45 protein-coding genes and 1 pseudogene (1 of these 46 running past the window's edge) are annotated in these 57,671 nt (G+C 32.4%); 15 read left to right on the top strand and 31 right to left on the bottom strand.

Annotation, left to right across the window (positions count from 1 at the left end):
• From ACREVU_RS10050 to ssnA, 8 genes are all read right to left on the bottom strand, one after another.
• Positions 1–381, bottom strand: the beginning of a protein-coding gene (locus ACREVU_RS10050) for a molybdopterin-binding protein (RefSeq protein ID WP_431551462.1). Its footprint begins 642 nt before the window's first position; only the first 381 of its 1,023 coding nucleotides appear in the window; it begins with the start codon at positions 379–381; its stop codon lies off the left edge, out of view.
• A 29-nt stretch (positions 382–410) separates the two neighbouring features.
• Positions 411–1,220, bottom strand: coding sequence for an XdhC family protein (locus tag ACREVU_RS10045; RefSeq protein WP_431551461.1), 810 nt, complete (start codon positions 1,218–1,220; stop codon positions 411–413).
• Between the two features lie 4 nt (positions 1,221–1,224).
• Positions 1,225–2,037, bottom strand: a complete 813-nt coding sequence (gene yqeB / locus ACREVU_RS10040; protein WP_431551546.1) for a selenium-dependent molybdenum cofactor biosynthesis protein YqeB — start codon at positions 2,035–2,037, stop codon at positions 1,225–1,227.
• On the bottom strand, positions 2,030–2,626 hold the full coding sequence (gene mocA / locus ACREVU_RS10035) for a molybdenum cofactor cytidylyltransferase (RefSeq protein ID WP_431551460.1): 597 nt from the start codon (positions 2,624–2,626) through the stop codon (positions 2,030–2,032). The genes yqeB and mocA overlap by 8 nt, the downstream gene beginning before the upstream one ends.
• A gap of 46 nt (positions 2,627–2,672) precedes the next feature.
• Complete coding sequence (yqeC, locus tag ACREVU_RS10030; protein WP_431551459.1) at positions 2,673–3,407, bottom strand: selenium cofactor biosynthesis protein YqeC; 735 nt, start codon at positions 3,405–3,407, stop codon at positions 2,673–2,675.
• Positions 3,408–3,539: 132 nt separating this feature from the next.
• Complete coding sequence (gene xdh / locus ACREVU_RS10025) at positions 3,540–6,098, bottom strand: selenium-dependent xanthine dehydrogenase (RefSeq protein ID WP_431551458.1); 2,559 nt, start codon at positions 6,096–6,098, stop codon at positions 3,540–3,542.
• A 42-nt stretch (positions 6,099–6,140) separates the two neighbouring features.
• Entirely contained in the window at positions 6,141–9,143 is a 3,003-nt protein-coding gene (ygfK, locus tag ACREVU_RS10020) for a putative selenate reductase subunit YgfK (protein ID WP_431551457.1), read from the bottom strand.
• Between the two features lie 19 nt (positions 9,144–9,162).
• Positions 9,163–10,494: a putative aminohydrolase SsnA gene (gene ssnA, locus ACREVU_RS10015; RefSeq protein WP_431551456.1), complete on the bottom strand. Its 1,332-nt coding sequence runs from the start codon at positions 10,492–10,494 to the stop codon at positions 9,163–9,165.
• 329 nt (positions 10,495–10,823) lie between these two features.
• Between ssnA and dpaL the strand changes: the two genes are divergently transcribed.
• From dpaL to ACREVU_RS09990, 5 genes are all read left to right on the top strand, one after another.
• Complete coding sequence (gene dpaL / locus ACREVU_RS10010; protein WP_431551455.1) at positions 10,824–12,035, top strand: diaminopropionate ammonia-lyase; 1,212 nt, start codon at positions 10,824–10,826, stop codon at positions 12,033–12,035.
• 47 nt (positions 12,036–12,082) lie between these two features.
• A complete protein-coding gene (locus ACREVU_RS10005) occupies positions 12,083–13,393 on the top strand; it encodes a YgeY family selenium metabolism-linked hydrolase (RefSeq protein WP_431551454.1) in 1,311 nt (436 codons plus the stop codon).
• Between the two features lie 47 nt (positions 13,394–13,440).
• Complete coding sequence (ygeW, locus tag ACREVU_RS10000; RefSeq protein ID WP_431551453.1) at positions 13,441–14,634, top strand: knotted carbamoyltransferase YgeW; 1,194 nt, start codon at positions 13,441–13,443, stop codon at positions 14,632–14,634.
• Between the two features lie 96 nt (positions 14,635–14,730).
• Positions 14,731–15,660 (top strand): carbamate kinase, encoded by a 930-nt coding sequence (gene arcC, locus ACREVU_RS09995; RefSeq protein ID WP_431551452.1) that lies wholly within the window; start codon positions 14,731–14,733, stop codon positions 15,658–15,660.
• A gap of 56 nt (positions 15,661–15,716) precedes the next feature.
• Positions 15,717–17,069, top strand: coding sequence for a uracil-xanthine permease family protein (locus ACREVU_RS09990; protein ID WP_431551451.1), 1,353 nt, complete (start codon positions 15,717–15,719; stop codon positions 17,067–17,069).
• A 107-nt stretch (positions 17,070–17,176) separates the two neighbouring features.
• Here ACREVU_RS09990 and ACREVU_RS09985 read toward each other — a convergent pair whose 3' ends face one another.
• From ACREVU_RS09985 to ade, 7 genes and pseudogenes are all read right to left on the bottom strand, one after another.
• Positions 17,177–18,526, bottom strand: coding sequence for an NCS2 family permease (locus tag ACREVU_RS09985; protein WP_431551450.1), 1,350 nt, complete (start codon positions 18,524–18,526; stop codon positions 17,177–17,179).
• 166 nt (positions 18,527–18,692) lie between these two features.
• Positions 18,693–19,178 (bottom strand): xanthine dehydrogenase subunit XdhC, encoded by a 486-nt coding sequence (gene xdhC, locus ACREVU_RS09980; RefSeq protein ID WP_431551449.1) that lies wholly within the window; start codon positions 19,176–19,178, stop codon positions 18,693–18,695.
• Positions 19,171–20,058 (bottom strand): xanthine dehydrogenase subunit XdhB, encoded by an 888-nt coding sequence (gene xdhB / locus ACREVU_RS09975; protein ID WP_431551448.1) that lies wholly within the window; start codon positions 20,056–20,058, stop codon positions 19,171–19,173. The genes xdhC and xdhB overlap by 8 nt, the downstream gene beginning before the upstream one ends.
• A 19-nt stretch (positions 20,059–20,077) precedes the next feature.
• Positions 20,078–22,375 (bottom strand): xanthine dehydrogenase subunit XdhA, encoded by a 2,298-nt coding sequence (gene xdhA / locus ACREVU_RS09970; RefSeq protein WP_431551447.1) that lies wholly within the window; start codon positions 22,373–22,375, stop codon positions 20,078–20,080.
• 39 nt (positions 22,376–22,414) lie between these two features.
• Positions 22,415–23,773: an 8-oxoguanine deaminase gene (locus ACREVU_RS09965; protein ID WP_431551446.1), complete on the bottom strand. Its 1,359-nt coding sequence runs from the start codon at positions 23,771–23,773 to the stop codon at positions 22,415–22,417.
• 24 nt (positions 23,774–23,797) lie between these two features.
• Positions 23,798–25,155: pseudogene (locus tag ACREVU_RS09960) on the bottom strand (uracil-xanthine permease family protein).
• 311 nt (positions 25,156–25,466) lie between these two features.
• A complete protein-coding gene (ade, locus tag ACREVU_RS09955; RefSeq protein WP_431551445.1) occupies positions 25,467–27,191 on the bottom strand; it encodes an adenine deaminase in 1,725 nt (574 codons plus the stop codon).
• A 298-nt stretch (positions 27,192–27,489) separates the two neighbouring features.
• Between ade and ACREVU_RS09950 the strand changes: the two genes are divergently transcribed.
• Positions 27,490–28,131: a helix-turn-helix transcriptional regulator gene (locus ACREVU_RS09950; protein WP_431551444.1), complete on the top strand. Its 642-nt coding sequence runs from the start codon at positions 27,490–27,492 to the stop codon at positions 28,129–28,131.
• Between the two features lie 29 nt (positions 28,132–28,160).
• A complete protein-coding gene (locus ACREVU_RS09945) occupies positions 28,161–29,552 on the top strand; it encodes a PLP-dependent cysteine synthase family protein (RefSeq protein WP_431551443.1) in 1,392 nt (463 codons plus the stop codon).
• 59 nt (positions 29,553–29,611) lie between these two features.
• On the opposite strand, the gene ACREVU_RS09940 is transcribed toward ACREVU_RS09945, so the two are convergent.
• From ACREVU_RS09940 to ACREVU_RS09930, 3 genes are all read right to left on the bottom strand, one after another.
• Positions 29,612–30,589: a 2-hydroxyacid dehydrogenase gene (locus ACREVU_RS09940; RefSeq protein ID WP_431551442.1), complete on the bottom strand. Its 978-nt coding sequence runs from the start codon at positions 30,587–30,589 to the stop codon at positions 29,612–29,614.
• A 214-nt stretch (positions 30,590–30,803) separates the two neighbouring features.
• On the bottom strand, positions 30,804–31,451 hold the full coding sequence (locus ACREVU_RS09935) for a L,D-transpeptidase family protein (RefSeq protein ID WP_431551441.1): 648 nt from the start codon (positions 31,449–31,451) through the stop codon (positions 30,804–30,806).
• A gap of 142 nt (positions 31,452–31,593) precedes the next feature.
• Positions 31,594–32,304, bottom strand: coding sequence for a DUF8091 domain-containing protein (locus tag ACREVU_RS09930; protein WP_431551440.1), 711 nt, complete (start codon positions 32,302–32,304; stop codon positions 31,594–31,596).
• Positions 32,305–32,489: 185 nt separating this feature from the next.
• Between ACREVU_RS09930 and ACREVU_RS09925 the strand changes: the two genes are divergently transcribed.
• Together ACREVU_RS09925 and ACREVU_RS09920 are read left to right on the top strand one after the other, a co-directional pair.
• Entirely contained in the window at positions 32,490–32,981 is a 492-nt protein-coding gene (locus tag ACREVU_RS09925) for a metallophosphoesterase family protein (protein ID WP_431551439.1), read from the top strand.
• 125 nt (positions 32,982–33,106) lie between these two features.
• Positions 33,107–33,964, top strand: a complete 858-nt coding sequence (locus ACREVU_RS09920; RefSeq protein WP_431551438.1) for a phage holin family protein — start codon at positions 33,107–33,109, stop codon at positions 33,962–33,964.
• A 595-nt stretch (positions 33,965–34,559) separates the two neighbouring features.
• On the opposite strand, the gene ACREVU_RS09915 is transcribed toward ACREVU_RS09920, so the two are convergent.
• The gene (locus ACREVU_RS09915; RefSeq protein WP_216157983.1) at positions 34,560–34,772 is read right to left on the bottom strand and encodes a heavy-metal-associated domain-containing protein; all 213 of its coding nucleotides are present in this window, start codon (positions 34,770–34,772) and stop codon (positions 34,560–34,562) included.
• Between the two features lie 951 nt (positions 34,773–35,723).
• On the opposite strand from ACREVU_RS09915, the gene ACREVU_RS09910 reads away from it, so the two are divergent.
• The 3 genes from ACREVU_RS09910 to ACREVU_RS09900 are packed head-to-tail and all read left to right on the top strand — an operon-like array spanning position 35,724 to position 39,893.
• The gene (locus tag ACREVU_RS09910; protein ID WP_431551437.1) at positions 35,724–36,203 is read left to right on the top strand and encodes an NADH-quinone oxidoreductase subunit NuoE family protein; all 480 of its coding nucleotides are present in this window, start codon (positions 35,724–35,726) and stop codon (positions 36,201–36,203) included.
• Between the two features lie 12 nt (positions 36,204–36,215).
• Positions 36,216–38,111 (top strand): NADH-ubiquinone oxidoreductase-F iron-sulfur binding region domain-containing protein, encoded by a 1,896-nt coding sequence (locus tag ACREVU_RS09905; protein WP_431551436.1) that lies wholly within the window; start codon positions 36,216–36,218, stop codon positions 38,109–38,111.
• A 48-nt stretch (positions 38,112–38,159) separates the two neighbouring features.
• Positions 38,160–39,893, top strand: coding sequence for an NADH-dependent [FeFe] hydrogenase, group A6 (locus ACREVU_RS09900; RefSeq protein ID WP_431551435.1), 1,734 nt, complete (start codon positions 38,160–38,162; stop codon positions 39,891–39,893).
• A gap of 63 nt (positions 39,894–39,956) precedes the next feature.
• Here the strand turns inward: ACREVU_RS09900 and ACREVU_RS09895 are convergent, their stop codons facing one another.
• From ACREVU_RS09895 to ACREVU_RS09885, 3 genes are read right to left on the bottom strand one after another with little or no spacing between them, the layout of a single operon-like run.
• Positions 39,957–41,138 (bottom strand): SpoIIE family protein phosphatase, encoded by a 1,182-nt coding sequence (locus ACREVU_RS09895; protein WP_431551434.1) that lies wholly within the window; start codon positions 41,136–41,138, stop codon positions 39,957–39,959.
• Positions 41,131–42,849: a [Fe-Fe] hydrogenase large subunit C-terminal domain-containing protein gene (locus ACREVU_RS09890; RefSeq protein WP_431551433.1), complete on the bottom strand. Its 1,719-nt coding sequence runs from the start codon at positions 42,847–42,849 to the stop codon at positions 41,131–41,133. The genes ACREVU_RS09895 and ACREVU_RS09890 overlap by 8 nt, the downstream gene beginning before the upstream one ends.
• Positions 42,842–43,096, bottom strand: a complete 255-nt coding sequence (locus ACREVU_RS09885) for a (2Fe-2S) ferredoxin domain-containing protein (protein ID WP_431551432.1) — start codon at positions 43,094–43,096, stop codon at positions 42,842–42,844. The genes ACREVU_RS09890 and ACREVU_RS09885 overlap by 8 nt, the downstream gene beginning before the upstream one ends.
• Before the next feature lie 385 nt (positions 43,097–43,481).
• Here ACREVU_RS09885 and ACREVU_RS09880 point away from each other — a divergent pair, with 385 nt between their 5' ends.
• Complete coding sequence (locus ACREVU_RS09880) at positions 43,482–44,252, top strand: sulfite exporter TauE/SafE family protein (protein ID WP_431551431.1); 771 nt, start codon at positions 43,482–43,484, stop codon at positions 44,250–44,252.
• A gap of 125 nt (positions 44,253–44,377) precedes the next feature.
• Here the strand turns inward: ACREVU_RS09880 and hydF are convergent, their stop codons facing one another.
• Positions 44,378–45,568, bottom strand: coding sequence for a [FeFe] hydrogenase H-cluster maturation GTPase HydF (hydF, locus tag ACREVU_RS09875; protein ID WP_431551430.1), 1,191 nt, complete (start codon positions 45,566–45,568; stop codon positions 44,378–44,380).
• A gap of 378 nt (positions 45,569–45,946) precedes the next feature.
• Here hydF and ACREVU_RS09870 point away from each other — a divergent pair, with 378 nt between their 5' ends.
• Positions 45,947–46,714 (top strand): polysaccharide deacetylase family protein, encoded by a 768-nt coding sequence (locus tag ACREVU_RS09870; protein ID WP_431551429.1) that lies wholly within the window; start codon positions 45,947–45,949, stop codon positions 46,712–46,714.
• 69 nt (positions 46,715–46,783) lie between these two features.
• Here the strand turns inward: ACREVU_RS09870 and pssA are convergent, their stop codons facing one another.
• The 8 genes from pssA to ACREVU_RS09830 form a co-directional block, all read right to left on the bottom strand.
• Positions 46,784–47,302 (bottom strand): CDP-diacylglycerol--serine O-phosphatidyltransferase, encoded by a 519-nt coding sequence (gene pssA, locus ACREVU_RS09865; protein WP_431551428.1) that lies wholly within the window; start codon positions 47,300–47,302, stop codon positions 46,784–46,786.
• Positions 47,303–47,458: 156 nt separating this feature from the next.
• Complete coding sequence (locus ACREVU_RS09860) at positions 47,459–48,637, bottom strand: acetyl-CoA C-acetyltransferase (RefSeq protein WP_431551427.1); 1,179 nt, start codon at positions 48,635–48,637, stop codon at positions 47,459–47,461.
• 391 nt (positions 48,638–49,028) lie between these two features.
• On the bottom strand, positions 49,029–50,762 hold the full coding sequence (locus ACREVU_RS09855; RefSeq protein WP_431551426.1) for a sigma-54 interaction domain-containing protein: 1,734 nt from the start codon (positions 50,760–50,762) through the stop codon (positions 49,029–49,031).
• Positions 50,763–50,996: 234 nt separating this feature from the next.
• On the bottom strand, positions 50,997–52,205 hold the full coding sequence (gene gltS, locus ACREVU_RS09850) for a sodium/glutamate symporter (protein WP_431551425.1): 1,209 nt from the start codon (positions 52,203–52,205) through the stop codon (positions 50,997–50,999).
• A 327-nt stretch (positions 52,206–52,532) separates the two neighbouring features.
• The gene (gene gltS, locus ACREVU_RS09845; RefSeq protein ID WP_431551424.1) at positions 52,533–53,741 is read right to left on the bottom strand and encodes a sodium/glutamate symporter; all 1,209 of its coding nucleotides are present in this window, start codon (positions 53,739–53,741) and stop codon (positions 52,533–52,535) included.
• A gap of 178 nt (positions 53,742–53,919) precedes the next feature.
• Positions 53,920–54,795, bottom strand: coding sequence for a DNA-binding domain-containing protein (locus ACREVU_RS09840; protein ID WP_431551423.1), 876 nt, complete (start codon positions 54,793–54,795; stop codon positions 53,920–53,922).
• 2 nt (positions 54,796–54,797) lie between these two features.
• Positions 54,798–56,036: an ATP-binding protein gene (locus tag ACREVU_RS09835; RefSeq protein WP_431551422.1), complete on the bottom strand. Its 1,239-nt coding sequence runs from the start codon at positions 56,034–56,036 to the stop codon at positions 54,798–54,800.
• Positions 56,037–56,207: 171 nt separating this feature from the next.
• On the bottom strand, positions 56,208–56,642 hold the full coding sequence (locus ACREVU_RS09830; RefSeq protein ID WP_431551421.1) for a hydrogenase maturation protease: 435 nt from the start codon (positions 56,640–56,642) through the stop codon (positions 56,208–56,210).
• A 746-nt stretch (positions 56,643–57,388) separates the two neighbouring features.
• Here ACREVU_RS09830 and ACREVU_RS09825 point away from each other — a divergent pair.
• Positions 57,389–57,671: acyl-CoA dehydrogenase family protein (locus ACREVU_RS09825; RefSeq protein WP_431551420.1), on the top strand; the 283-nt coding region annotated here is incomplete at its 3' end.

The following is a 57,671-nucleotide window of genomic DNA, read 5'->3' as shown; positions in this document are numbered from 1 at the left end:
AGGATAGTTATTGTGAAGTGTAACTAAAATTATCTCCCCTAAACAATTAAGCTTAAGTAATAATTCCGTATTAATTACAAGAAGCCCATCATAAGCTGCTATAAAATTAATTTTACCTTCTTTTACTTCGCTAAAGGTTAATCCAACTCCTGCTGTAAGTGCTCTTAGCCTTTCTGCTGCATCATTTTCATGAAGATATCCTTCTTTTTTCTCCCATACAAATAGATTCTCTTTTCCTATGGAAAGCAAAACTGGTATATCTTCTTCTACAATTATATGACCTTTTTTAAAGGCTATGTCCTTTAGTACTCCTGGAATGATCTGAGTAATATCATGACATAAAACCGATCCAACTGCTTCTTTTACAGGTATTTTTTTCATATTAGTCACCTCTATTTAGTATAGTACATCTAAAAATTTATTTTTTTTACGTCTTTTAAATTTTGCAGCGAACCATTATTTTTAACCAATAATATTTCACACATAATTCCAAAAGCAATTTCATTTGGCTCCTCCGAAGAGATGTTAATTCCTATTGGTGCATATACTCTTTCAAGTGATTCCCTTGCAATTCCTTCACTTAGAAGATTCTTCATAACAAATTCAGTCTTTTTCCGACTTCCAATCATTCCAATATATGAAGCATTAGACTGTGCAGTAACCTTAAGTGCATCTGCGTCACATTTATGACCTCTTGTTACTATTATAATATAGGTGCTTTTATCAATAGGATACTGTGAAACCTTCTCACCAATATCCCCTACAATTATTTCATCTGCTCCCTCAAAATGCTTTTCATTTGCAAATTCTTCCCGATCATCAAATATTACAGTATAAAAATCTAGTATCCTTGCTAGTTTAAAAATCTCTACTCCTATATGCCCTGCCCCTATAATAAGAAGTTTTGGTCTAGGCTTAAATACCTTAACAAATAAAGTAGCATCTCCTCCGCACTGCATATGTAATTCACCTTCATCAGTCAACTGAAATTCAAATTCTTTATCAGTATCTTTTTTTATACATTCTATAGTTTTTTCTATAACTGCATACTCAATATTTCCTCCGCCAATACTTCCCTTAATGCTACCATCTTCCCAAACTGCCATAATGGAACCTTTTTTTCTTGGAGTAGACCCCTTTATATCTGTAATAGTTACTAAAGCTACCTTGTGCCCTTTTGCCAAACTTTCATAAATATCCTTTAGAATTCTCTCTTCCATAGTTTTATACCTCCTTACTTTTGCTATCTTTCAAATATAATATTGCTTCTAATACTCCTCCAGCTATATTTCTTGCTTTATCAGAAATAGTATAACAATTCATTTTTTCTGACTCCCTTGGATCGATATCTGCAATCTTAAATCCCACAGGTACAGTACTTCCATCACGTAAAATTCCTCTGAGTAACCCTGACATTGTTGCTTTTACTGGGTTTTCTCCTATATAAGCAATAACCTCATCCTTTTTAACTATAGCGCCAATATCAACAATATTCTTCATTACTCCAGCACTATCCGAATGTATAACTCTTTCTTTAGAGTACCCCATAACATTTCCTGGAATTCCTGTGTTTTCTATAGCTTTACCAGTAAAAATAAGTCTACCTACGTTATGCCCTCTTTTAGTTTCTATTACAATATCAACATCTTTCCCTGCTGTAAATCCAGGTCCAAGAGCAATAGTTATATCTGCCATATCTATTGTTGTTCCCATATTTTTCTTAGCAAGAATAGCATCAACTAAAATTTTAGGTTTTATACTTTTAATATATTTACCCTCCTCATCTACAATTACTGGAATTTTTTTATTAATCCAAGCATTTTCTATCTCGCTTAAACATCCTACATGTACAGCTGTAATTCCTTCTATCTCTATTTCTTTTTCATACACAGCTTCACTATAAGAAACACTTCGTCTAATGCAAGTAGGCTTTGCTACTTCTAAAACCAATACCCTAAATCCACTTCTATACAGTTTTTGAATTGTACCAGATGCCAAATCTCCTCCGCCACGTATAACCGCAATATCATTAAACATATTCATTATTTTCCTCCAGTTTTAAAATATACTCATAATTTTCATTAGTATCAACATCAAATAGTTGCCAACTATCATTTATTTCTATAAATCTAACTTTATCTAAATTTTTATTTATTATTATTTTCCCACCAACATCCCCCTGCAATTTCAAAAATTCGCCTTTAAAAATATATGGAAATATAACAGGATTCCCAAGTCTGACATCACACTTTGGAACAAATATATAATTGTAATTTTCTGTGAACTCATGGGTTAATTGTTTTATTGTATTTTCATCTAAAAAAGGTTGATCTGCCGTAAAAAACATATACCCATCAGTTTTTTGAGCATGAATTACACCCAATTTTATAGATTCACTTATTCCTTTATCAGCATTTTGATTTTTTACAACCACTAAACCATATCTATTCCCAATTTCTATTATTTTTTTATTCCTACCTACAAGAATAATCTCTGAAAACCCACATTTTTCAATAGTCTCAATAGTGTGCTCTATGAGTGATTTGCCTCTATATTTTAAAAGAAGCTTATTCTTTCCCATTCTCCTTGAGTACCCCGCTGCTAATATTATTGCACTTATACTCATTATATCACCTGCTTTCGCGCTTAACTAAATTTTAATTTACTAAATTTCATACTATATTGTAATAAGTGTTCGTTTTTAGACTTCCAATGATTACGTTATCTATTAACGTTCTAGAATTCAACTTTATTTCCTCAACTAATGACTTGGCCAGTATTAAATCATTGGGCTCTTCTACTTTATTGATATATAATATTAGCTGACCCTTCGCTCCCTTAAACAATCCTTTAGGATTCAAAATTAGCTCAGTTAAATATTTAAGATTAACGATTTCGCCCTCATGTGCACCAGTTATTTCACAAAATATTTTACTTCTATGAATATTGTCTTCATTGATTAACATTCCTAATGAATGTATATCTATTATACCTATAGTTTTTGTGGTTTTACAATAGATTATTGGTTCAAATTCATTCCAGGCTTTTAGTTGTTTTTTCTTTGCTCCATCTGCTTCTATTACAATATAGTCAAAATGTAGTGCTAAATCATGTAAGTCTTTTATGCTTAGTCCTAATATTTTATTTTCATCATTAATACCTACTCCTAATACATAAATTCCATCTTCATTCATACTAGAGTATTTAAAAAAATCTTTTTTATCAGTACATATAAAATCATATCTATCTAATGATGGATGGTATATCTTTGTGGTTGTGGTTACTAAAATCTTGCTACCACCTCTAAGCTCCTGCGCAAGTTTAAACATCATGGTGGTTTTCCCACCTGCCCCGACAATAGATAAAATATCTTTTTTCACTAGACCAATATAATTACTTAATTTCATAATATCACCTACTCATTACATATTCAAAAAAATAACTAGTGAGTATACTAGTTATTTTTTTGAATATGTTTAATTTAAACTAGCCCACTGCTAACTTATTTATTTTAGTTAACAATGAACAATAATCTACATTTATTTTTTCTTACTATATGGTGTATTGGCAAGAGGTAGCCTTGTTCTGAACTCTCCATCATAGTTATAATATGCACCAGCCACAGCAGGCGCTGTAGGTATGGAGCATATCTCTCCTATTCCTTTAGCTCCATAAGCAAGGTTCGTATTGCCCCTGCCTACTATAATTGTTTCTATTTTGGGAATTTGTGTTGCTTTAAAAAGTCCTAGTGTTCCAAATTTTGCAGTGGGTACACTATTTATAAGTGGATAATCTTCTGTTAATGCATATCCAAGACTCATAACAACACCACCCTCAATCTGCCCTTCAATATTTTTAGGATTTATTGGAGTCCCAACATCATGAACCGCAATAACTTTTTCAAGTCTGCCTTCATCATTCAACATAACAACATGAGTAGCATAGCCGTAAGCTACATGGCTTACAGGGTTTTCTTTACTTGAGTTCATTTTATCGGTTATCCCTTTAAATTCTCCATAAAATTCTTCACCATCTAAGTTTTCTAAGGTTTGATAAATTAGTGTATCAAGAAGTTTTACAGCTGCCCTTTTAGTTGCTTCACCTGTAAATAAGGTTTGACGTGAAGCCGTTGTATTTCCAGCATCAGGACAAGTTAAAGTATCTGGTGTTACATAACCAACTTTATCCTGTGAAATATTAAGAGTTTCACATACTATTTGCGTTAATATAGTTCCAAGCCCTTGACCAATACAAGATGCACTGGAGTGAATATATATGATACCATCCTTTATAATTAATTTACAACGACCAACATCGGGAATTCCTACTCCAAGTCCGCTGTTTTTCATACCACAAGATATTCCTGCTTTAGGATACTCTTCGCAAACTTCTTTTACAGCATCTAGTGTTTCCACAAGAGATGTTGATGGATCTGCAACTTGACCATTAGGCAATACTTGACCTGGTCTAATGGCATTTATATATCTTATCTCCCAAGCCGTTATTCCTACCATTTTTGCAAGCTCATTTAAATTGCTTTCTGTTGCATAGCAACTCTGCGGTACTCCAAAGCCTCTAAATGCTCCAGCTGGCGGATTGTTTGTATATACTGCTTTTCCAATTATATCGATATTATGATAATTATACGGACCTGCCGCATGAGTACATGCTCTTTGAAGTACTGGACCACCTAGTGAAGCATAAGCTCCTGTATCCGCTGTTATTCTAGCTTTCATAGCAGTCAAATAACCATTTTCATCACATGAAGTTGTAAATTCCATCTCCATGGCATGGCGTTTGGGATGTACCATTATACTTCCACTACGACCTAATGCAAATTTTACAGGTTTATTTGATATATAGGCAAGAATTGCAGCATGATGTTGAACACTCATATCTTCTTTTCCTCCAAAACCACCACCAACTATTTTACCTATAACTCTTACTTTACTTGGGTCTATTCCTAAAGCTTCGCTACATTCCTTTTTAGTTTGATAAATTCCTTGATCTGCGCAATATATTATTATTCCACCATCACCATCTGGTCGAGCAATTGATGTTTCTGTTTCTAAAAAAGCATGATCCGTAAATGGTGTATTATATATATGTGATGCTACATATTTTGACTCTTTTATATATTTGTCTGCATTACCGAACTGTAATTTCTCAGTTACTAGTAAATTGCCATTTGCGTGTAACTTTGGTGCATCAGATTTCAGCGCATCCTTAGGGCAAGTAACCGGTATTAATTCCTCAAAATCAATATTTACTAAAGATATAGCCTCTTCTAATATTTCATGAGTTCTAGCAGCTATTAAAACTATGGCATCTCCTATGCAATGGGTTATGCTTCCCACTGGTATTAACACATCCCAATCCTTTACTATATGCCCAACTTTTTTATTTCCTGGAAGTTCATCTGCTGTTACTACTGCATAAACACCCGGTAACTTTTTAGCCGCGCTTACGTCAATACTCTTTACCAATGCACGTGGATATTTACTTCTAACCGCTCCACCATAAATCAAACCTTCTATACGCATATCATCTACATATTCTGCTGTGCCAAGAACTTTGTCCATTGCATCAATTCTATTTAATTTTTCTCCTACTAATGCACTACAAGTAGCTTCAGGCACCTCTGTATTTTCTCTGAATATTTTTGCAGCTAGCCTTACAGCATCAATTATTTTTACATATCCAGTACAACGACAGATATTATTTTTCAATGCATTTTTTATTTGTTCTTCGGTGGGATTTTCTACCTTATCAATAAGACCCTTTGCACTTATAACCATTCCTGGAGTACAAAAGCCACACTGAACTGCACCTGATTCCATAAACGCATATCCATATACATCTCTTTCTCGGTCTGTTAGACCTTCAATGGTTATAATACTTTTTTCTTCAAGTTTACTTGTTTTTAATACACACGATTTTTTAGCTACACCATCAACTAAAACCATGCAGGCTCCACAGGTACCCTCAGAACATCCATTTTTAACTGATGTTAAATTCATATCTTCTCTTAAGTAAGTCAGTAATTTTTTATCTTCACTAGTACTAGCCTTATTCCCATTTACAACAAAGTTAAACATTATTATCACTCCGTTTTGTGATGATTTTCATTACGTAATTTTTTAAATCATATAATTATAATCTGTTATTACAGCCCAAATCATGTTTTCAATTTCTTTAGGTATTCCTGTATTATCGGCAGTAAGATTAACTTCTAAAACCTTATCTTGTAGTCTAACTCTTACAATTTTTTTATCACTATCCATTAATACAAATCCCATGTTTTCGCTATTTTCAAAGTCTGCTTCCTTAGCAAATAATGTGAATTTTTCTTTATATGGAGCACTATCATAAGGACAGAACATTTCACAGTTTCCACACTCATTACACATTTTATCAACATGAATTATTTGATGCATACTATTTCCCTTTACTTTTATAGCAATATTGGCACGATTAGGACATACATCTACGCAAGCTTCGCATACTGTTGAACATTGAAGACATCTTTCACATTCTGCTTTACCACTTACGAACATTTTTAGTATACCCTTTTTAGCTGTTATGGCTTCAATATTTGTGTTTACCTCATGTACTTCCACTTCCAAATCATGGTTTTTTTCTTGTTTAACTATAGCTTTCGCAACTTTTGTTGCATCTGCTATTCCTTCTACTACCGTAGCAGGTCCATGTAGTCCATCTCCTGCCACATATACTCCTTTAATGTTTGTTTCTAATGTTTTCACATCTACATCCGCTTGCTCTTTTTCATTTAAACCAATATTATTTTCTTTAAATATTTTAGCATCTACCTTCTCACCAACTGCTGATATAACAATATCTGCTGGTATATCTATCATCTTGCCAGTTGCAACTGGTCTTCTTCTACCACTTTCATCTGGCCTCCCGAGTTCCATAACCTCACAACTAAGAACACCTTTTGTAATCTTAACTGGTGCTAGTAATTCTTTAAATTCTACTCCATCTTCAATGGCTAACTGCAATTCTTCCATATCTGCAGGCATGTATTTTTTAGTCCTACGATAAACTAAATATACATTTTCTACTCCCTCTGCTCTTTTGGCTGCTCTAGCTGCATCCATAGCAGTGTTACCACCACCTACTACAACCACATTTTTCCCAAGGTTTAATGTACTATCTTTACTTCTTAATCTCTCTAAAAATTGTAGTACATTAATTACATTTTCACCTTCAATATTTAATTTACCTGGTTTCCACGCACCAATGGCAAATAGGACATATTTGTATCCAAGTTTTTTCAATTTCTCTACAGAATTCTGCTCTGAATTTAACTGGACTTTAACTCCTAGGCTACAAACAAGATCAATGTCTTTTTGCACAGTCTCATGTGGCAGTCTAAATTCTGGAACAATATGGTTCACTATTCCTCCGAGTGCATTTCTTTTCTCGAAAATAGTTACTTCCATTCCTTCTCTTGCAAGGAAATATGCTGCTGCAAGACCTGTAGTTCCTCCACCAACTATGGCTACTCGTCCACCACTTTTTTCTGTTTTCACAAGTTCCTTTAGTAAATCCTCATATGCATTTTCTGCTGCTTGTAATTTTATATTTCTTATATTAACTGACTCATCACAGAAATTTCTAATGCATTTGCCCATACATGCATGGCTACATATTGTTCCCGTAATAAATGGAAGTGGGTTCTTTTCTACTATAACCCTTAGTGCTTCAAGATGTTTACCTTGATCTACAAGATTTATATATTCTGGAATATCTTGAGATATAGGGCATCCCTCTTCACATGCTGAAATAAAACAATCAGCTAGTGGTACTTTTTTATTTATTTTGCCAGTATAATTTGGTTTTATAGGTTTTATATGATGAATATCTATAACTGATTTATCTTTTAACTCATTTAATTTTTCATTATTCATAACATACTTATTTGCAAATTCTACCTTGCTTAATTTTTCAGCAATTTGAACACATCTTTGATAGCCACCAACTTTTAACATTGTTGTTGCTATAGTTATAGGCCATATTCCAGTTTCAAATATATCCACTATGTTGAAAACATCCGCACCTCCTGAATAAGAAATTTTCAATTTCCCATCAAATTCATTTGAAAGCCTATATGCTAGCGCTATGGAAAGAGGATATAGGGATTTCCCTGACATATACATCTCCTCGCCTGGTAATTCTGCATTTTTAATGAGAGCTGGAACTGTATTAGTTAATTTAACACCAAAGGACAATCCATTTTTGCTTGCTAAATCTTGTAATTTTTTAAACATAACAATAGCATCATCAAATTGTAAGTCCTCTTGGAAATGATGCTCATCAAATGAAACGTAATCGTATCCCATACTATCTAAGGTTTTACGTACAAATTCATACCCTAATAATGTAGGATTACATTTTACATAAGTATTTAATCCTTTTTCATTTATTAAATATGTTGCAATATGTTCAATTTCCTGTGCTGGGCATCCGTGTAATGTAGATAAGGTTATTGATCTGCATACCCTAGCTGATATGCTTTTAACATATTCACTATCTATATTTTTGAATTTATTAATATTGTCTAATACGTATGAGGTGCATTCACTCCATATACTACTTTTAGATGCATCCTTAAGACCCATAATAAATTCATTTATTTTAGATGAAGAAATTCCTTTAAAATCATAACCTACACTCATATTAAAAATAAATCCATCTGGACTTCCGAGATTTAATTCTTTTGATAATATTTTAATTGCGAACCAAGCTTTAACATATTCGTCATAAGCCTCCGTTACTCTAAGTTCTGTAGACCATTCCACATTGTAGCACTCATCTTCTGCACTTATGCAAGGCTTTGACACTGGTAAATCTTCTCCATCAAGAGTTTGTACTGTTTTCAGCTCAAAAAATCTACATCCAGAAACATAAGCTGCAATTATATTTTGTGCTAACTGTGTATGTGGACCAGCTGCAGGTCCAAAAGGAGTTTCAATTTTCTCTCCAAATATTCCAAGCACCTTATCATCATTCTTTTTAAAAAACTTGTTTACTCCAAATATCTTTCCCTGGTTTTTATTTTCTATCATTATCCACTCCATTAATTCTTTAAATGGAATGGGTGTCATTCTATCACCCATGGTAATACCTCCTGTTTTTTTATTTGTTTATTCTACTCCATAATTCACTTGACACTTCTCTTGATTTTGCCATGATTTTTTCAGAATCAGCAACAATAATTTTACGGTCCTTCATAAGAACTTTACCATTTATCATAGTGGTTGTTACGCATCTTCCATTAATACCAAATAAAATATGAGAATTAGCATTATTACCGTTTAATGGAGTTAATGGATCGTATTCTGCTACTATAATATCTGCATAAGCACCTTTTTTTATAACTCCCAATGGTTTTTCAAAAAATCTACCTGCAATCTTTGCATTGTTATCAAAAATCATTAGTGGTACTTCGCCCCATGCAACTGTTGGATCACAGTTATTATGTTTTTGCAAAATATTTGCAACCTTCATAGACTCAAACATGTCACTGGTATATCCATCTGTTCCAAGCCCTACAGTCAATCCTTTTTTTATAAGTTCTAAAACAGGTGTACAACCTACAGCATTTCCCATATTAGATTCAGGATTATGAACTACCATTGTATCCATTTCCTTTAATAAGTCCATCTCAGCAGGATTTATGTGTATACAGTGAACTGCAATAGTCTTACTGCCTAAGATATCAAAGTCAAACAAATGGTTAACTAATCTTTTATTATATTTTTTAAGAGAATCGTATACATCCGCTATACCTTCTGCTGTATGAATATGGTATCCAGCATCATATGGCATATTTTCAGCACAATACTCAAGAGTTTTATTACTTAATGTAAATGATGCATGAAGCCCCATCATTCCCTTTTGCATATCAGATAAATCATTTTTTGCCGACTTCATAAAGTCAACGTTTTCACTTACAGCTTGTTTCATTTTTTCCTGTCCATCTCTATCAGAAACTTCATAACATAGAGATGTACGAATACCTAGCTCTTTGGCCACGTCTGATATTTGAAATAAACTTCCGGAAATATCACCATAACTTGCATGATGATCAAAAACAGTAGTAACACCATTTCTTATACAATCAAGGTAAGTTGCATATGCACTATATTTTGTATCTTCCAATGTTAATAATCTATCTATCCTCCACCACATTCCCTCAAGAATGTCTTTAAAACCTTTAGGGTTATAACCATTAATGGAAAGTCCCCTAGCAAATGCACTATATATGTGATGATGAGTATTGATTAATCCTGGCATAATTAAACCATTTTTAGCATCTACGAATTCAGCTCCCTGGTACTTTTTCTTCATTTGCTCCGTGGTTCCTAAATCTACAATAACATTAGCATCAATGCAAACACACCCATCTTCAATAAATGTATTTTTATCATCTCTTGTAAATAACCTACCATTACCTATTAGTATCATACTGTCCCTCCTATAATATATTTAATGTAATACAAACTTAATTAATTGTTCAAATTATTTTCATTATTCTAAATTTATTTTACCATTGTTTTTAAACATTTTCAATTTATTTCTAAAATTTTTGTAAGTTTAAAAAATATTTGTATTTTCCCATTGATTTTTAAAAAATATACTGATATACTTAATTTATAAAGTATTTGCAAAATTTAAATAATTCATAGATTTTTGATAACTTTGGATAAACTTGTTGCAAATATAAAGAATGTTGATCAAATCTACTATTAACTATTACATAAATATATTGGAATAAAATTTTTGGAGGTTTTGCTATGAACAAAATAAAGTGGTTACGGAATGAACTTCCTAAAACCAGTGATAAAAATCTAAATATAATGTCTCATGAAAACGTTGCTAAAGCAGCTGCTTTTCATAAAAGTTTCCCAGAGTATACTGAAACACCTTTAGCCAAACTAGATAATATGGCTAAATTCCTTGGACTTAAAAAACTTTATGTAAAAGATGAATCTTTTAGATTTGGATTAAATGCTTTTAAAGTCTTAGGTGGCTCTTATGCTATAGGTCGTTACATAGCAAAAGATTTAAATAAGGATATATCCCAGCTTCCTTATGAAGTTATTACATCAAAAGAGCTTCTTAAAGAATTCGGTCAGACAACCTTCTTTACTGCAACTGATGGAAATCATGGAAGAGGTCTTGCTTGGGCAGCTAATAGATTACACCAAAAATGTGTGGTTTTTATGCCTAAAGGTTCATCTGAAATTAGACTTAAAAACATTCAAAAGGAAAATGCTACAGCTACAATAGAAGAAGTAAATTATGATGAATGTGTTCGTATTGCTATGGCAGAATCAGCAAAAGTTCCAAATTCTGTAGTTATTCAAGATACAGCTTGGGAAGGTTATGAAGAAATACCTTCTTGGATTATGCAAGGTTATGGAACAATGGCAATGGAAGCTAATAATCAATTGCATAAAGATAATTGTGATGCACCAACTCACATTTTCATACAAGCAGGTGTAGGTTCTCTTGCTGGTGCAGTTCAAGGATATTTTGCAAATGTTTATCCTGATAACCCACCAATAGTTACTGTAGTAGAACCAAACAAAGCAGATTGTATATTCCGCTCCGCTGCTGCTAAAGATGGAGATATAAGAATCGTTACTGATGATATGCAAACAATCATGGCAGGACTAGCTTGCGGCGAACCAAATACAATAGCATGGGATATTTTAAAAAATAACAGTTCCTTCTTTGTATCTTGCCCAGATAATATTTCTGCTAATGGTATGAGAATACTTGCTGTACCTCTTAAGGGCGACCCTAGAGTTATTTCTGGTGAATCTGGAGCCGTAACAATGGGAATTTTGTTTAACATTATGCAAAATGAAGATTTAAAAGATTTAAAACAAGCTTTGAAGCTTGATGAAAATTCAAAAGTTCTAATATTTTCAACTGAAGGCAATACTGACCCCGATTTTTTCCGTGAAATTGTTTGGAATGGTGATTATTCATCATTATAATAGATACGCTTCAGCTTAAAACTTTCAAATTTAAGGAGGAATAAAAAATGGATTTTAATGCTATTAAACAAAAATCAGAGGCTTATGAAGTTCAGATGACAAAATTTTTACGTGACTTAATTGCTATCCCCGGTGAAAGCTGTGGAGAAGAAGGTGTTATTAAAAGAATAGAGCAAGAAATGAACTCTCTCGGTTTTGACAAAGTAGAAATTGATGCGCAAGGTAATGTTTTAGGTTATGTGGGAACAGGTAAAACCCTTATAGCTTTTGATGCTCATATTGACACTGTTGGTCTTGGAGAACTAAGTAACTGGACTTTTGATCCTTATATAGGTTATGAAACTGAAGAAGAAATTGGAGGACGTGGTACCTCTGACCAACTTGGTGGTATCGTATCTGCTGTATACGGTGCTAAGATAATGAAGGATCTTGACATGTTAAGCGATGACTATACAGCTCTCGTAGTTGGATCAGTACAAGAAGAGGACTGTGACGGAAACTGCTGGCTGCACATCATAGAACAGGACAAAATCACACCTGAATTCGTTGTAAGCACAGAGCCAACTGATAGTGGTATCTATAGAGGACATAGAGGACGTATGGAAATACGCGTTGATGTTAAGGGTGTATCATGCCACGGTTCAGCTCCAGAAAGAGGAGACAACGCAATCTACAAAATGGCTGAAATATTAATGGATGTCAAAAACCTTAACACAAATGATGCTGCTGATTCTACGCAGATCAAAGGTCTCGTAAAAATGTTAGATAAAAAATTCAATCCCAAATTTGAAGAAGCTAATTTCCTCGGACGTGGTACTATAGCTGCATCAGAAATATTCTTTACTTCACCAAGCCGTTGCGCTGTAGCTGACTCTTGTGCGATTTCACTCGACCGTCGTATGACATCTGGAGAAACATGGGAAAGTTGTTTAGAAGAAATTCGTCAGCTTCCAGCTGCTAAAAAATACAATGCAGAAGTTACTATGTATAACTATGACAAAAAAAGTTGGACTGGCCTTTCATACCCTCAGGAATGCTACTTCCCTACCTGGGTTATTCCTGAAGATCATGCTGTTGTTAAAGCTATGCAAGAATCATATACTGGAATGTTTGGATTAGCGAGAAGTGGTTCTAAGAGCACTGATGAAATGAGAAAAGCTCGTCCACTTACTGATAAATGGACATTCTCAACAAACGGTGTTGCTATAATGGGTCGTCATGAAATACCATGCATAGGATTCGGTCCGGGTGCAGAATCTCAGGCACACGCTCCAAATGAAAGAACTTGGAAAGCAGATCTGGTTAAATGTGCTGCTGTATATGCTGCTCTTCCAACAATATACTGCAAAAATAAATAATTTTTATCATTCAAAATATAAATATAAGTATAAAGGGGAGTTTATAAATGGCTTTAATGGATAAATACGTTAGCAAACTAAATACACTAGATTTCAAAAATATGTATAATAATGATTTTCTTCTTACTTGGGAAAAATCAAAAAACGAATTAGAAGCAGTATTCACTGTTGCAGAAGCTCTTAAAGAATTAAGAGTAAATAATATATCCTCAAAGATTTTTGATAGTGGTCTTGGAATTTCACTATTCCGAGATAATTCAACTCGTACAAGATTTAGCTTTGCTTCCGCTTGTAACCTCCTTGGCCTTGAAGTTCAAGATCTTGATGAAGGAAAATCTCAAGTTGCTCATGGTGAAACAGTAAGAGAAACTGCTAACATGATTTCATTCATGGCAGATGTTATAGGTATCCGTGATGATATGTATATTGGAAAAGGCAATGCTTATATGCGTGAAGTATCCAATGCTGTAAAAGAGGGTAATGACGAAGGAGTACTTGAACAACGCCCAACACTTGTTAGTTTACAATGTGATATAGATCATCCTACTCAATGCATGGCTGATTGTCTTCATATTATTAATGAACTCGGTGGTATTGAAAATTTGAAAGGTAAAAAAGTTGCTATGTCTTGGGCATACTCACCATCTTATGGTAAACCACTTTCAGTTCCTCAAGGAGTAATTGGACTTTTAACTCGTTTCGGTATGGACGTTGTTCTTGCACATCCAGAAGGTTATGAAGTTATGAGTGAAGTAGAAGAAATTGCAATAAAAAATGCTGCGCAGTCTGGTGGTTCATTTACGAAAACAAATTCTATGGAAGAAGCATTCAAAGATGCTGACATAGTTTATCCTAAAAGTTGGGCTCCTTTTGTTGCTATGGAAAAAAGAACAGATCTATACGGAAAAGGTGATACAGCTGGTATAAACAAGCTTGAAAAAGAACTTTTGGCACAAAATGCTGAGCATAAAGATTGGGAATGTACTGAAGAACTTATGAAAACAACAAAAGATGGAAAAGCACTTTATCTTCATTGTTTACCTGCTGATATCTCTGGAGTTAACTGTGAAGTTGGAGAAGTTGCTGCTTCTGTTTTTGATAGATATAGAAAACCACTTTATAAAGAGGCTAGTTATAAACCTTATACAATAGCTTCTATGATTTTCTTAAGTAAAGTTAAAAATCCACAAGAAGTTTTAGCTATGCTTGAAAAGAAAAATATACAACGTGAAGTAAAATAATATTCTAAATTGTTTTTATAGTAAAAGGCTATGCTGAATTATAAATTCTACATAGCCTTTTATTTTTAAAATTGAATTCACAAGGGGGATAATATTATGAAGAAAAAAGTAGTAATCGCATTGGGTGGTAATGCTCTTGGAAGTAATTTAAAGGAACAAATGGTAGCTGTAAAATCTACTGCCAAAGCTATAGTTGATCTTATAGAAGAAGGAAATGAAGTTGTTATATCTCATGGAAACGGACCTCAAGTCGGTATGATTAATATTGCAATGAGCGAACTCCATAAAAACAATCCTAAATATTCACTATGTCCTATGTCTGTATGTGTTGCAATGAGTCAAGCTTATATTGGTTATGATCTGCAAAATGCACTTAGAGAAGAACTACTTAATCGTAATATAAACAAAAATGTTTCAACAATAATAACGCAAGTTGAAGTAGACCCTACGGATAAAGCCTTTGAAAATCCAACTAAACCTATTGGGAGTTTCATGACAAGAGAAGAAGCTGATCTTGAAATAAAAAGTGGCAAAAAAGTTATTGAAGATGCTGGTCGTGGATATAGAGAAGTTGTTGCTTCACCAAAGCCAGTAGGCATTATAGAAATTGAAACAATAAAATCATTGGTAGATATAGGCCAAGTTGTAATCGCCTGTGGTGGTGGTGGTATTCCTGTTATAAAAGAGGGTAATCATCTAAAAGGTGTAAGCGCCGTTATCGATAAGGATTTTGCTAGTTGTACTCTTGCAAAAGAACTTAACGCTGATTGCCTTATTATTTTAACAGCTGTAGAAAAAGTTGCTATAAACTTTGGTAAACCAAATGAAAAATGGCTTCACAATATTACAGTTGATGAAATTAGTAGATATGCAAAAGAGGGCCACTTTGCCCCTGGTTCAATGCTTCCTAAGGTAGAAGCTGCAATCGATTTTGCTTCTTCAAAAGAAGGCAGATATTCATTAATAACTCTACTAGAAAAAGCTAAAGATGGCATAGCAGGTACTACGGGTACTATCATAAAATAGAAATTATATAAAAAGGATAGTGTTTACACTATCCTAAATCATGAGGGGGAATTTTTATGAGTTCTAATCAAAAGTCTTTATTATTCCAATATGATGGTATGCCTTCTATTAAAGAAATTATACCATTAGGTCTTCAACATGTTGTAGCTATGATTGTGGGTTGTGTTACACCAGCGCTCATAATTGCTGGAGTTGCAAATCTTACTGCTGCCGACAAGATTTTACTTGTCCAATCCTCGCTATTTTTTGCTGGCATAGCAACTTTAATTCAAATTTTTCCACTAGGCAAAGTTATTGGTTCAAGATTACCCGTAATTATGGGAGTAAGTTTTGCATACGTTCCAACTCTGGCTGCCATTACCGGTGAATTTAATATTGCCACGGTTTTTGGAGCACAAATAATAGGCGGAATAGTCGCCATAATTTTCGGAATATTCTTGAAAAAATTAATAAAATTCTTTCCACCCCTTGTTACTGGTACAGTTATTTTTGCCATAGGATTATCATTGTATACGGTTGCTATTAAGTATATAGCCGGTGGAGTTGGTTCTCCTACGTTTGGTTCTCCTTTGAACTGGGCCGTTGCCATGATAACCCTTGGAGTAGTAGTCTTTCTAAATTTCTTTACTAAAGGAACTCTCAAACTAGCATCTATTTTAATAGGTATAATTGTAGGATATATTATTGCTATGTTTCTTGGAATGGTATCCTTTGATGCAGTTACTTCAGCTGGACTTTTTCAAGCTCCAAAGCCACTATATTTTGGTATAAGCTTTAATGCTACAGCTATAATATCTATGGCTATAATGTACATTGTAAATTCTGTTCAAGCTATAGGTGACTTATCCGCTACAACAGGTGGGGGTATGGATAGATCTCCTACTCATAAAGAGCTTTCCGGTGGTATTATTGGAAGCGGATTTTCAAGTATAATTGGTGCACTGTTTGGTTGTATGCCAACTGCAACATATAGCCAAAATGTTGGTATAGTAATTACAAATAAAGTTATCAATAAATGGGTATTTGCATTTGCTTCTTTTGTTGTAATTTTAGCAGGTCTTATTCCTAAATTTGCCTCACTACTTACAACCATTCCTCAATGTGTTTTAGGTGGAGCGACAATCTCTGTTTTTGCCACAATAACAATGACAGGAGTTAAAATGATTGCTTCAAGTAACCTTACAATGAGAAACTCAGCAGTTGTAGGCATTGCAGTTGCCTTAGGTATAGGTATTGTTCAAGTTCCTGATGCATTTGCTCTATTCCCAGGATGGTTTATATCTATATTTGGAAAATCATCTATCGTTGTTACAACAATAGTTGCAATAGCACTAAACCTAGTCTTACCTAAAGATAAAACTGAAGAAGCTATTAATACCAATGCTAATGATCAAGAAAAAGCTAGCTAATAAGAATTATTTTATCCTTTATAAATACAAAAAAAACAACTCGCATTATTAAATAAGCGAGTTGTTTCTTTACCTCTGTTAAACCATTTCTAATATTCCTATTACTTTTAGCCTGTAATATATAATTTTGCAATAAATATTAATGCCAAAATGTAAATCACAATCGAAACTTTCTTTCTCTTAGTATGATCCTTAGTAAATAAATTGTTGATTCCGTTTAACACAGCATAAGAAAGAAGTCCAATTGTTAAACCATCTCCTATACTATAAGTAAGTGGCATCATTGCGATTGTTAAGAAAGCAGGTACTCCTTCTGTGAAATCATTAAAGTCTATCTTCGTTACACCTTCCATCATGAAAAATCCTACTATTATGAGTGCCGGTGCAGTTGCACAAGATGGTATTGCAATAAATAATGGTGAAAAGAACATTGCTAGTAAGAATAAAATGCCTGTTACAACAGAAGCAAGTCCTGTTCTAGCACCTTCTGCAACTCCCGCTGAACTTTCTACGAAAGTAGTTACAGTCGAAGTACCAAGGAAAGCTCCTACCGTAGTACCAACAGCATCTACTAGTAGCGCACGTCCAGCATTTTTAACCTTACCATCTTTGTCTACCATTCCAACCTTAGACGCAACTCCTACTAAAGTTCCTACAGTATCGAAAAAATCAACAAATAAGAATGTTAACACTATTGTTATAAATTGCAATATTTTAGCTGGATCAGTTAAGTATGAAAAGTCTAGTTTAGCAGCAATTGGTGATATTGATTCAAGTTTAAATATTCCTTTTGGGGTGGCTATTCCATAAGTCGCTGCTGTTATTGGTGCTATCATGGCATATATCCAAGCTGCTCCAGCACTTGCAACTATTCCCCATAATATAGCTCCTCTAACTTTTTTCTTTGACAATACTACTATTACGATTACTCCTAGTACTGTTATTAATACTGCTGGGCTTTTAAACGTACCCATAGCTACCTTTGTTGCATCATTGCTAACTACAATGCCAGCATCTACAAAACCAATAAAAGCAATGAAAAGTCCGATACCTGCAGTAACGGCTATTTTCAAAGTCGTTGGTATAGAGTTAACTACTGCTTCTCTTACACTAGTTAATGATAATATAATAAAGATAACACCTTCAACAAATACAGCTGCCAGTGCCACTTGCCAAGGAATTTTCTTTCCGATTACTACACTAAAAGCAAAGAATGCATTAAGTCCCATTCCCGATGCTAGTGCAAAAGGAAGATTTGCATATAATCCCATAGCTATTGTAGTAAATCCCGCTGTTAAACAAGTTACCGTTACTATAGCACCCATATCCATTCCTGTAGCTCCTAAAATATTTGCATTAACTGCAATTATGTAGGCCATGGTTAAAAACGTTGTTATCCCTCCTATAACCTCCTTTTTTACGTCACTCCCATTTTCTTTCAACTGAAAACGTTCCATTTTTGTTCCCCCTCAACTTTTTTATAATTAAGCCCAACGAATTATTCGCAAGGCAAAATTTAAAATATAGTTTATCCACTTTTCAAAATAGCATTTTTAATACATATATTTGATTTACATTGGCTTATTTATGGGTTTTTATTTTAAAAAGCTTGCATCCTAGCTATCATTTCTTACAATCACAACGATGCACTTTAGTTTTTTCTACAGCATTTAATATATTTTCATAACCAGTACAACGACAAAGGTTACCGGAAAGCTTCTTTTTAATTTCATCTTTTGTATACTCTTTTTCATCTTCAAGAATAGGGATAGATGCCATAATCTCTCCGCAAGTACAGAAACCGCATTGCACTGCACCTTCCTCAATAAATGCTTCCTGGATGTCCGATATTTTACCATCAGCATCCATGAGTCCTTCAGTTGTACGAATTTCTTTACCTTCTGCCCAAATTGCAAGATAAATACATGAATCAAAAGCTTCTCCATTAATAAGAACAGTGCAAGCTCCACATTCTCCGACCTCACAACCTTTTTTAACACTTGTAAGATTAAGCTGATTTCTCAGAACATCTGTAAGCGAGTCTCTATCATCTATCATAATTTGTTTAGGCTCACCATTTACCACAAAACTTAAAATTTTATTAGCCATTGATTACACCTCCACATTGTTTTATAGATTCTTTTAAAGCCCTTTTACACAATTCAGAGACAAGTTGAAGACGGAAATCTTTAGATGCACGCCAAGATGTCCTTGGATTCACTTCAGTCTTTGCTGTTTCACCAAAAATATTGTACATTTCATCAGAAAAACTCATTCCCTTTATAGCCTCTTCAGCTTTATAACATCTCATAGGTATTGGAGCTGCAACACCGTATGCAAGACGCACATCTTCTATCTTATCCTTTTGTGCATTAAGTTTACAAACTACACTACAACCAAGGGTTGCAATATCCATTGCATTACGCATAGCATATTTAATGTAATTGCCTTTAAAATTCTCATAATTTTCTTTAGTAATATAAATTGCCGTAAGTATTTCAGCATTTTTCAGACTAACTCTTCCAGGGCCAACATAGTACTCTGAGATAGGAATAATTCTTTCTCCATCTGGTCCTTCTATTTGAAGCTTAGCATTTAGTGCAAATAACGTGGATGCGCTGTCTGCACTTGTAACACCATTTGAAATATTTCCTCCAATTGTTCCAATGTTTCTTAATTGTGGACCTCCTATTTCATCAACTGCTTCTCCCAGTACTGGAATATATTTTTGGATAATATCACTTTTAGTTATGTGTGAAAAGCTTGTAAGTGCTCCTATTTTTATACTACCATCCTCTTGAAGTGTTACGCCTCTTAGTTCATCCAAGCCAAAAATACTTACAAGTGAGCATCCAGCAAGTTTGCCATGACGGATGCTTATAAGCACGTCACTTCCACCTGCAATAATTATAGATTTTGGTTCCAATTCAAGATGACTTATAGCATCCTTTACTGAAGTTGCCTGGTATAGTTTTTCAATATCATACATTGTTATTCCACCTCTACTTTTATATTAAATTTTGCTCTTTAAATTTTTCTACAAGTCTTTGTGGCGTTAACGGAGCCACATTAAACTTAACTCCTGTGGCATTAAGCACAGCATTTCTAATTGCAGGTGCAACAGGAATGGCAGGCGGTTCTCCTAGAGCCTTATTACCAAAAGGACCTGATACATCGTAGGTTTCTGCAAATTGTGCTTCCAAATGTGGTGTATCCATAATAGTTGGAAGTTTATAATCCAGTAAATTATCATTGAGCATTCTGCCTGTTTTTGGATCAAATAAAACCTGCTCTGTTAAACCATAACCTAAACTCATGCTCATACCACCATGTACCTGTCCTGCCGCTAGCTTAGGATTAAGAATTTTACCACTATCATGAACATTAATAACTTTAATAACTTTAATTTTACCTACAGGAATATCAACTTCAACCTCAACAAAACATACTCCAAAGGCGAAGGTGTTTGATTTACATTGGTTTGTAACATCCGCCGTTATGTGAACTGATTTTTCAGTATTATAAAATGCATGCGTAGCAACTTCTTTAAGTGAAGCTATAATTTCACCAGTTTCTCTATTTATAATGTTATTATCTTTAAGTTCAATGTTCCCTACAGGAAGTTTCAACATAAAATTTGCATGTTCTATTATCTTTTCTTTTAACTCTAAAGCAGCCTTTTTAGCAGCCATTCCTGATACATAAGATTGTCTAGATGCATAAGCACCTGTATCAAATGGTGTAACATCTGTATCTTGCGTTGATACAGTGTGCACATTTTCAGCTGGAATGCTAAGCACCTCTGCTACCATTTGTCCAAATACAGTATCTGCCCCTTGCCCTATTTCTGTAGCACCCATTTGAAGTTGAACAGAACCATCTTGATTAAGCACAATTCTACAAGATGCAGTTTCCAGTGAAATAGGATAAACCCCAGTTGCATAACTAAATATTGCCATACCCACACCTTTTCGGGTGGTTCCTGTTTGATTTTGGTATTCTTTGAGTTTATTATCCCAGTCTATATATTTTCTACCCTTTTCAATACATTCGTCAAGACCATTACTATAGCATTTAACCTGATTGTCAACAAAACCTAATTTCATAGCATTAAGTTTTCTTATTTCAATTTTGTCTAAGCCCAGGTTTGTTGCAATATCATCAACATGAGATTCAAGAGCAAAAGTTATTTGTGGTATGCCATAAGCACGCATAGCACCAGACACTGGCATATTAGTAAATACTGAATACATATCACCTTTAGTTGCAACTTCATCCTGATATACTTGTTTAACTGCGTGGCCTGCTTTACTTATTATACTATGTCCATGGGATGCATAAGCCCCTTTATTGCCATATACCTCTACTTTCCTAGCAACAAACCGTCCATTTGGTCTCACATAACTTTTGACTTTAATTTTCATAGCATGACGCACACGGCTATTAACAAAATCCTCTTCGCGACTCAAGTCAAGTTTAACACATCTGCCACCAACAACTGTGCACAAATATGCGTTTAACGGTTCGTAAAGAACCTCTTGTTTATTACCAAATCCACCACCTATATATGGTTTAATAACTCTAACTTTTCCCCACTCAATGCCAAGGGCTTGACCAACTACACGTCTTACAATATGAGGAATTTGAGTTGATGTAACAACAACAATTCTTTTACCCTCCGCATAAGCATAAGAAATCGGATTTTCAAGCTGGCAGTGCTTAACCATTGGAGTTTCATATTCTCCCTCAAAAACAATGAGTCCTTCTTCTTTTATAGCACTATCATAATTACCTATTTCATAACTTGTATGTGCAAGAATATTATCCGGATACTCCTCATGAATTGGTTTTGATCCTTCATTCAAATTTGCTCCTTGCTTCAAAGCAGCTTCAATAGACATTAATGGTTCATATTCTTCGTATTCAACTTTTATAAGTTTAATTGCTCTTATTGCAGTTACACTATCTTTAGCAATTACTGCTGCTATATCATCACCATAATATCTGACTCTTTGATTAAGTAGCTTTCTGTCTGCAATATCCTGATGTGCAGGATCCAGTGAAAAAGGATGCCCCGCTGTTGCAAATTGGATATTAGGAACGTCAAAGCAAGTTACAATTTTTACGACTCCCTCAAGTTTCATAGCCTCAGTAATATCAATGCTTTTAACAAGACCATTAGCAATAGTACTATGCATAACTTGCGCAACAAGAGCATTACTTAACTTAAAATCATCTGTATATTGTGCGCGTCCTGTTACCTTATCAAAAGCATCAACTCTTTTTATACTTTTTCCAATACTCATTTTATGCCTCCTTATATAATAAATATATTTTTTCTGTACTTAATACCCTCTTACAAATTTCTTTGCCACATCATGGCTTTCATGATAGATTTTTTCTTCATCAATATTTACAAGCACACTATCTTTGACTACAATCCTGCCATTTACGATAGTATAATCCACAGCACCTTTAAAACCAACAGTACTAAGCAATGCCTTAGGATCAAGTTCAGCCCCTATTAGTTCTATCCTATTAAGGTTTATCATAAATAAATCCGCTGCCATTCCAATAGCTAATTTTCCAATATCTGAGCGTCCAAGAACTTTTGCACTACCTTCTGTTGCTACTTTTAGTATATCATATGCTGTGGGTGCATTTTTACCTGAGTTTAATCTATGGAGTAAAAATGCAACTCTCATCTCTTCAAGCATGTTTGAACCATCGTTGCTTGCGCTCCCGTCAACACCAAGCCCAACAGGAACCTTAAGCTTTAACATTTGAGGAATATTTGCAATTCCCGACGACAACTTCATATTAGATATAGGGCAATGGGCAACTCCTGTTCCAGTCCTAGCAAGTATTTTTAATTCTTCATTATTAAAATGAATACCATGTGCAAACCACACATCCCGACCTAGCCAACCCAAACTTTCCATATACTCAAGAGGACGCATATTAAATTTTTCCAAAGTGAATTTCTCCTCATCAACTGTTTCTGCAAGGTGAGTATGTAACCTAACCCCAAGACTTCTTGCAAGTTTTGCCGATTCACGCATTAAATCTCCAGTAACACTAAATGGTGAACACGGCGCAAGTGCAACCTGTTTCATAGAAAAGTGGCTTTTGTCATGAAATTTTTTCACTAATCTTTCGCTATCTTTTAAAATCTCATCAACAGACTGGACCACAGAATCTGGAGGAAGACCTCCATCCTTAACACTTAATGACATGCTTCCTCTGGATGCATACATTCTAATTCCAAGCCTTTCTGCCGCCTCAAACTGGGCTTCAATAAGATTGTTTTGATCCTTTGGAAATACATAGTGGTGGTCAAAACAGGTTGTACAACCTGTTTTTAATAGTTCCCCCATTCCACAAAGAGAGCTGTACAAAATAACATCGCTATTTACATTTTTCCATATTTCATACAAATATTTTAGCCATGGAAATAATTCCATGTTTTGAACCTCTGGAATATTTCTACTAAACATTTGATAAAGATGATGATGCGTATTTATAAGCCCTGGGTACATTGCCATATCAGTTGCGTCTATAATCTCATCCGCACATTTAATTTCATTTCCGATATATTTAATTTCTTCATCTTCAATGTACATATTTATATTTTCAAATAAATTGTCATCATCATCACAGGTTACAAGATATTTAATATTTTTAATAAATATTGAATTTTTCATTGTCCCCCTCCCAATCGCAACCCATTACATTGCCTTTTTTATTGATTCCTTTGTTTTTGAATCTATGTTTAGTTTAGATTCATCTTTTAATACTATGTTGAGTAATAAGGCTACCACTGTACCTGCACTTATCCCTGAAGAAAAGAAACTCCTAACTGCCGATGGCATGCTACTTAAAATATCAGGTCTTACGGAAACCCCTATGCCTACGCCAAGAGAAATAGCAAGAATTAGCATATTTCTATTGTTAAGTTCAACATCTTTAATAGTCTTAATTCCAGCTGACACAACCATTCCAAACATTATAATACCTGCACCACCTAAAACTGGATTTGGCATAATAGCAACGACTGCTCCGAATTTCGGAAATATTCCCAGTACCATTAGAATAATTCCCGCAATAGCAACTACAGATTTACTTGCTACTTTAGTAAGTGGTATAAGTCCAACATTTTGTGAAAAGGAGGTATTAGGACCAGCATTAACAAATCCTGCTATAAGAGACCCAACTCCATCACAAAGTATACCCCTTGAAATATCTTCTGATGATAAATCCTTACCTGCGGCTTCACCAACAGCAAAAAGACATCCTACCGTCTCCACGGTTGTTACTAAATAAGCTGAAATAAATGCAACAAATGCAGAGAATTTAAATGTAATTCCATATTTTAAAGGCATTGGGAAAGCAAACCAACCAGCATTTGTAATAGTTGAAAAATCTAACATACCAAGTGGAAAACATATTGCATATCCAAATATTAAACCAATTATAACTGATGCAGTAGAAAGAATCCCTTTTCCGTATCTATTCAACAATGTAATTACTGTCAAAACTGAAAGTGCTATACACAAATTCCTTACACTACCATAATCTTTAGATCCAACTCCGCCAGCAGACCAATCTATTGCTACCGGTAATAAAGTTAAACCAATTAACATGACAACTGTTCCTGTTACAATTGGAGGAAAGAATTTTCTTAGTGGCCTTATAAATCGACTTAAAAAAATCTCAATAAATGACCCCATTACTGTTGCCCCAAATATTCCTGGTAATCCATAAGCTGCACCTACTACTAAAGATGGCCAACAAATGTAAAGTCTGTTCCCATAACACATGGAAGTCTAGCTCCTACAGGGCCAACCCCTCTAGCTTGAATAAAAGTAGTTATACCAGCTGCAAATAGTGCAGCACTTACTAAAAATGCAATATCCTGACCTGGTAATTTTAAAGCGCCACCAATTATCAGTGGTACTGCTACAATACCGCCGAATGCTGCCATAATGTGCTGAAACCCTAGTAAAATTGATATGCCCATTGGTGGTTTATCGTCTATCTTGTATAAGATACCATCGTTATTTTTAGATGAATTTACTGTGCTCATAAAATATCCCCCTTAAATAATTAAATTATGTAGATTATTTTATACGTAAATCTAAAGATATTCAGTTGGAATAAGTGCACTTATTCTATGTGTTTTCTTCTTTCAGATTACCATTTTAATAATTTAAAGTCAATAAAATTTGCAAAATATTTTTACAATTCAAAAAATTTTTGCAAACCTTATCATCCTTTATGGTATTATTGCTATTCTTTTAACAAATATAATAAAAAAAGCAATTTGCTTTATGTTATAAAAGCAAATTGCGCAGTACACTTACCAACAAATACTTATTAATACTATTTTACATACCATTACAAATTGGTAAGTTCAAATTTTGTCACATCAAATAAACCCTTATCAGTGATTTTCAGTTTAGGAATAACAGGTAATGCCATAAATGCTAAAGTCATAAAAGCATTTACGTTATTGTTTATACCTAATTCTTCCATAGCAATTCTATTAAGTTCTTCATGACCTTTTGACACAGTCTCTAAATCTTTACTAGACATTATTCCTCCAATATCTAAAGGCAAACATCCTCTCACTTCACCGTCTTTTACAACAACCAGACCTCCACCAATTTCTCTTATCTTTTGGACAGCTATTTTAACGTTCGTGATATTATTACCTATTACCACCAAATTATGTGAATCATGAGCTATGGTAGAAGCTATGGCTCCATTTTTAAGTCCGTATCCTTCAATTAACCCTTTACCAATATTCCCAGTGCCATTATGTCTTTCAAATACATAAATAGGTAAAACATCCTGCTCTTTATCATACTTATAATATCCATCATCATCTACCAATACATCTCGAATTACACTTTCAGTAAAAAGACTATGATCCATAATTTTAATGACTTTTGCAGAGTTAGATGTTATTTTTATTTTCAAATCATCATCTGTAAAATCTTTTATATTAACACTATTAGATACAACTTCTAATAATTTTTTATCTTCTTTTATAGATTTATACCAATCATCTTTTATTTGTTTACCTTTTTTAAAAGTCTTTAACACATTGAAATCAGTTAAATTATCAACTATTATAAAATCTGCTATATAGCCAGGTGCAATAGCTCCAAGATTTTTAAGACCATAGCACTCTGCTGAATTTAACGTGGCCATTCTAATAGCGGTTATAGGACTAACTCCTGCTCTTATAGCAAGTCTAATGTTATTGTCTATATGACCTTCATGTAAAATATCAGTAGGATGCCTATCATCTGTACAAAAAGTAAATCTTCGCTCATTGAATTGATTCACAGCGCCAACTAAATCTAGTAGATTTTTAGCAGCCGAGCCCTCTCTTATTGCAATATAAATTCCATTTCTAAGCCTGTCTAGTACCTCTTTATGGTTCATACATTCGTGGTCTGTTTTTACACCAGATAGTGCATAGGCATTTAATTCTTTTTCTTTTATTATAGGTCCGTGCCCGTCCACTATTTTATGATATTTATCAGTAAGTTGGAGTTTTTTCATAATGCCTTCATCTGTAAAAACAACCCCTTGATAATTCATTAGCTCTCCAAGTCCCAAAACTCTTTCATTTTGCATGAGTTCTTCTAAATCTTCTGCTTCTAATACAGCCCCTGATGTTTCAAATATGGTAGCAGGGACGCAGGATGGCAGCATGATATATACATCAAGAGGTAAATTTTCACTGGACTCAATCATATACTTTATCCCCTCAAGACCTTTAACATTAGCTATTTCGTGACAATCAGAAATAACCGTGGTAGTTCCCCTTGGTAGTACTGCTCTCGCAAATTGGTATGGTGAACTCATGGAAGACTCTATATGAACATGGGAATCAATTAAACCAGGAACTATATATTTACCCTTACCATCTATTACCTCTTCACCTTCATAATCACCAATACCAATGAATATGCCATCGCTAATGGCTAATTTACCATATATAATCTCCTGTGAAAAAACATTTATAACATTGCAATTTTCAATAACTAAATCTGCTTTTTTTCTACTGGTGGCTGCCTGGATTAAATCTTTAGTCTTACTTATTTTCATATTAATACCTACTCCTTTTTATACCATTTATTTCATCACATTACCATTTAAGAAAATAAAAGTCAATATTGTTCACAGAATATTTTGCAAACTATATTTATTTCCATACAATCTATTAATTTATTTTTTTATAACGCATAATTCATTATATTAAATCATATTACTAAAATTTTTGTAAATCAACTTTATTTTTGTAAATTATATTGATTTTAAAAATAAAGATTGCTATACTTAATTGTGGAACATTTGTAATATTCTTTTAATTTCAGACACTATTATATGAATTGTGAGGTTATGTATGGAAAACGATTGTAATTTAGATTTTCTAAAAAGATTAGCTAAAGGTATTTCAGTTCAATTTGGACGAAATTGTGAAGTGGTTATACATGACATATCATCCGATCATGTAGATTACCCAATTATCTTTATTGAAAATGGTCATGTCACACACAGAGATACAAGTACTAGTGCTTCTCGGATTGTTTTAAATGCTTTAAAACATGTTTCTACATCCCTGGAGGATAAATTAAATTATACTACCAAAACTCATGATGGTAAAATTCTAAAATCAAGTACCATCTATATACGAGATAGTGAAAATAAACCTACGGGTATATTTTCTATAAATTACGATATTACAGAATTAACTATAGCTAAAAATTGCATAGACTCTCTAACTAGTTATAAAGAAGATATTGATGAAGCAAACCAAATCCCTCAGAATGTTAATCAACTTTTAGATGACTTATTAGACGAATCTGTAAAAAATATAGGTAAACCTGTGGCACTTATGAGTAAAGAAGAAAAAATACAAGCTATTCAATTTCTTAATGAAGCCGGCGCTTTTTTAATTACAAAGGCTGGTGACAAAACAGCAAACTTTTTTGGTATTTCAAAATACTCCATTTACAATTATATAGATATTAAAAATAAATTTTAATATAATTTAAAAACAAGGAGGATAAAAATATGTCAAAAAATTTAGTTTGGGGACCCACTTTTGAGGAGATGCTTAATCCAGAGACAATACCTTCTGAAATAAGAGAAAAAGCTTTAAAAGCAAGAATTGAAGCTCCACTAGATCCTATAAATTTATTTAATATTAATTGGACCGACCATAATGGAAAGGTATGTTATATGGTTATTCCGAAGGAACTCACCGGTGTTTCTGCAAATATAATAGTTATGTATAGCAAAAATTTCCCAACAGGCAGCCATAAGGTTGGTGCAACATATTCCGTTACTATGGAAAAACAATTAGCTGGCGAAATAATACCAGGCAAAGATACTATTGTCTTTCCTTCCACAGGTAATTATGGTATAGGTGGTTCTTGGACAGGTCCTCGTATGGGTTATACCACAAAAGTAATTCTTCCTGAACTTATGAGTAAAGAACGTTTTGAAAAAATTGAATATTATGGTGCTACTTATATTAAAACATCTGGTTGCGAAAGTAGTGTTAAAGAAATATATGATAAATGCTGGGAACTAAAGGCCGAAAGCCCTAACAACAAAATTTTAAATCAGTTTGAGAGTTTTGGAAATTACATGTTTCACTATCACGTAACAGGTAATTCTATTGATAAGGTAGTAAAGGAGCTCAAAGAAAAAGGCATTGGTAATGGCAGAGCTGCCGCACTAGTTTCTTCCATGGGCTCTTCAGGAACTATAGCTTCAGGAGATAGATTAAAACAATTATATCCTGAAACAAAAATAATTGGTTTAGAACCAATTCAATGCCCAACTATATATAGTAACGGCTTTGGTGACCATGACATCCAAGGAATTGGAGACAAACATGTTACTTGGATACACAATGTTATGAATATGGATGCAATGATCTGTGTTGATGATATGGAAAGTAAAAAAGGCTTACAGCTATTAACAAGTGATATTGGAAAAGATTATCTTCTAGATGTAGTTGGTATGTCAAAAGAAACTGTAGAGGCTCTTTCACAAATTTTAGGTATCTCTGGTGTTTGTAACATAATTGGAGCTATTAAAACTGCTAAATATTATGAGATGACTGAAAACGATAATATATTCACCATCTGTACTGATACCATTGATAGATATCATTCCGTAATGAATAATCTAGATAGTGAATTTGGTCCTATGGACAAAACTGAAGCTGCAGTTAGATATAACTGTATTTTCAAAAATGTTAAGCTAGACTATATTCAAGAAGGTACCTATGCAACTAGAAAGAGATGGCATAATTTAAAATACTATACTTGGGTAGAACAACAAGGCAAAACTGTTCAGGAACTAAATGCTCAAAAATCACAAGATTATTGGATAGAAAAACAAAGTCAAATCAAAGGTATTGATGAAAAGTTAAAAACAGTAAGAGGATATTAAATCCTAAAACTAAGCACTCCTATTCACTAATCTTGAATGGGAGTGCTTTATTGAGCTTATTATTTTAATACTTCACTATTAACACAAGTATCAGGGTTTTTGCCCTGAAGCACTTTAATGATGTTTTTAGCTGCGATTAATCCCATATTTGTTCTTGTTTCCATAGTGGCTGAAGCAATATGTGGAAGGATTACAACATTGTTCATATCTAGAAGTTCTGGCTCAATTTCTGGCTCATTTTCATACACATCAAGCCCAGCTCCCCATATTTCACCTTGCTTAAGGGCCTTAACTAATTCTTTTTCATCAATTACTGGGCCCCTAGATGTATTAACAATAACTGAAGTTTTTTTCATCATAGAAAATTCCTTTTCACCAATATAATGAATGGTAGAAGGCAATAGTGGTACATGAAGTGAAACAAAATCAGCTTGCTTTAACAATGTTTCCTTATCCACATAGATAGCACCTAATTCTTCTTCAATTTTAGAATTATGCCTTAGACCAGTGTACAGTATTTTCATTTCGAAAGCCTTAGCTTTCTTTGCAAAGTTAACCCCAATTCTCCCCGCTCCTACAACACCTAGTGTCTTACCAGTGATGTCTCGTCCAAGAAACATCATAGGATCCCAGCATTGAAAAGCACCGTTTCTTGTAAATTTGTCTGCTGATACTATTCTTCTAGATACCGCCATAAGCAGTGTCCATGCAAGATCTGCAGTTGCATCATCCAATACTCCAGGAGTGTTTGTAATTATTACACCTCTTTGGGTTGCTGCAGTTATATCAATATTGTTGTAGCCCACACCGTAATTAGCAAATATCTTACACTTACTTCCAGCAGCCTCCAGCACCTCTTCATCAATATTATCAGTTATAAGACATAACACCGCATCCATTCCTTTAACCTTTTCTAACAGCTCTTCTCTTGTTAGAACTCTATCTTGTGAATTTATTTCTACAATAAAATGTTCTTCTAAAAGTTCAATAACATCATCTGGTATCATTCTTGTAATGTAGACTTTTTTCTTATCCATTATATTCCACCTCCTGTAATTCTAATATCCTGTTGTACTAGTATATTTCTTTATTTTTACAGTTTAAAAATATAATTTTTAAATATACACCTTATTTATAAAAATTATATATTTATATTATACTTCATCACATACCTGCTAAAAAGTTAATCTTTTAAATATTATTAATATATATTCTACTCCAAGAATCCAATGTACATACTAATCCTCTTTCTTATTCATATATTTCCACAGGAGTATTCATTTTAGCATAATTCCAAATAATCCTAATATCATCATCTGACACTGCCATACATCCACAGGTCCAATCGCCTTGATTTCCACCTCCATGTATTCCTATTGATCCGCCTAAAGAAGTTGTCCAATCGGGCCTTTTCCCATTTTCAATTTGAGTCTCTATTTCCTTAAATACAAGTTCATCTATTAACCCATTTTGTAATCCTCTTTTAGCATCTTCTATATTAGGGTAACTTAACCCTAAGAAAAGAGTATATTTACTTTCTTCATTTCTTGTGCAAACACAATATTTACCTTCTGGAGTTTTCTTATCGCTATCCTTATACTTATTCCCAATTACAGATCCCCCTAGGGCAATTTTAAATCTACCTATTAATATATCATCTCCATATAATTCTAATGTCCTTAGGCCCTTGTATACCTTAATAACTACATCCTGAGGTTCTTTTAATGGCTTTGTAAAAAACAAGTTCTCACCCGCAAGAGTCCAAATTATTTGTTTATCCGCTTCATCTACTTCACAAAAACTAGCATTGCATGCTTTAAAATTGTTTTTATATATTTCATAGGCACCTATTGCGCCCACTGCAAGTAATGTTCCAATAACTATATCCTTTTTTTTCAATTGTATCTTCCTTTCTATCTTATATATTATATATTTTCCATTATTTTTACTTTAAATCTTACTTTATTATATTATTTCAAAATAAAAAAAATTAAAGTTGATAAATTCTATAAGTACTATACTCCATATTATTATACAAAATTTAACATTTTGCAAATATAAGTTCATTTCGAAGTTTTCCTACTTCTTTAATAATTCCCATTTTTCTTAAGCAATATGTTACTTTCCTCGCCTTATATACTGTTATTTTTAATATCTTTGCCAATTCTTTATTTGTAAAATTTTCTGGTAATTCTTCCGGTAGAAATCTTAAAAAATCTTTTTTATCCACAAAAATGACTTTTTCAACAACCTCCACTAACTTTCTATCCACAATACTAATACCTTTTCTTCTCCAGCTTCCCTTACCATCCTTACATCTTATCTCTTCCTCTTTTGTCATTAATATTTCTAATGTAAAATTTTCTTCATCTATCAAATCAGGTATTCTAATTAGCTCATCAAATAAATCCAGTAATTTACCCTTTTTAGGGGATTTTCTTCTGCTTATTAATTTATTCGAATCATCCATTGTTACTATATATTTTTCAATAGCTATGGGATGTACTAACCTAACCACATTGTATTTAACCAAGTCTCTTAGTTTATTACCAATAGCACTGAAATTTCTTGTTTGTATTTCTATTAATGAATCTTCTCTTACTAAATCAATTATGTATTTATCAACTTTTACTTCTAACCTATCCCCTGGCATAGCATACCATTGCTTAATAGATGAATGAAGTGATTTCTCGTTATTTATATTTATTCCTGATTGCTCCAAAACATAGACTACCTCTTCCGCTTGTCCCATTTTTTCTCCTCGCAAATAAATTCCAATTATTTAGTTATAATTTATTATACAATAATCATACCAAAAATGTCATGATAAAGGAATTAATTTGGTGATGTATTGTATTATATTTATATATATACTTAAATACTATTTGTGTATCAAGGCACACTATATAATAATATACTATTAGAAGGTGATGAGATATGAAAATTGCGATATTATCTGATACTCATGTTAAAAAACATAACGATAAAATTTTCAAATTCATAGATAATATATCTAAAGATACTGATATGATAATTCATGCTGGGGATTATGTTTCCTCTAGTATAGTATCAAAATTAAGAGAGCATAAAAACTTTGTTGGAGTATGGGGAAATAATGACAAAGGATACATTAGAGATTTATTAAAAGAAAAAATGATCATATCTGTGGAAGGATATAAAATTGGTTTGTACCACGGTCATGGTAATAACAAAAACACATTAGATACAGCTTATAACCAGTTTAGTGGAGATAAAGTGGATATAATAGTCTTTGGTCACAGTCATCAGCCATTGATTTTGACTAAGAATAAAATACTCATGATAAATCCAGGTTCTCCCTCCTATAAGAGACGTGAGCCATGGTATTCCTATGTTATTTTAGAAATACAAGATAGAAAAATAGATGTTCAATTGAAGTTCTTCAATTGAAGTTCTTCAATTAAAGCGCATCCATATCATTTCTCTTAATTACTGCATATATTATATGGAATAGATAATTATTGAAATTATTTATTCCATATTTGCATTTATGCACTATTGATGGAGATGAAAAAATGGTTATAAACGAAAACTCGCCAAAAATATATGGATTATCTGGAATAATAGGATTTCTATCAGAGATATTTACAAGCATGCAAGTCTCATATGGCATTCTCTTAGTGCTTATTATTCTAGATACTTTCACAGGTATATCTACCGCTATAAAATACAAAAGATTTTCCAGTACTGGATTACGTAAAGCCACTAAAAAAGTCATCACTTATACGCTTTGCATAATTACAGTTAGGTTACTGGAGACTATTCTAAACCCACTAATATCAACAAGCATGTTATCACAAATTATTATAGCTTTTTTAGGGATTACAGAAAGTGTAAGCATTTTAGAAAATCTAACCTTACTGGGAGTGCCTATAATTGCTAATATTATACCTTTATTATTTAAATCCCTAAAAATACCTGGATTAAATACTATATTAGAAACCTCGAATAACAAGAAAAATGATTCTCCAGATATGGATGATATAATAAATTATCAAATTCCTGCTTTTGAAGATAAATATATGCGACGATTTTTAGAAATTAAGTATGATGTAATTAAAACTATTATTAATCAAATCCTATTAATAGATAAAATGCCTTCTGGTAATCCGGATATATTGTTTTATAAGATACTATCAACAGTAGAATTAGGTTTTAACGATATGAATAAAAAATGGGAAGAAGAAAAAATACCAACTAAATATATTGTGAATCTTTCCTGGCAGAATCAACCTAAACTAGATAAATTCGTTTTAAATCTTAAAAGCATTTGTTATTCCAATAAAACTATAAGCGAGAAAAAAAATCAAATTATTGATTATATTGTAATAGTTTTATATCAAACAATAATTGATGCACGTAAGATAATATAATTGTAAATCCTAGATTTTAATTTAATCTAGGATTTATTATTTTCTTTACTCTTTTAGTTTAAATTTTTTTAAAGTGTTCCATTTATCATTACATTCACTTTAAACCTGTACAACTTAACACCACTTCTGGCACTGCCTATATTGTAGATGGGAGTGTTACCTGTAATTTCCCGCTAACCATTTTCGATGTAAATTCAATACCTAGATGGCCCACTATTGGCTTTAGATTCCAGACAACTCCTTCTATTAACAATAATCTTAAATCTAATGAATCATTGCCATTTTTAATTGCAGTGGCTCATACTATGTTTAATAAGACCACAAGTGAATATTTAAATGAAGAAAATCTAATTCGCTCTGTTATTATTCCAACATATGGAGTACTGCCTACAGATTTTAACCTTCCAAAAAAAAACTGCAATTCACCTATATAAAGGTGGCTATGTAAGTGCTAAACAATTTTTATCTAATTGGGACTTTGAAGAATATATAAATAAATTCAGATATAATTAACACTGCCCCTGTTCATTAAAATGAACAGGGGCAGTGTTAATTATACTAGCATTTATAATCATTAAGCTAAATAGTTTCTAAACTAATCTTCCTCTATTTCAGTAACTTCATATCCTGCATCTTCAATGGCTTCTGTAATTTCACTATCATTTATTTCATCTTCAAATTCTGCTGTTGCAAATTTTTCTTCTAAATCAACTTTTACTTTAATAGCACCAATGTCTAATAGGGCTTCCTTAACATGACTTACACAATGACTACAACTCATTCCATCAATATATATTTTTTTCTTCATTTTATAATACCCCTTTCAATTGTTAATTTATATTATTATATATGTTCCATTTTAAATTATATAATCAATAAGTCAACTTAATTTTATAATAATGGTGAAATTTCTTTTTTATTCAGACATAATAAAAACCGCTTACAACTAAATTAGCAGAATCTTATATGGACCCACTAAAAATTTTGTACCCTTATATTTAGAATATTATATCCAAAAATCGAAAATAAATTCTTTATATACATTTTATTCTATCTTCAGTTTTGATAACTTGTTCATTATTTTAAAGTAGAAATATCTAATTCTTTTAATACAAGTTGCAAATTTGTTACTTCATCTACCTTTTGTTAAACTGTGCTAATAGAACTAGCTATTTTATCAAACTTATTAGCTGCTGTGATTATAAATAGCATTAACCTAACAGTTTTATACAATATTTTACATATTTTTTATTTTAGCATTGCTGTTCATCTAATATTAACATATTATTATCAAATAATATGTATCCACTTCCTAATTTATACTATTTTTTTCTATATTTCCACAATTATAATCGCCATTAAATATTGTTTTTTTACTTTCCATAATTATATAACATTTTAGGCTTTTCACTATATTTTTCCTTATATTTGCAATAATCAAAATTAACTAATTATTTACTAGATTTTTTGATTAATTTCTATTATAATATATTAGATGCAGTGTGCTTGAAATTATATGAATATATGAATAATAAGATTCGCATTGAAATTTATTGCGATGTACCTCTATGATTTTTAAATATGTTTCACACATTAATGACATTCTTTCATATGTTCACAAAAAAATAATTATAAGATTATTTGTTAAAGTTTAATTTTTCACAATATTTCAACGCAATGCACAATCATATAGTGGGTTTTAATTTAAAATTTATACTCATCTATATGTAATCATAGATTTTAAAGGAGGTATGTTGTAGTGTGTTCTAATTGTTTAAAGGGAGAAGATTTCAAAGTTTTAGAAAAGTTTATTAATGACCTTCCAAGTAAAGAGGGTGCTCTTATCGAAGTGCTTCACAAAGCACAAGGCTTATTTGGCTACTTACCTCAAGAGGTACAATCTTTTGTAGCAGAAAAATTAAGTATCCCAGTTTCTAAAGTTTATGGTGTTGTAACTTTTTATTCCTACTTCACTATTAAACCAAGGGGTGAATATGTAATAAATGTTTGCATGGGAACTGCTTGTTTCGTTAGAGGTTCTGGCGATGTGCTTGATGAGTTTCAAAAGAAGTTAAAGGTTAAAAATGGCGAAACTACTGAAAATGGTAGATTTACATTAGGCTCATTAAGGTGTGTAGGTGCTTGTGGCCTTGCGCCTGTAGTAACTGTAAATGACAAAGTTTATGGACATGTTACAGTAGATCAAGTAGACAAAATACTAGCAGATTATGCGAAGTAGGAGGGAACTATATTGAATAAAATTAATACTTTTAATGAACTTAAAGAAATTCAAAATAGATATAATACATTACTAGAAATGAGAAAGATAAACGAAGAACTTGAAAAGACTTCTGAAGGTAATAGATGCTGCCGATATTTATCAATTTGCGGTGGCACAGGCTGTAAGTCAGCTCAAAGTGATGAAATACTCGCAAATCTTCAAAGTGAAATTGCAGCTAATGGACTAACTGATGAAGTAACTGCTGCTATAACTGGTTGTTTTGGATTTTGTGAAAAAGGTCCCATAGTAAAAATCTCACCTGATAACGTATTCTACGTTAATGTTAAACCAAGTGATGCAGAGGAAATAGTTAAAGAGCATTTATTAAAGGGCAACGTTATTGAAAGACTTTTATTTGAAGAACCAAGTTCAAAAATAAAAGTAAAAAAACAAGAGGATATGCCTTTCTATAAAAAGCAAGTAAGAATTGCCCTTAGAAACTGTGGTCTTATTAATCCTGAAGATATAAAAGAATACATAGCAGAAGATGGTTACTTAGCCTTAGGCAAGGTAATTACAGAAATGTCTCAGGATGATATTATAAAATTAATGATTGACTCAGGACTTCGAGGCAGAGGCGGCGGCGGCTTTCCAACAGGTAAGAAATGGGCCTTTGCAAAAATGTACGATGCTGATCAAAAATATATAATTTGTAATGCTGATGAAGGAGACCCTGGGGCTTTTATGGACCGCTCTATTCTTGAAGGTGACCCTCATAGTGTTCTAGAAGCTATGGCAATAGCTGGTTATAGTATTGGTGCTTCAATTGGTAATATTTACATTAGAGCTGAGTACCCTCTTGCCATTAGCAGATTAAGAACAGCTATAGACCAAGCTCGCGAATGTGGCCTTCTTGGAAAAAACATTTTAGGAACAAATTTTAGCTTTGATATAGAGATTAAATATGGTGCTGGCGCTTTTGTATGTGGAGAAGAAACTGCATTAATTCAATCCATTGAGGGTCAACGTGGAGAACCAACTAATAAGCCACCATTCCCAGCTCAAAGTGGATTATGGAATAAACCAACTTGTGTTAACAATGTTGAAACTCTTGCAAATATTCCAGCTATCATTAATAAAGGTGCTGCATGGTATAGTTCTATAGGAACAGCAACATCTAAAGGAACAAAAGTTTTCGCTCTTGCAGGTAAAATTAATAACGTTGGACTAGTAGAAGTTCCAATGGGTACTACCCTTCGAGAAATCATATTTGATATCGGTGGCGGAATTAAGAACGGTCGTGAATTTAAAGCTGTTCAAACAGGTGGTCCATCAGGCGGATGTATTACAGCAGAGTTTTTGGATACTCCAATTGATTATGAATCCCTAAGTGCTATTGGATCTATGATGGGTTCTGGTGGTATGATTGTTATGGATGAAGATAATTGTATGATTGATATAGCTAAATTCTATTTAGAATTCACTGTAGAAGAATCTTGTGGTAAGTGTTCTCCTTGTAGAATTGGAAATAAACGTCTTCTGGAAATGTTAGATAAGATTTCAAAAGGAAATGGGACAAAACTAGATTTACACAAGCTAAAATCACTTGCAAATACAATTAAAGATACTTCACTTTGTGGACTTGGGCAAACTGCTCCAAATCCAGTGTTAAGCACTTTAAAATACTTTATGAGTGAATATGAAGCTCATGTATATGACAAAACTTGTCCAGCTGGAGTATGCAAGAACTTACTAAGATACACTATCACGGATAAATGTATCGGATGCACAAAATGCGCAAGACAATGTCCTGTTAATTGTATCAGCGGAAAAGTTAAAACATTACATGTTATTGACCAAGATAAATGTATTAAATGTGGTGCCTGCCAAGTTGCGTGCCCGGTTAATGCAATTATAAAAAAATAATATGTTAGTAAATCTAAAATATAGAAATATAAGAAAGAGGTGCACGCTGTGAGTTTAATTACCCTTACTATAAATGAAAACAAAGTCCACGTAGAAGAAGGCTCAACTATTCTACAAGCTGCTAAAATATTAAATATAAACATACCCACACTATGTCACTTAAATATGCATGATGGAAAAACTACAAACCATCCAGGTTCTTGTCGTGTGTGTGTTGTTGAAGTAGTAGGTCGAAGAAACTTAGCTCCTGCCTGCTCAACTCCTGCTACGGAGGGAATGATTGTTAAAACAAATTCAATTAGAGCTACTAAAGCACGTAGAACTGTGCTTGAATTAATTTTATCCGACCATCCACAAGACTGCTTATTATGTGATAAAAATACTCAGTGTGAATTACAACGATTAGCTGCAGAATTAGGCATTCGTGAAATTCGTTATAAAGGTGAAATGTCAACTTATCCTGTAGATAATTCCAGTAGTTCTATTGTTAGGAATTTAGATAAATGTATATTATGCAGACGTTGTGAAACTGTCTGTAATGAAATTCAAACTGTTGGAGCTATTTCCGGTATAGGCAGAGGCTTTAACACTGTTGTATCCACTGCTTTTTCATTACCAATAGGAGAAACCACTTGTACTTTCTGTGGAAAATGTGTTTCTGTATGTCCAACTGGAGCATTAACAGAGGTTAATAATACTTCTAAAGTTTGGAATGCTTTAGACCAAAAGGAAAAGGTTGTTGTTGTTCAAACTGCTCCTGCAGTTAGAGCTGCACTAGGTGAAGAATTTGGAATTGAACATGGTACTGCTGTTACTGGTAAAATGGTTGCAGCACTAAGAGCTTTAGGATTTACTAAAGTATTTGATACTGATTTTGCAGCTGATTTAACAATAATGGAGGAAGCTAGCGAATTTGCTCATAGATTACAACATGGCGGAAAACTTCCAATGCTTACAAGTTGTTGTCCTGCTTGGGTTAATTTCTTTGAACATCAATTTAGTGATTTATTAGATATTCCATCTACTTGTAAATCACCTCAACAAATGTGGGGTGCTATTGCTAAAACATATCTTGCAGAAAAAATGAATGTAGAGGCAAAAGATATGATAGTTGTATCTGTAATGCCTTGTCTTGCAAAGAAATATGAAGCTGCACGGCCAGAAATGTCTACCAATGGGGTTCCAGATGTAGATATAGTTATAAGTACAAGAGAACTAGCTAAAATGATTAAAGAGGCTGGAATTGATTTTAATTCATTACCAGAAGAAGAATTTGATAATCCACTTGGAGAATCTACCGGAGCGGGAGTACTCTTTGGTACCTCTGGTGGAGTTATGGAAGCGGCCCTTCGTACTGCTTATGAGTGGTTAACAAATGAAACACTTGAAAGTGTAGATTTTGAGGCTGTAAGAGGTTTAGAAGGTATAAAAGAAGCTTGCGTAAAAATTAATGACATGGATGTTAAAGTCGCTATCGCTAGTGGACTTGGAAATGCTCGTAAATTGTTAGAAGCTATTCGCTCAGGAGAAGCCAATTACCATTTAATCGAAATTATGGCTTGTCCTGGTGGATGTATTAATGGTGGCGGACAGCCTTATTCAACTGATTATGAAGATATAATAGAAAAGAGAATGGCTGTTTTATATGGTGAAGATAAAAATAAGACTATAAGAAAATCCCACGATAACCCATATATTAAAAAACTATATAAAGAATTCCTTGGAGAGCCATACGGTGAAAAAGCTCATGAACTTCTTCATACACATTACTCAAAACACTAAATAGCATCTATGAAAAACAGCAGATTAAACGTGGCCTGTGCCTCGATTAATCTGCTGTTTTTTTTATAGATAATTAATGTTTACATGTTTCCCTAATTTTTTCATATGCTCCGCTAGTTCATTGACAAGCTTTAATTTAATACTCAAATCTATTGGGAAATTCGGATTTTGATGTGCTGGATTTATAGCCTTTCCTACCCATAAATTAAAATGAGTACAATCTTCTATTAGCATTTTAACAAGTCTGCTAGCTCCGTCTTTACCATCTAAATCACAATAAGATTCTTGTTTTGAAAAATCAGCTTCATACTTACTTAACTTTTCTAATGCCTTGCTTAAAGTTAAAACCCCTTCTGTTATTAGATCTATTCCATCCATAGTTGCCGTAGGGGGTACATCTTTATCATAAAAGTCTAAATTCACTTTAAGCTTTCGGCCAAGTTCTCTGCTTACAATATTAGAGGTTGTCCCCCCACAAATTACCTTTTTCCCATTTCCATTCATAAATTCTTTAATAACATTGCTGTCATTTCGCTCATCCTTAGGAGGCCCAGTAAATAGATCAATAATTTCAGGCTTTCTAACTTTTACACATACAATCGTAGTGTCATCTCCAGGTTTCCCCCCATATAAATCCCAGCATACCTGAATTAAATCTTTTTCAATATTTTTTGCGCTTCGTCTACATTGAGCATTTCTAATTAAGTAATTTTGAACATTCTCCCAACTCCAACCTAAATTTAATATGTTGCCAATGCCTGCGTGAATACATCCATCACTTACAACCGTAAGAACATCACCTTCTTGCAGTGTAAATTGACTTTCAACTACTTTTTTTTCATTGATAATACTTTCTTTTTTCTCCATTTCAATACCCTCATTATTCCTTATCAAAAAGAAAGGTGGATTATCATACTCTGCAATATAAGCTCTTCCATCATTATAAATTTTCATCAGAGTAAAGGTACAGTAAGCAATTTGGCGTACCTTACATACCGGTAGAGTGTTTACAATAGTATCTACAGTTTCATAGATGTCCGCTCCTTCTTTAAGCATAGTACTGGCAATTTTAGATGTTAGCGAGGCTAATATATTGGCTTTAACCCCACTACCTAGACCATCTGCCATGACAATTATAGTGCTGTCTTCAAGTCTTATTATTTCTACCCTATCCCCACAAAGTTCCTCATCTTTTTTTATCAAACTATCATAAGCTACATCAATAAACAAATCCCTTTTATTCACTATCTTCACCTGCTACTATTTTCTTTAGCTTAGTTAAAATAATTTTAGTCTCTGCAGTAGTTTCCCCAAGTAAACTTGCAATTTCTTGGGCAACCCTCATCTGTTTTTCTATAACCTCTTGGGCAGCATTTAAAGTATTAGTTTTTACCTTCATTAACTCTTTTTTGTTTTTCTCTTCAGCTATGATATTAATCATACTTGCCAGTACCATGTCTTGCTTAGGAAGGTACACTATATTTTCTATAAACACTACACCATATTGTGTATAAGCAACTTTTTTGCCCATTATACTTTCTCCAGTTTCTCTCACCTTTCTAAAATCAGTATCATCTATAAGTAATGATATAGGTTTCCCTATTATATTTTGAGATTCTATTTTAAATATAGCCTTAGCAGCAGGATTAATCTCTCGTACATTCATTTCCCCATCTAATAGAATTAGATTAGAGGCCGTATTTTCAACAATCTCATTAGAAAGGCTTTCTGCCCTATTTCTCATATAGTGTAAACACATAGTAGTTTCCGCCATACCTTCAAATATAGCTTGAGCCTTTAGTCTACAAGAGTTGTATCCACACACACCACAATTTAATTCATCCTTCGGCTCAAATTTATCCATTTTTTTCAAAATAGCTATAATCTCTTCTTCAGTTGCAATAGTCCTTTTAATGGACTTAAGAGCAAACTCTCTATTAAAATCTATATTTTTAGGAATCTCAGTATTTATCGGATCATTATAGTTTTTACGACTCTTTATATAGTTTTTAATTTTTTTCAATTTTGTATAATAATTTTCACCATTTTTGACCATTACTGGTCCGCCAATACAGCTTCCCTTGCATGCACTAGCTTCTATTACTACTCCCTTTAAGTCGCCATTCTTAATACTATTAAATACTTCTATGCACTCTTCCATACCACTTACAGTAATAACACTTAGTGAACTTTGTTTTAATTTCTCACCCATTGCTTCAATAATACCACCACCAATAGGAAATCCTTGGCCTTTACTATATGGGTTAATATTAAATTTTTCTTCCTGTATGCTATTTATTTCTATTCCCATTTCCATAATCCATGAATTTAATTCATCAAAAGTTAATACCGCATCAATCACATTATCTTTTTGAAAATACTCAAACTCAGATTTTTTTGCCAGGCATGGTCCTATAAATACAACAAAGCTATCCCCTCTAAATTCTCTCTTTAATAGTTTTCCATGGGCTATCATTGGCGATACCATAGGGATAAGATATGGGATAACTTCTTCATAATATTTTTCTACCAAGTAGTTAGCTGATGGGCATGCTGTGGTTATATAAACATCTTGCTTGTTCTCTTCAATATAATCATTATATAACTCAGCCACTATCTCAGCTCCTACAGCAGTTTCTTCTATTATACTAAATCCTAGTAACTTTAAAGCTGACACAACTTTACCATATGGCACATCAAAATAACCGGCAAAGGAAGGTGCTAAACTTACTATAACTTTTTTACCAGAGCTTATAGCTTTTTTTACAATTTCCAAATCACTTTTAATTTCCCTAGCATTTTGTGGACATACAGTAAGGCAATGACCACATTCTATACATCTTTCTTCATCTATCATAGCTTGGTCATTTTCAAATTTTATTGCTTTAACAGGACACGAACGAAGGCATTTATAGCAACTTGTACACTCGGCTTTAGAAAAATTAATATTACTCATTTGCTAGCCCTCTCATTATAGTTTCATTAAAAAATGACTCTACATTATTCTCATTAAGCGAGAAAAATTCATCATCATTCACAGTTGCAGAAACTCCCTCTGTGCATCTTCCAATACAAAATGCTCCTTTAAGTTCCACCCTATTTTCCACCTTATTTTCTGCGATTAATCTTTGTAACTCTTGTATTACTTTATGAGACCCTTTTAAATGACAAGCACTCCCCACGCAAACACTAATAGTTATCATCACTATCATCCCTTCAAATAAATTTACTCTATATTAATTTATAATGATTTTAAATTTACATCCCTATGATTGAATTTTACAACAATTATTCGAAAATTAATATAGAAACCTTGATTTTTTATTAACAATCCTTTTATTATTTTAATATAGAACAGCATTCTATTATTTTGATAACTCTTTCTCCTATCTAGTGCACGTTTCACATAATAGTTATTGACATATGCCAACAAACAGTTATAATATACACATATACGTATACGTTAATATAATAGACAAATTAGAAAGTATAACTTAGTTAAGGAGTTGAAGCTATGCTTTAAAAAATCATGATAATTTGAATAGTATTAATTAGAAAGAAGTGATTGGTGTGAATTCAATACTACTAATGAGTATCATAATATTAATTATAGCTATTTCCATGTCAATGGTAGGAAAAGGTGGCGGTAACTTCTATGTCTTAGCAATGGTGCTCGCTGGTGTTTCAATGCAGAATGCAGCTACCACTTCACAACTAATTATGATGGGAACTTCACTTTCTGCAATGCTTATTTTTAGTAAACATAAAAAAATTGATTGGAAGCTAGCGCTTATTATAGATCCCCCTACTGATATCATGGCTTTTGTTGGAGGATATTATGCTGGAAATATGGAAGGAACAACATTAAAACTAATGTTTGCCATATTATTAATAATAATATCAGTTTTTATGCTTATACCAATAAAAGAAAAACCAAATGAACAAAAGAATAAATTCGGATATTGGAACAGAACTTTTGGAAACTATAAATATACCGTTAACCTATGGATTACTATACCCATTACAGCTACAGTGGGTTTCTTTGCTGGTGCTATTGGTATTTCAGGTGGAGCTTTTAAAATCCCACTGATGGTTATGTTGTGTGGTATACCTATGGAAATAGCAGTTGGAACTTCATCTGCCATGGTTACAGCTACAGCCTTAATGGGGTTTATAGGCCATAGTATTCATGGTGATTTTAATCCTCAGCTTGCCATACCGCTTACTATTGTTGCCGTAATTGGAGGAATAGTCGGAAGCAAATATGCTGTTAAAAGTAAACCTAAGAACTTGAAAAAAATATTTGTTTTAACAAATCTATTAGCAGCAGTAATGATGATAATTAATATTTATAAATAATATAAATAAATCATGTCGTGAAATATGAGTTTCACCCTGCTTTAAAAAATATCCACAACTAAAACCATTAATCAGTCTTAATTGTGGATATAAATTTATTTTATAAGATGCTTTTTAAAAGCATCTTATTCAAATGCACTAAGCACCCTATCTAATATACCGTTTAAATGAGCTATAGCAACACCAAAATTTGTAATTGGAAGTTTTTCATTATTAGCCATTTTAATTCTAGCCATTAGCTGTTTTCTGTTAAACATACATGCGGCACAATGAACTATTAACTTATATTCGCTTAAATCCTCTGGAAAAGCACTTCCCGCACAAACCGTTATATCTAACTTTCCGCCTACTTTTTCCTCTAGCCACATAGGAAGTTTTTCTCTTGCAATATCCCCTTCTAGTGGATGATGTGTACAGGCCTCTGCTATAATCACCTTATCTCCTGGTTTTAGGGTATCTATAGCCCTTGCACCTTTAACTAAAATATCTAAATCCCCCTTATACCTAGCCATAAGTATAGAGAACGAAGTAAGCGGTATATCCTTTGGTATTATAGCATTAACTTTCTTAAACACCTGTGAATCTGTAATTACTAAATCTGGTTTATGTTTTAGTGAATCTAAAACATCCTGAAGTTCACTATCCTTTACTACTAATGCCATTGCATCGTTATCAAGAAGGTCTCTTATTATTTGAACCTGTGGAAGTATTAATCTCCCTTTCGGTGCTTGAATATCTTGTGGCGCCACAACCAATACTATTGCCTTTGGTTTTACTAAGTCGCCAACAATTGTACTCTTTTCAAAATCCTCTGGAGCCATCTTCATAATTGCTTTTTTTAGTTCATCAATATTCACTTTGTCTTTAGCACTTACCTTAACAAAATCTATATTTATTAGCTTTTGAATCCTATCTAATTCCACATCACCTTTATCAACTTTGTTAATAACTCCAACTACAGGAATTTTTCTTTTCTTTAAATCCTCATACCATTCGCGTTCTAGACTTAAATCTGAAACATTACCATCTATAACCAAAAGTGCCAAATCCGTTTTATCCATAACTTCTTTGGTCTTCTTTACTCTAAGTGTTCCTACTTCGCCCCTATCATCAAGTCCTGCAGTATCTATAATTACAACAGGGCCTATTGGAAGTAGCTCCATAGCCTTATATACGGGATCTGTAGTAGTCCCTGCTAGTTCAGACACTAAAGCAATGTCCTGTGCTGTGATTGCATTAATTAAACTAGATTTACCCACATTCCTTTTCCCAAAAATAGCTATATGAAGCCTATTAGCATTCGGTGTTCCTTGCATACTAGATACCTCCTATTTTAAAATTATGATTTTTTCTAAATAATAAAACCCTCTAAGAATATAGAAGGTCAAAGTATACCTGTTAGTGTTAAAACTTTTTCCCTCCTTTTTGCTCAGAAAATTCTTTACAATTAGGTAAAATTTGAAATCATTAAATTTTATAAATTTAAGTGTAAAAACACTATCAATTTAGGGTAGTTGACTACTTATTTTTTCCATACAGTCAGATACTTCTAACTCTATTAAACAAGATAATTATACAAAATTTCAGTATTAATTGTCAATGCATTAAGTAATAAAAAATATACTGCTTTAATATAGTGTTGTTTGGGTAAACTAAATGTGAAAATGTGAAAAATAATAAAGGTGGTTGATGATATGACTCTGCGAAAAAAAACTATTTTCCTTTTTACTACCCTAATTATTCTATTATTTTTATCTAGAAGTTCCCATACAAAAAATATAATACACAACAGCCCGGTATTTAAGCCTTTAAATATTTCATTAAAAGACTCTAGTGATTTTAGAACATCAAAGATTGCTTATTTAACTTTTGACGACGGTCCTACTTATGTTATAACGGCTGCACTATTAGATATATTAAAAAAGGAAAATGTAAAAGCTACTTTCTTTGTAGTAGGTAAAGAAATCGAAGGAAAGGAATCAATCCTTAAGAGAATATACCTTGAAGGTCATAGTATTGGTCTTCACACCTATAGTCATAATTTTAAAAAAATATATAGAAGCACAGAGGATTTAATCTATGAAATGGAAAAAACCTCCGATAAAATTCAGGAAGTAATAGGTATCACACCTAAAATTATTAGGTTTCCTGGTGGTAGCTCTAAACATCTAAATGCTTTTTCTTTAGAAACTCTTCATAAAAATAGTTTTAAAGTTTATGATTGGAATGTTAATATTTACGATGGCATAAATCCTAACTTAAGTGTCTCACAACTTGTTGAAAACTCGCGAATTATTAAAGGTAATAAAAATGCTGCCATGGTTCTAATGCATTGCAATTTTAATAATAAAAACACAGTAAAAGCTCTTCCTAAGATCATACAATATTATAGTGAATCAGGTTATATATTTAAAGCTATTACTGAAGATACTCCTGAATATTACTATAAATTCAGAAACTAAAAAAAGCCCCACCATAAAGTGAGGCAAGTGCTATAATTGCGCTTTCTAAGTTTTTTTCAAATTATATTATTACATTTTTTTAAATTTAAATTTACTTAACATCAAATAAGATAATACAATCAGCAAAAAAATAGTAGGTCCTAAATTTGAAGGTCTATGAAACATGAGTAATGCATAGAGTGCTAAAAATGTGCCAGTAATAGTAATGGGAATTCCTGAAAAAACTCCATCAAAATCCGTAATATTATATTTTGCTAACCTATATGCCCCTGCTACTGGAAAAATCAAAACCATTAAATATCCAATAGACCCTAGTGAAGCAAAACTATAAATATTAAATATCAATATGGAAGGTGCTACACCAAAAGATATTAAATCACATAATGAATCTAGCTCTTTACCTAAATCGTTATCTACTTTTAAATACCTAGCTATTCTGCCGTCGTATCTATCAAATATACCTGCTAAAAGAATAAATAGTGCTGCTAATTTATAATTGCCCTCAAAGCTCATAAGTATAGACATAATTCCACAAGACATATTACTTAAGGTAAACATGTTTGGAACAGCATTTTTTATTTTAACCATCTATATCACTCCTATAATCATAAGTATACCATACTCCTAACACTTATTCTTTAGTATTATGCCATATTATTATTAAATCTATATTAATTTTTCTTATTAAAAATTATAACGAAATAAAAAAAGGCCAGCATTTTTTTTGCTGGTCTTTCTGTTTTATTATCTTTGAACAATAACAGCAGTTCCTTGACCGCCACCTATGCATAGTGTAGCAAGTCCAGTTTTAGAATCTCTTTTTATCATTTCATGTATTAATGTAACAAGTATTCTTGCTCCTGAACAACCTACTGGATGACCTAATGCTAAAGCTCCACCATTGACATTTACTATTTCTGGATTTAATCCTAAATCTTTACGTACAGCTAATGATTGAGAAGCAAATGCTTCATTAGCTTCTATTAAGTCCATATCAGCTATAGTCATTCCTGCTTTTTTCAAAGCTTTTTGAGTTGCTGGAACTGGACCATAACCCATTATACTTGGATCTACTCCGGCTGAACCGTAAGATTTAATAGTACATAAAACCTTAGCTCCTAATTCGTCAGCTTTTGCTCTTGACATTACTATAAACATAGCTGCACCATCATTTATTCCTGATGCATTAGCTGCTGTTACAGTACCATCTTTTTTGAATGCTGGTCTTAATTTACTTATTTTTTCAATAGTTGAACCAAATTTTGGGAATTCATCTTGATCAAATACTTTTGGTTCACCTTTTCTCTGAGGAATTATAACTGGAACAATTTCATCTTTAAACTTACCAGCTTTAATAGCTGCCTCAGTTCTTAATTGACTTGTCAAAGCAAATTGATCTTGAGCTTCTCTTGTTATATTCCATTCTTTTGCTATGTTTTCTGCTGTTATTCCCATATGATAGTCATTAAATGCATCCCAGAGAGAATCTTTAATCATAGTATCAACTACTTTACCGTCTCCCATCCTTGCACCCCATCTGTTGTTTGGAAGCACATATGGTGCAGAACTCATGCTTTCAGTTCCACCTGCAAGTATTACATCTGCATCTCCACACATTATAATCTGTGCTGCCAAACTTACTGCTCTAAGTCCTGAACCACAAACTTTATTTATTGTAAATGCTGAAGATGAAACATCCATTCCTGATTTAACAGCTATTTGTCTTGCAACATTTTGTCCAAGTCCTGCTTGTATTACGTTACCGATTATAGCTTCTTCTATTATTTCCGGTTTAATACCTGCTCTTTTTATAGCTTCTTTAGCTGCAATAACACCTAATTCTACGGCTCCTACATTTTTTAATTCTCCACCAAAACTTCCTATTGCTGTTCTTACTGCTGATACAATTACTACTTCTCTCATATTCTAACCTCCATTTATTTATTCCTTTAATAGACTATTACAATATAATAGGAATTCATCATTCGATTTAATTTCTTTCCTATACATATAATACTAGCATTTTTCATGCCAAGTTGATAAATTCTTATAAAGTACACTATATCAACATCTCTCCTTATTATAACACAAATTTCAACAACAAGTGTAAACTTAGTTAACGTTAATAATTACATGATTTTTTATACTTTTAGTTTGTTAATATTCTAACCTCATTGTTAAAAAAATCACTAAAAGTGTTTTCAATGCGTTGATATAACTGTACATTTAGTTTTTTATGTAATTATTACCTAAATTACCGTGACTATTATTTATATAAAAACAACACATGTAAACTTTGTTTACATGTGTACTATTATAGATTGGTCTCTTTCGTTAAATTATATCGGTTTAATTTTTTATATAATCCAGCTCTACTAAGCCCCAATATTTTTGCTGTTTCTTTTTTATTTCCATCAGTTTTTTTTATACACTGCATAATCAGGTCCTTTTCCAGGGTTTCAACAACATCTTTCAAATAATTATTTCCTAATGAATATTTTTTTATCTTATTCTTTATTATTTTCTCCGGCAAATGTTTTGACACTATACAAAGTTCTCCATCCAAAAGATTTATAGCTCTTTCTATTACATTTTCAAGTTGTCTTATATTCCCCGGCCAGTTATATGATTTTAAATAATCAATGGCTTCACTTGAAATTCCCTCAGTATAAATACCATATTTTTTACTTATCTTCATCCTAAGCACATTTGATAATTCCTCGATATCATCTATTCTTTCTCTGAGTGACGGCAATTTCAAATGCATAACATCCAACCTATAATACAAATCCTCTCTAAATTTACCATCACTAATTAACTTTTCTAAGGACTTATTAGTAGAAGCAATAACTCTCACATCAACTTGAGTAACATCGTTTCCGCCAACTCTCACTAACTCCTTTTCTTGAATAACCCTTAGGAGTTTAACCTGCATATTCATAGGCATATCACCAATTTCATCTAATAAAATAGTACCCCCATTGGCATGTTCAAACTTACCCTTCTTACCTGATCTTTTAGCACCAGTAAAAGCACCCTCCTCATAGCCAAACATTTCCGACTCAAAAAGCTCTGCTGGAATAGCACCGCAATTAATTTTCACAAATGGCTTTAGACATCTACTACTAGCATTGTGGATAGAGTGTGCAAAAAGTTCTTTACCCGTTCCACTTTCACCAGTAATTAAAACATTTGAATCTATCTTAGCTACTCTTCTGGCCAGATGCATTACCTCGCGGCTCTTAGCACTGTGCCCTATGATATTACGAAAAGTATATAATGCTTTTCCATCCCCACTCAGCTCATGTTTATAGTATTTAACCTCTTTTTCTAAATCAGACAATTTATTACTTAATATTTTGAAATTGCTTAAATCCTTAAACATTACTTTTTCAATAGCCCCTATAGTTTTACCATCTTCCACTATGGGCACTCTCATTGAAATCATCTTATGCCCGTTAGTCTCTTGAAGTTCACCAAATTGTTTTTCGCCGGTCTTTGCTACTATATGTAATTTTGTGTTTTCAATAACATCCGTTACATGCTTTCCCTCTGGATTTTCACAATTAATAAGCTCCTTATATGCATTACTCATCATAGTTATTATTCCATTTTTATCTACTACCACCACAGACTCATTTACAGTATTAATAATTGTATTTAAAATTTTCTCAGGAACATTACCATTATTGTTAAAGTTTTTTAACGTATTATTTTTTGAATCTGTTAATTCTTTGTTCTCAATTTTTTCACTAAATATTTGGAGTCCACCTATTACTTCGCCATTTTCAATTATTGATTTACGAGTTACAATAAATTTTTCTTCTTCAATATTTATTTGTGTGTCTCCATTTTCAATTACACTTAATAATTCACTATGTGGAACTACATTTAATATACATTTTCCTATGCTATCTTTTACATTAACCATCAACATTTTTCCAGCTGCATTATTAATGATTTTTATAATACCACTGTTGTCTATAACAATAACGCCTTCATTAATATTGCCTATAATTTCATTATAGTAATTATTAATTGTATCCATTTGTCACCTTCCCTTAAGCATATAAAACAATTATAAAGTTCATAGTTTTTTTTATCAAGACATAATTTAAAAATCCTTGTGAAAAGCTTCATTTGTATGATGGAAAATGATACCTGGCTTTTGTTCATACTAAATTTTACGTAATAAAAAAAGTATATATTACTAAAGAGTTCCTTTAGTAATATATACTTTCGAACATATTAAACTACAAAATTGTGAAAATAAAAGAGTTTATCATTTTCCAAACACATTCATAAATGTGGTAATAATTCCTGCATTACAGAAATCTATAAATAAACTTCCCACCAGTGGCACTATAAAAAATGCACTTGGAGCATGTCCATATTTTTCTGTCATAGCTCCCATATTAGCCATTGCATTTGGAGTAGCTCCCATACCAAATCCACAATTACCAGAGCACATTACTGCTGCCTCATAATCTCTACCCATTAAATTGAAGGTTATGAAATATGCAAACAATCCAAGTAATATTGTTTGGGCTAATAACATTACTATTAAAGGTATAGCTAAATCCGCTAATTGCCATAATTTTAATCCCATTAATGCCATAGATAAGAATATAGATAATGAAATTCCTCCTATCATATCAATTTCATCTAAGTTAACCTTAAATGAACTTGTAGAATCAGATATATTTCTTATAATTGCAGCTGCAAACATAGCGCCTATATATACTGGGAAAGTCATACCTGTTTTTTCTAAAAGCATAGATATAATTGTACCTATTCCCATTGCTAATAATATCTGAGATATAGCACCCATAAAGTTTTCAGGAATCATCCGTTTTCCAGTTTCTTCTTTTGTTACTGCTGCTTCTTTAGCCGCAGCAGACTTAATCGTTTTCATAGGGTATGAAAGATTCTTTTTCTCAATTAATCGTTTACCTAAAGGTCCTCCAATAACACTACCCATAATTAAACCAAAAGTTGCTGATGCCATTGCTACTGTTGATGCACCTACTGCGCCTGCTTTTTCAAATACTGGACCAAATGCACCTGCAGTTCCATGTCCACCAACCATAGGAACAGAAGCTGTACTAAGTCCTATAAGTGGATTTAGGCCAAACATTTTAGCAAGTGTAACCCCTGTAACGTCTTGAAGAATTACAAGTACTACGGATATTCCTAAAAAAATAAAAACTCCTTTTCCGCCTTTTTTTAGTAATTTAAGACTCGCAGTAAAACCAATAGTTGTAAAGAATGCCGTCATAAATAATTTTTGAAGAGTTATGTCCATATCAAAAACCAATACGTTAGTTAATTTTAATATTAAAGTTATTACTGCAAAAATCAAACCCCCAATTACTGGTGCCGGTATACAGTACTTTTCTAAAAAAGTTAACTTATTTTTAATTTTTTGTCCTATAAACAATACAACAACCGCTAGTGCAGCTGCTTGAACCATATCTAACTTAAAAGTCATTTGCTATACCCCCTATATAATTTTTTAGTATCTAATTTAATTATACATGGCTTCTACAAATAACAACACAATGCTACAGATTCTCTCATAAATAAATTAATTTTTCAAACTATTGGTATTATTTGAACTGTTTTTATTGTTTAAACTTTTTTATTTTTTTTATAATTGAATACAATAGTTAGCAGTAATTCTTTAAAACATAAAACTATCCTTTTTCATTAACCACTAATTTTTAACATAAAAAAAGTATGTATTACTAAAAGAATTTCTTAGTAATACATACTTTGAAAAATATTAAACTACAGAATTAAAGTAATAGTGAATTTATTATTTTCCAAACACATTCATAAACGTGGTAATAATTCCTGCATTACAGAAATCTATAAATAAACTTCCCACCAGTGGCACTATAAAAAATGCTCTTGGAGCATGTCCATATTTATCTGTCATGGCTCCCATATTAGCCATTGCATTTGGTGTAGCTCCCATACCAAATCCACAATTACCAGAGCACATTACTGCTGCATCATAATCTCTACCCATTAAATTAAAGGTTACAAAATATGCAAACAATCCCATTAATACAGTTTGAGCTAATAACATTACTATTAAAGGTACAGCCAAATCCGCTAATTGCCATAATTTTAATCCCATTAATGCCATTGATAAGAATATAGATAATGAAATACCTCCTATCATATCAATTTCATCTAAGTTAACTTTAAATAAGCTTGTAGAATCAGATATATTTCTTATAATTGCAGCTGCAAACATCGCACCTATGTATACTGGAAAAGTCATACCTGTTTTTTCTAGAAGCATAGATATAATTGTACCTATTCCCATTGCTATGAATATCTGAGATACAGCACCCATAAAGTTTTCAGGAATCATCTGTTTTCCAGTTTCTTCTTTTGTTACTGCTGCTTCTTTAGCCGTATCAGAATTAATCGTTTTCATAGGATACGAAATATTATTTTTTTCAATTAATCTTTTACCTATAGGCCCACCAATAACACTACCCATAATTAAACCAAAGGTTGCTGATGCCATTGCTACTGTTGATGCCCCTACTGCGCCTGCTTTTTCAAATATTGGACCAAAGGCACCTGCAGTTCCATGTCCACCAACCATAGGAACAGAAGCTGTACTAAGTCCTATAAGTGGATTTAGACCAAACATTTTAGCAAGTGTAACCCCTGTAATATCTTGAAGAATTACAAGTACTACGGATATTCCTAAAAATATAAAAACTCCTTTTCCACCTTTTTTTAGTAATTTAAGACTTGCAGTAAAACCAATCGTTGTAAAGAATGCCGTCATAAATAGTTTTTGAAGAGTTACATCCATATCAAAAACCAATAAGCCACTTACTTTTAATATTAAAGTTATTATTGCAAAAAGCAAACCTCCAATTACTGGTGCCGGTATACAGTACCTTTCTAAAAAAACCAACTTATTTTTAATTTTCTGTCCTATAAATAAGACAACAACTGCTAGTGCCGCTGCTTGAACCATATCTAATTTAAAAGCCATTTGATATACCCCCTTATATATTTTTTATATTACATTATATAATATATTATAAAGAGTTCATACAATTAACAACGAAATACTACAAAATACTTCATTGAAAAAATAAATTTTAAAATATTCATGACTTTCACATCTTTTACACATTTTATCATAACATTATGCTAAACTATTAAAACAATTATGAACCTAATTTAGTAATAATACTTTCGATGAAATTTTTTGTATTAATCTTTCCTGGTTCCTCCAATTCATTGTTTATATGTCTCATTTCCTGTCTTACTTGTTTAAAGTCAAATAATAGAGTACTATACTCCATAAAGATACTACTACTATAATCATCACAACCCAGCTCTGATATAGTCTCCAAAGCCTTTTGAATAGTTCTTCTGACCCTTTGCTCTAAAGCTTTTTTATTTGCATTTAGATTTCCGTCGCCCTGCTGTTCTAGTACAATTTCATGGTATATTTTTTGTAGCTTATATGTAGAAGTTTGATTCCTTTTTTTAAACTCTATTATTTTATGTATAATCACAATTAACTCATTACTTCCTGTAGCACCAGCAATGCCTATATCAGCAAAAATGTTAGTTATTCTCTCATCTAAAAGTAACTCTTTCCCTACACTTTTATCACTATTTAAGTTTAAAACTGCATTTTTTATAAGTGCTAATGAATTTTCAAGTTCAATATTATGGCAGATACCTTTAATGACATTAATAACCTCTATACTATTTATGGGTTTACTTATAAAAAAAATTATCCCATTTTCATATGCCTTTGATACAACTGCATCATCCTCTACTTGAGATATCATAATAAACTTACCTTTGTAGCCTTGTTTTTTGCTATCCTTCATTATTTCAATGCCATCCACTACAGGAAGCAAAAGATCAATTAGTACTATATCTGGATTATAAAACAAAATTTCTTGCACTGCATCTTTCCCACTATCTATTTCACATATAACCTTTCCAAGATTATTTTTTTTTATGAGAATTCCTAACATTTTTCTAATATTAATATCATCATCTAAGATCAAAAAGGTTTCTCCCATAGTTATCCTCCATTCAATGATTTTCTAGGTATTTTTAATATAAAAGTAGTACCTGAGAGTCCATCTGATTTTATTTCTATATGTCCACCTAAATCATCAATAATATTTTTCACATGTGAAAGCCCTATGCCTGTAGAAGACTTTCCTGTTATTTTATCATACTTAGTAGTAAACCCTGGATTGAAAACATAGGGGATAATGTCTTCATCAATTCCTTTTCCAGTATCACTTACTTCAAAATATATATTGTTTTCATCCTCTTTTTCATATATTTTGATAGAATCTCCACTTTCACAATCATCTATACTATTTACAATTAGGTTATTAAGCATAACAAATAGATTATAATGAGCCTTAACAGTAAAATCCTTTTGAAAATGAAATAAAGTTACTATTTCTTTCTTACTCTCTTTTATATATCTATTAGTATTATCTTTAATAATTGTAAAAATATTGGAAAGCGACATAGCAGCTTCATCTTCAAAATTCTCTATAAGTGCCTCAAATCCCTTTAACACTCTATAATGATCTTTTTTAATTTCATGCACCTCTCTAGCGATATCCAAGGTCTTTTCTCTTAAATATTCATTGTTTTTATAGGTTTCATATAAACTGTAGCTTTTTGACATTACCTCTTCAATATCATTCATTGATTTCTTTAAATAAAACATTTCTGCCTGTATATTTGAAATCAACAAATTTAGTTCTGTATATCTCTTTTGATGTTCACTATTCAAAATGAACAAATTTTGTTTACTATTAGTAAGATATGCAAAATAGGATACGGATGCTCTGATAAATCCCACCAAAATTATAATTCTTACTATATAGAGATTAATACTATTTCGCAACAAAGCTTCCAATATATTAGAGAATGAATCTGTCAATGCTAATAAAAAAATTGTGTTTACTATATTACTCCTATATTTTTTAACTCTTGTAACCCAAAGAAGCACTCCATAGAGTAAATAATATGCAAGCGAAGGAAAATTAAAAGATATTGTATCTACAATCCCCTGGTGCAGCAGTAAAATTCCAAAAATACTTCTTGTAATAAATACACTAAAACCACATAGAACCGCCATTGTTACTGCTGACATGTCTTCCATTATGAGTATGCATAAATTTAAAATAATTACCCCTGCCGAAAATTTAAATTGACTCTCAAATGGATAAAAATATATCTCTCCAAATAGTGCTACAATTACTGATATCATAATATATCTCTTAATCTTTGACATATAATCCTCCAAACAAATGAATATTATTTAACTTTACCTTCTTATACGTTTAGTTATACTACTTAATGATAAGTCACAATCAGATAAATAACAAGCAAAATACCTCAAAGCATAAATCTTTGAGGATATTAAATGAATAGTTTAAAATTTAAGATGTTAGGATGGACCTTACTATATTATAAAATTCAATATTTCCTTAGATATATATTCTATTTGACCCTTCAGTTCATTACTAAGTCCAACGTTAATATCTATATTGGCAATTTCTATTCCTATGAAATAGCCCTTAATATCCATCCTGTAATCATTAACTAATTCCATTAAGCCTAATGAGTGAATAGACTTAATCTTGCCTCTAGTCTTCACCATATCATTTAAACTTTTAAAAGTTACTGTGCCTGGAATATTCCCATAATATGTTGAATCCATAATATAAAATACATCTTCCTGGTTTAATTTTGAAAAACAAAAATCTAAATCTGTTTCTCCCATAATAGTTTCAATCCCTTTATCCTCTAAGGTATTTTTAATTTTTTCTAAAATCAACACTGCTACTGCATCATCCAACATTAGCCTGTTACCTATAGCGATGACTTTTTCACTCATATTAACTCCCCCTACTTATCCCTTATATATATATATATACTGAAAAAGTTTTTCTATTATGCGGTATTAACTCTAATTCTGATCTCTTATCTGTAGTGTTACATTTTATAGAGCTTCTTCCTATATTAAATAATGAAATACATGCTTATTTATTAGATACCATACAATAAATTCCTTTACATTATCTTATTTAAAATAACAAAATGTAGTGTGCTATTATATCTACAATTACAAATATATGTACGGATTAGAACACAATTATGTTATACATTCTAACAAAGTGTTCATGTAATTAGGCATAGTTCCTTATAAACTAATTAGATTGTACATATTATCGAACAAAATGTTTAAAGTTAAAAAGTAAAACCAGTAACAAAACACTAAAAAACTAACTTACTAAATAATAGACTTTGGCTATATTAAGTAGATTCCATGTATCAAGTGGATTCCCTATTTTAAGTTTGATAATATAATTTAAAATTAAAAATGGCATTATTCTTGCTATCCATATTTATGAATACAAAGTTTTAATTTGATTTCTATGACGTATCTAATTGGAAGTTTAGTATTTAAACTAGCTCAATGCTGAAAATGAGAAACTGTAAACGTTAGTAAATTTATATTAAATATGTAAAGTTCCACAGCATTGAATGATTTAATAACACTTGATTTTTTTAAGAAAGAAGTGAAAGATAACAATTATATTAGTTGTTATCTTTCTCGGAGAATAGTGAGGAGGAAGGTTTATGGATTTTAAGCTTACAAAACAACAAGAATTTGTACAACAAATGGTAAGGGAATTTACAATAAAGGTCGTAGAACCAATAGCTGCTGAAATAGATAGGACAGAAAGATTTCCTTCAGAAACCGTAGAGAAGATGGCTAGATACCATATGATGGGCATTCCAATTTCCACTGAATTTGGTGGAGCTGGCGGAGATAATTTATCTTACGTTATTGCTGTTGAGGAATTATCAAAAGCATGTGGAACTACAGGAGTTATTTTATCAGCACATACATCATTATGTT

The sequence above is a fragment of the Clostridium sp. genome (assembly GCF_050717535.1).
Classification (GTDB): Bacteria; Bacillota; Clostridia; order Clostridiales; family Clostridiaceae; genus Clostridium_AD.
This window is presented reverse-complemented; position numbering and strand designations above follow the sequence as displayed.

What these genes read in the sequence shown, in the direction of transcription:
- ACREVU_RS10045 (WP_431551461.1), bottom strand. Translation starts at nt 1,220, where the DNA reads ATGGAAGAGAGAATTCTAAAGGATATTTATGAAAGTTTGGCAAAAGGG.
- ACREVU_RS09890 (WP_431551433.1), bottom strand. Translation starts at nt 42,849, where the DNA reads ATGAGTAATATTAATTTTTCTAAAGCCGAGTGTACAAGTTGCTATAAA.
- xdhA (WP_431551447.1), bottom strand. Translation starts at nt 22,375, where the DNA reads ATGAGTATTGGAAAAAGTATAAAAAGAGTTGATGCTTTTGATAAGGTA.
- pssA (WP_431551428.1), bottom strand. Translation starts at nt 47,302, where the DNA reads ATGGTTAAAATAAAAAATGCTGTTCCAAACATGTTTACCTTAAGTAAT.
- mocA (WP_431551460.1), bottom strand. Translation starts at nt 2,626, where the DNA reads ATGAGTATAAGTGCAATAATATTAGCAGCGGGGTACTCAAGGAGAATG.
- dpaL (WP_431551455.1), top strand. Translation starts at nt 10,824, where the DNA reads ATGAACAAAATAAAGTGGTTACGGAATGAACTTCCTAAAACCAGTGAT.
- xdhB (WP_431551448.1), bottom strand. Translation starts at nt 20,058, where the DNA reads ATGTATGATATTGAAAAACTATACCAGGCAACTTCAGTAAAGGATGCT.
- xdh (WP_431551458.1), bottom strand. Translation starts at nt 6,098, where the DNA reads ATGTTTAACTTTGTTGTAAATGGGAATAAGGCTAGTACTAGTGAAGAT.
- ACREVU_RS09885 (WP_431551432.1), bottom strand. Translation starts at nt 43,096, where the DNA reads ATGATAACTATTAGTGTTTGCGTGGGGAGTGCTTGTCATTTAAAAGGG.
- ACREVU_RS09950 (WP_431551444.1), top strand. Translation starts at nt 27,490, where the DNA reads ATGGAAAACGATTGTAATTTAGATTTTCTAAAAAGATTAGCTAAAGGT.
- ACREVU_RS09860 (WP_431551427.1), bottom strand. Translation starts at nt 48,637, where the DNA reads ATGAGAGAAGTAGTAATTGTATCAGCAGTAAGAACAGCAATAGGAAGT.
- ACREVU_RS09945 (WP_431551443.1), top strand. Translation starts at nt 28,161, where the DNA reads ATGTCAAAAAATTTAGTTTGGGGACCCACTTTTGAGGAGATGCTTAAT.
- hydF (WP_431551430.1), bottom strand. Translation starts at nt 45,568, where the DNA reads ATGCAAGGAACACCGAATGCTAATAGGCTTCATATAGCTATTTTTGGG.
- yqeB (WP_431551546.1), bottom strand. Translation starts at nt 2,037, where the DNA reads ATGTTTAATGATATTGCGGTTATACGTGGCGGAGGAGATTTGGCATCT.
- ACREVU_RS09830 (WP_431551421.1), bottom strand. Translation starts at nt 56,642, where the DNA reads ATGAGTGAAAAAGTCATCGCTATAGGTAACAGGCTAATGTTGGATGAT.
- ACREVU_RS10005 (WP_431551454.1), top strand. Translation starts at nt 12,083, where the DNA reads ATGGATTTTAATGCTATTAAACAAAAATCAGAGGCTTATGAAGTTCAG.
- ACREVU_RS09930 (WP_431551440.1), bottom strand. Translation starts at nt 32,304, where the DNA reads ATGGGACAAGCGGAAGAGGTAGTCTATGTTTTGGAGCAATCAGGAATA.
- ACREVU_RS09985 (WP_431551450.1), bottom strand. Translation starts at nt 18,526, where the DNA reads ATGGAACGTTTTCAGTTGAAAGAAAATGGGAGTGACGTAAAAAAGGAG.
- ygfK (WP_431551457.1), bottom strand. Translation starts at nt 9,143, where the DNA reads ATGGGTGATAGAATGACACCCATTCCATTTAAAGAATTAATGGAGTGG.
- ACREVU_RS09870 (WP_431551429.1), top strand. Translation starts at nt 45,947, where the DNA reads ATGACTCTGCGAAAAAAAACTATTTTCCTTTTTACTACCCTAATTATT.
- ACREVU_RS09920 (WP_431551438.1), top strand. Translation starts at nt 33,107, where the DNA reads ATGGTTATAAACGAAAACTCGCCAAAAATATATGGATTATCTGGAATA.
- ACREVU_RS09835 (WP_431551422.1), bottom strand. Translation starts at nt 56,036, where the DNA reads ATGTCAAAGATTAAGAGATATATTATGATATCAGTAATTGTAGCACTA.
- ACREVU_RS09840 (WP_431551423.1), bottom strand. Translation starts at nt 54,795, where the DNA reads ATGGGAGAAACCTTTTTGATCTTAGATGATGATATTAATATTAGAAAA.
- ACREVU_RS09855 (WP_431551426.1), bottom strand. Translation starts at nt 50,762, where the DNA reads ATGGATACAATTAATAATTACTATAATGAAATTATAGGCAATATTAAT.
- ygeW (WP_431551453.1), top strand. Translation starts at nt 13,441, where the DNA reads ATGGCTTTAATGGATAAATACGTTAGCAAACTAAATACACTAGATTTC.
- ssnA (WP_431551456.1), bottom strand. Translation starts at nt 10,494, where the DNA reads ATGATACTAATAGGTAATGGTAGGTTATTTACAAGAGATGATAAAAAT.
- ade (WP_431551445.1), bottom strand. Translation starts at nt 27,191, where the DNA reads ATGAAAATAAGTAAGACTAAAGATTTAATCCAGGCAGCCACCAGTAGA.
- gltS (WP_431551424.1), bottom strand. Translation starts at nt 53,741, where the DNA reads ATGGCTTTTAAATTAGATATGGTTCAAGCAGCGGCACTAGCAGTTGTT.
- yqeC (WP_431551459.1), bottom strand. Translation starts at nt 3,407, where the DNA reads ATGAAATTAAGTAATTATATTGGTCTAGTGAAAAAAGATATTTTATCT.
- ACREVU_RS09990 (WP_431551451.1), top strand. Translation starts at nt 15,717, where the DNA reads ATGAGTTCTAATCAAAAGTCTTTATTATTCCAATATGATGGTATGCCT.
- ACREVU_RS09915 (WP_216157983.1), bottom strand. Translation starts at nt 34,772, where the DNA reads ATGAAGAAAAAAATATATATTGATGGAATGAGTTGTAGTCATTGTGTA.
- ACREVU_RS09925 (WP_431551439.1), top strand. Translation starts at nt 32,490, where the DNA reads ATGAAAATTGCGATATTATCTGATACTCATGTTAAAAAACATAACGAT.
- gltS (WP_431551425.1), bottom strand. Translation starts at nt 52,205, where the DNA reads ATGACTTTTAAGTTAGATATGGTTCAAGCAGCTGCACTAGCGGTTGTT.
- arcC (WP_431551452.1), top strand. Translation starts at nt 14,731, where the DNA reads ATGAAGAAAAAAGTAGTAATCGCATTGGGTGGTAATGCTCTTGGAAGT.
- ACREVU_RS09965 (WP_431551446.1), bottom strand. Translation starts at nt 23,773, where the DNA reads ATGAAAAATTCAATATTTATTAAAAATATTAAATATCTTGTAACCTGT.
- ACREVU_RS09940 (WP_431551442.1), bottom strand. Translation starts at nt 30,589, where the DNA reads ATGGATAAGAAAAAAGTCTACATTACAAGAATGATACCAGATGATGTT.
- ACREVU_RS09880 (WP_431551431.1), top strand. Translation starts at nt 43,482, where the DNA reads ATGAGTATCATAATATTAATTATAGCTATTTCCATGTCAATGGTAGGA.
- xdhC (WP_431551449.1), bottom strand. Translation starts at nt 19,178, where the DNA reads ATGGCTAATAAAATTTTAAGTTTTGTGGTAAATGGTGAGCCTAAACAA.